This window comes from Clostridium sp. MSTE9, from assembly GCF_000277625.1.
GTDB lineage: Bacteria > Bacillota > Clostridia > Oscillospirales > Acutalibacteraceae > Faecalispora > Faecalispora jeddahensis.
This window is the reverse complement of sequence record NZ_AKFU01000032.1, coordinates 57,483-115,153: the sequence shown is the minus strand read 5'-3', so window position 1 is coordinate 115,153 and position 57,671 is coordinate 57,483. Positions and strand designations below refer to the sequence as shown.

General features: G+C 54.1%; 53 protein-coding genes (2 of these 53 cut by a window edge). 31 read left to right on the top strand and 22 right to left on the bottom strand.

The genetic code is table 11. The features are described 5' to 3' along the window. The 11 genes from HMPREF1141_RS07305 to HMPREF1141_RS07255 form a co-directional block, all read right to left on the bottom strand. Positions 1–25: the 5' portion of a DUF6176 family protein gene (locus tag HMPREF1141_RS07305; protein ID WP_009062457.1), read on the bottom strand. It extends 317 nt beyond the left edge of the window; only the first 25 of its 342 coding nucleotides appear in the window; it begins with the start codon at positions 23–25; the stop codon falls past the left edge of the window. Positions 26–270: 245 nt separating this feature from the next. Continuing rightward, a complete protein-coding gene (rpoN, locus tag HMPREF1141_RS07300; protein ID WP_009062760.1) occupies positions 271–1,617 on the bottom strand; it encodes an RNA polymerase factor sigma-54 in 1,347 nt (448 codons plus the stop codon). 360 nt (positions 1,618–1,977) lie between these two features. Beyond that, positions 1,978–3,255, bottom strand: a complete 1,278-nt coding sequence (locus HMPREF1141_RS07295; protein ID WP_009062639.1) for an L-serine ammonia-lyase, iron-sulfur-dependent, subunit alpha — start codon at positions 3,253–3,255, stop codon at positions 1,978–1,980. Positions 3,256–3,285: 30 nt separating this feature from the next. Further along, entirely contained in the window at positions 3,286–4,245 is a 960-nt protein-coding gene (locus tag HMPREF1141_RS07290; RefSeq protein ID WP_009062748.1) for an ABC transporter ATP-binding protein, read from the bottom strand. Between the two features lie 3 nt (positions 4,246–4,248). Beyond that, positions 4,249–5,226, bottom strand: coding sequence for an ABC transporter ATP-binding protein (locus HMPREF1141_RS07285; protein ID WP_009062627.1), 978 nt, complete (start codon positions 5,224–5,226; stop codon positions 4,249–4,251). A 12-nt stretch (positions 5,227–5,238) separates the two neighbouring features. Further along, positions 5,239–6,141, bottom strand: coding sequence for an ABC transporter permease (locus HMPREF1141_RS07280; protein ID WP_009062637.1), 903 nt, complete (start codon positions 6,139–6,141; stop codon positions 5,239–5,241). A 14-nt stretch (positions 6,142–6,155) separates the two neighbouring features. Continuing rightward, positions 6,156–7,082 carry a nickel ABC transporter permease gene (gene nikB / locus HMPREF1141_RS07275; protein ID WP_009062541.1) on the bottom strand — a complete coding sequence of 309 codons (927 nt, stop codon included), beginning with the start codon at positions 7,080–7,082 and terminating at the stop codon, positions 6,156–6,158. Positions 7,083–7,337: 255 nt separating this feature from the next. Continuing rightward, positions 7,338–8,885, bottom strand: a complete 1,548-nt coding sequence (locus HMPREF1141_RS07270; protein WP_009062656.1) for an ABC transporter substrate-binding protein — start codon at positions 8,883–8,885, stop codon at positions 7,338–7,340. Between the two features lie 83 nt (positions 8,886–8,968). Then, a complete protein-coding gene (locus tag HMPREF1141_RS07265; protein ID WP_009062588.1) occupies positions 8,969–10,120 on the bottom strand; it encodes a M20 family metallopeptidase in 1,152 nt (383 codons plus the stop codon). A gap of 40 nt (positions 10,121–10,160) precedes the next feature. Further along, positions 10,161–11,348 carry an amidohydrolase family protein gene (locus HMPREF1141_RS07260; protein ID WP_009062688.1) on the bottom strand — a complete coding sequence of 396 codons (1,188 nt, stop codon included), beginning with the start codon at positions 11,346–11,348 and terminating at the stop codon, positions 10,161–10,163. 40 nt (positions 11,349–11,388) lie between these two features. Continuing rightward, entirely contained in the window at positions 11,389–12,426 is a 1,038-nt protein-coding gene (locus tag HMPREF1141_RS07255) for a uroporphyrinogen decarboxylase family protein (protein ID WP_035316717.1), read from the bottom strand. A 134-nt stretch (positions 12,427–12,560) separates the two neighbouring features. Between HMPREF1141_RS07255 and HMPREF1141_RS07250 the strand changes: the two genes are divergently transcribed. After that, on the top strand, positions 12,561–13,499 hold the full coding sequence (locus HMPREF1141_RS07250; RefSeq protein ID WP_009062789.1) for a LysR family transcriptional regulator: 939 nt from the start codon (positions 12,561–12,563) through the stop codon (positions 13,497–13,499). Positions 13,500–13,768: 269 nt separating this feature from the next. Next, positions 13,769–13,918, top strand: a complete 150-nt coding sequence (locus HMPREF1141_RS17345) for a hypothetical protein (protein WP_009062682.1) — start codon at positions 13,769–13,771, stop codon at positions 13,916–13,918. A 561-nt stretch (positions 13,919–14,479) separates the two neighbouring features. Here HMPREF1141_RS17345 and HMPREF1141_RS07245 read toward each other — a convergent pair. Beyond that, on the bottom strand, positions 14,480–15,403 hold the full coding sequence (locus HMPREF1141_RS07245) for a LysR family transcriptional regulator (protein ID WP_009062746.1): 924 nt from the start codon (positions 15,401–15,403) through the stop codon (positions 14,480–14,482). Between the two features lie 214 nt (positions 15,404–15,617). On the opposite strand from HMPREF1141_RS07245, the gene HMPREF1141_RS07240 reads away from it, so the two are divergent. From HMPREF1141_RS07240 to HMPREF1141_RS07175, 14 genes are all read left to right on the top strand, one after another. Further along, positions 15,618–15,800 carry a hypothetical protein gene (locus tag HMPREF1141_RS07240; RefSeq protein ID WP_009062462.1) on the top strand — a complete coding sequence of 61 codons (183 nt, stop codon included), beginning with the start codon at positions 15,618–15,620 and terminating at the stop codon, positions 15,798–15,800. A gap of 52 nt (positions 15,801–15,852) precedes the next feature. Next, positions 15,853–16,767 (top strand): AEC family transporter, encoded by a 915-nt coding sequence (locus HMPREF1141_RS07235; RefSeq protein WP_009062696.1) that lies wholly within the window; start codon positions 15,853–15,855, stop codon positions 16,765–16,767. A gap of 169 nt (positions 16,768–16,936) precedes the next feature. Beyond that, a complete protein-coding gene (locus tag HMPREF1141_RS07230; RefSeq protein ID WP_009062743.1) occupies positions 16,937–18,421 on the top strand; it encodes a sodium:solute symporter family protein in 1,485 nt (494 codons plus the stop codon). Further along, positions 18,399–20,015, top strand: a complete 1,617-nt coding sequence (locus HMPREF1141_RS07225; protein ID WP_009062568.1) for a sensor histidine kinase — start codon at positions 18,399–18,401, stop codon at positions 20,013–20,015. The genes HMPREF1141_RS07230 and HMPREF1141_RS07225 overlap by 23 nt, the downstream gene beginning before the upstream one ends. 30 nt (positions 20,016–20,045) lie before the next feature. Then, positions 20,046–21,407: a sigma-54 dependent transcriptional regulator gene (locus tag HMPREF1141_RS07220; protein ID WP_009062689.1), complete on the top strand. Its 1,362-nt coding sequence runs from the start codon at positions 20,046–20,048 to the stop codon at positions 21,405–21,407. Positions 21,408–21,818: 411 nt separating this feature from the next. Further along, positions 21,819–22,589 (top strand): 5-oxoprolinase subunit PxpA, encoded by a 771-nt coding sequence (locus HMPREF1141_RS07215; protein WP_009062528.1) that lies wholly within the window; start codon positions 21,819–21,821, stop codon positions 22,587–22,589. 25 nt (positions 22,590–22,614) lie between these two features. Beyond that, positions 22,615–23,814, top strand: coding sequence for an NRAMP family divalent metal transporter (locus tag HMPREF1141_RS07210; RefSeq protein WP_009062758.1), 1,200 nt, complete (start codon positions 22,615–22,617; stop codon positions 23,812–23,814). Positions 23,815–23,831: 17 nt separating this feature from the next. Next, positions 23,832–24,572 carry a 5-oxoprolinase subunit PxpB gene (pxpB, locus tag HMPREF1141_RS07205; RefSeq protein WP_009062543.1) on the top strand — a complete coding sequence of 247 codons (741 nt, stop codon included), beginning with the start codon at positions 23,832–23,834 and terminating at the stop codon, positions 24,570–24,572. Continuing rightward, entirely contained in the window at positions 24,569–25,522 is a 954-nt protein-coding gene (locus HMPREF1141_RS07200; protein ID WP_009062643.1) for a biotin-dependent carboxyltransferase family protein, read from the top strand. Before pxpB ends, HMPREF1141_RS07200 begins: the two co-directional genes overlap by 4 nt. 36 nt (positions 25,523–25,558) lie before the next feature. Continuing rightward, positions 25,559–26,926: a 5-oxoprolinase/urea amidolyase family protein gene (locus HMPREF1141_RS07195; protein ID WP_009062464.1), complete on the top strand. Its 1,368-nt coding sequence runs from the start codon at positions 25,559–25,561 to the stop codon at positions 26,924–26,926. A 33-nt stretch (positions 26,927–26,959) separates the two neighbouring features. Then, complete coding sequence (gene accC, locus HMPREF1141_RS07190) at positions 26,960–28,321, top strand: acetyl-CoA carboxylase biotin carboxylase subunit (RefSeq protein ID WP_009062719.1); 1,362 nt, start codon at positions 26,960–26,962, stop codon at positions 28,319–28,321. Positions 28,322–28,403: 82 nt separating this feature from the next. After that, positions 28,404–29,183, top strand: coding sequence for a putative hydro-lyase (locus HMPREF1141_RS07185; RefSeq protein WP_009062453.1), 780 nt, complete (start codon positions 28,404–28,406; stop codon positions 29,181–29,183). 46 nt (positions 29,184–29,229) lie between these two features. Beyond that, the gene (locus tag HMPREF1141_RS07180) at positions 29,230–29,454 is read left to right on the top strand and encodes an acetyl-CoA carboxylase biotin carboxyl carrier protein subunit (RefSeq protein WP_009062785.1); all 225 of its coding nucleotides are present in this window, start codon (positions 29,230–29,232) and stop codon (positions 29,452–29,454) included. 91 nt (positions 29,455–29,545) lie between these two features. After that, entirely contained in the window at positions 29,546–30,820 is a 1,275-nt protein-coding gene (locus tag HMPREF1141_RS07175) for a hypothetical protein (RefSeq protein ID WP_051044286.1), read from the top strand. 122 nt (positions 30,821–30,942) lie between these two features. On the opposite strand, the gene HMPREF1141_RS07170 is transcribed toward HMPREF1141_RS07175, so the two are convergent. Both HMPREF1141_RS07170 and HMPREF1141_RS07165 read right to left on the bottom strand, forming a co-directional pair. Next, the gene (locus HMPREF1141_RS07170) at positions 30,943–31,419 is read right to left on the bottom strand and encodes an SAM-dependent methyltransferase (RefSeq protein ID WP_009062515.1); all 477 of its coding nucleotides are present in this window, start codon (positions 31,417–31,419) and stop codon (positions 30,943–30,945) included. Between the two features lie 304 nt (positions 31,420–31,723). After that, complete coding sequence (locus HMPREF1141_RS07165) at positions 31,724–33,166, bottom strand: hypothetical protein (RefSeq protein ID WP_009062704.1); 1,443 nt, start codon at positions 33,164–33,166, stop codon at positions 31,724–31,726. A gap of 179 nt (positions 33,167–33,345) precedes the next feature. Between HMPREF1141_RS07165 and HMPREF1141_RS07160 the strand changes: the two genes are divergently transcribed. From HMPREF1141_RS07160 to HMPREF1141_RS07135, 6 genes are all read left to right on the top strand, one after another. Further along, positions 33,346–33,777, top strand: a complete 432-nt coding sequence (locus HMPREF1141_RS07160; RefSeq protein ID WP_009062713.1) for a VOC family protein — start codon at positions 33,346–33,348, stop codon at positions 33,775–33,777. Positions 33,778–33,810: 33 nt separating this feature from the next. Beyond that, entirely contained in the window at positions 33,811–34,602 is a 792-nt protein-coding gene (locus HMPREF1141_RS07155) for an acyl-CoA dehydratase activase (RefSeq protein WP_009062472.1), read from the top strand. Then, entirely contained in the window at positions 34,599–35,879 is a 1,281-nt protein-coding gene (locus HMPREF1141_RS07150; protein WP_009062724.1) for a 2-hydroxyacyl-CoA dehydratase family protein, read from the top strand. Before HMPREF1141_RS07155 ends, HMPREF1141_RS07150 begins: the two co-directional genes overlap by 4 nt. A 17-nt stretch (positions 35,880–35,896) precedes the next feature. Beyond that, positions 35,897–37,018, top strand: a complete 1,122-nt coding sequence (locus HMPREF1141_RS07145) for a 2-hydroxyacyl-CoA dehydratase family protein (RefSeq protein ID WP_009062431.1) — start codon at positions 35,897–35,899, stop codon at positions 37,016–37,018. A gap of 12 nt (positions 37,019–37,030) precedes the next feature. Next, positions 37,031–38,596 carry a CoA-transferase gene (locus tag HMPREF1141_RS07140; protein WP_009062725.1) on the top strand — a complete coding sequence of 522 codons (1,566 nt, stop codon included), beginning with the start codon at positions 37,031–37,033 and terminating at the stop codon, positions 38,594–38,596. A gap of 256 nt (positions 38,597–38,852) precedes the next feature. Beyond that, complete coding sequence (locus tag HMPREF1141_RS07135) at positions 38,853–39,248, top strand: (deoxy)nucleoside triphosphate pyrophosphohydrolase (protein ID WP_035316715.1); 396 nt, start codon at positions 38,853–38,855, stop codon at positions 39,246–39,248. 149 nt (positions 39,249–39,397) lie between these two features. Here HMPREF1141_RS07135 and HMPREF1141_RS07130 read toward each other — a convergent pair whose 3' ends face one another. The 6 genes from HMPREF1141_RS07130 to HMPREF1141_RS07105 form a co-directional block, all read right to left on the bottom strand. Continuing rightward, positions 39,398–39,736, bottom strand: a complete 339-nt coding sequence (locus HMPREF1141_RS07130) for a P-II family nitrogen regulator (RefSeq protein ID WP_009062560.1) — start codon at positions 39,734–39,736, stop codon at positions 39,398–39,400. Positions 39,737–39,757: 21 nt separating this feature from the next. Beyond that, complete coding sequence (locus HMPREF1141_RS07125) at positions 39,758–40,984, bottom strand: ammonium transporter (RefSeq protein ID WP_009062525.1); 1,227 nt, start codon at positions 40,982–40,984, stop codon at positions 39,758–39,760. Positions 40,985–41,198: 214 nt separating this feature from the next. Next, positions 41,199–41,930 carry a glutamate synthase gene (locus HMPREF1141_RS07120; RefSeq protein WP_035316714.1) on the bottom strand — a complete coding sequence of 244 codons (732 nt, stop codon included), beginning with the start codon at positions 41,928–41,930 and terminating at the stop codon, positions 41,199–41,201. Between the two features lie 93 nt (positions 41,931–42,023). Beyond that, a complete protein-coding gene (locus HMPREF1141_RS07115) occupies positions 42,024–43,532 on the bottom strand; it encodes a glutamate synthase-related protein (protein WP_009062641.1) in 1,509 nt (502 codons plus the stop codon). Then, positions 43,532–44,626: a glutamine amidotransferase family protein gene (locus HMPREF1141_RS07110; RefSeq protein WP_009062441.1), complete on the bottom strand. Its 1,095-nt coding sequence runs from the start codon at positions 44,624–44,626 to the stop codon at positions 43,532–43,534. Before HMPREF1141_RS07110 ends, HMPREF1141_RS07115 begins: the two co-directional genes overlap by 1 nt. A gap of 416 nt (positions 44,627–45,042) precedes the next feature. Then, a complete protein-coding gene (locus HMPREF1141_RS07105) occupies positions 45,043–45,393 on the bottom strand; it encodes a helix-turn-helix transcriptional regulator (RefSeq protein ID WP_009062816.1) in 351 nt (116 codons plus the stop codon). Positions 45,394–45,551: 158 nt separating this feature from the next. Between HMPREF1141_RS07105 and HMPREF1141_RS07100 the strand changes: the two genes are divergently transcribed. Beyond that, complete coding sequence (locus tag HMPREF1141_RS07100) at positions 45,552–46,208, top strand: HD domain-containing phosphohydrolase (protein ID WP_242824568.1); 657 nt, start codon at positions 45,552–45,554, stop codon at positions 46,206–46,208. 335 nt (positions 46,209–46,543) lie between these two features. Here HMPREF1141_RS07100 and HMPREF1141_RS07095 read toward each other — a convergent pair whose 3' ends face one another. Then, a complete protein-coding gene (locus tag HMPREF1141_RS07095) occupies positions 46,544–47,470 on the bottom strand; it encodes a pseudouridine-5'-phosphate glycosidase (protein ID WP_009062483.1) in 927 nt (308 codons plus the stop codon). A 122-nt stretch (positions 47,471–47,592) separates the two neighbouring features. Then, positions 47,593–48,717: a PfkB family carbohydrate kinase gene (locus HMPREF1141_RS07090; protein WP_009062776.1), complete on the bottom strand. Its 1,125-nt coding sequence runs from the start codon at positions 48,715–48,717 to the stop codon at positions 47,593–47,595. Between the two features lie 361 nt (positions 48,718–49,078). Between HMPREF1141_RS07090 and HMPREF1141_RS07085 the strand changes: the two genes are divergently transcribed. From HMPREF1141_RS07085 to HMPREF1141_RS07050, 8 genes are all read left to right on the top strand, one after another. Next, a complete protein-coding gene (locus tag HMPREF1141_RS07085; protein ID WP_009062493.1) occupies positions 49,079–49,786 on the top strand; it encodes a Crp/Fnr family transcriptional regulator in 708 nt (235 codons plus the stop codon). A gap of 70 nt (positions 49,787–49,856) precedes the next feature. Next, the gene (locus tag HMPREF1141_RS07080; RefSeq protein ID WP_009062686.1) at positions 49,857–51,362 is read left to right on the top strand and encodes a YjjI family glycine radical enzyme; all 1,506 of its coding nucleotides are present in this window, start codon (positions 49,857–49,859) and stop codon (positions 51,360–51,362) included. Further along, entirely contained in the window at positions 51,359–52,195 is an 837-nt protein-coding gene (locus HMPREF1141_RS07075) for a YjjW family glycine radical enzyme activase (RefSeq protein ID WP_009062565.1), read from the top strand. The genes HMPREF1141_RS07080 and HMPREF1141_RS07075 overlap by 4 nt, the downstream gene beginning before the upstream one ends. A gap of 392 nt (positions 52,196–52,587) precedes the next feature. Beyond that, on the top strand, positions 52,588–53,589 hold the full coding sequence (locus HMPREF1141_RS07070; protein WP_009062532.1) for a LacI family DNA-binding transcriptional regulator: 1,002 nt from the start codon (positions 52,588–52,590) through the stop codon (positions 53,587–53,589). Between the two features lie 3 nt (positions 53,590–53,592). Then, on the top strand, positions 53,593–54,762 hold the full coding sequence (locus HMPREF1141_RS07065) for a phosphopentomutase (RefSeq protein WP_009062562.1): 1,170 nt from the start codon (positions 53,593–53,595) through the stop codon (positions 54,760–54,762). A gap of 16 nt (positions 54,763–54,778) precedes the next feature. Next, entirely contained in the window at positions 54,779–55,489 is a 711-nt protein-coding gene (deoD, locus tag HMPREF1141_RS07060) for a purine-nucleoside phosphorylase (RefSeq protein ID WP_009062832.1), read from the top strand. A 145-nt stretch (positions 55,490–55,634) separates the two neighbouring features. Continuing rightward, entirely contained in the window at positions 55,635–56,705 is a 1,071-nt protein-coding gene (locus HMPREF1141_RS07055) for a BMP family ABC transporter substrate-binding protein (RefSeq protein ID WP_035316712.1), read from the top strand. Positions 56,706–56,793: 88 nt separating this feature from the next. Beyond that, positions 56,794–57,671, top strand: the 5' portion of a protein-coding gene (locus HMPREF1141_RS07050) for an ABC transporter ATP-binding protein (protein WP_009062722.1). It continues 664 nt past the right edge of the window; 878 of the gene's 1,542 nt are visible here — the first part of the coding sequence; its start codon is at positions 56,794–56,796; its stop codon lies off the right edge, out of view.

Here is a 57,671-nt window from a genome sequence, read left to right as displayed (position 1 = left end):
GGGCCTTCCATAACATAATATCCATAAGATGCCTCCTTTAGTTAGCTTTATCTAACAAAAGGATAATACCAATCAACAGGGAAGTCAAGCGTTAGGCAGGTTTCTGTATCTGCATGAAAGCAAAAACAGCGCTTGCCGTCTGAAAAGCCATACAACCGAACCGTAAATAGGTATAAAAGAATGCCTTCTTCCCACGTTACACAAGGGAAGAAGGCAATATCATTTTGAAAGCTATATGGCGAATACAGGGCGATGTGATTTTTTGAATGCTTACGAGAAATACCGGCGCTGATCAGAATTGGGGATCCCCATTTCGCCCCGATATTTTGCAATCGTCCTGCGGGAAATATGGATTCCTCGTTTTTCCAGCTCGGCGACCAGAGAAAGATCGCTGTAAGGTGCGGATTTGTCCTCTTCTGCGATCAAATCCCGAATCTGTTCCCGAACGGCGTCCAGAGAAGGCCCACCGGCCTTTTTCTGCTCGCTGCCGCCCGTGACGAACAAATCCTTCATTCGCACGGAGCCGTACTGGAATTGCAGGTATTTTCCGCGGATGGCACGGCTGACGGTCGACGGGTGAATCTGCAGCACTTCGGCCACCTGCTGCATCGTCATAGAGGTCAGCCCGCCCTGATTTAGAAAATAGGGCTGCTGCCGGGCGATGATCTCTTTGGTGATATTCAGAATCGTTGTGCGGCGCTGCTCCACACAGCGAAGCAGAAAGCGCGCCCGTTCCAGATGATTCCGAAAATAAGCGTTCAGCTCGCTGTCGGCAGAGCTTTTCATCATGCGGATATAATACTGATTCAGCTGATACCGGCCCATCCATTTGTCGTTGATGGCAATTTCCCACTCGTCATTCTTGCGCTTGACCAGAATATCGGGGACAATGTATTCCGTCTGTGTTTCCTGCGCGTTCATAATGGGGCGGGGATTCAGCTTGCCAATCTGCAGCAGGTACTTGCGTACGGCGGCGGTGCTCAAGTGCAAAGAACGCGACACATTGCTGATCTGTCCTTTTAAAATATCGGGAAGATGCTCGCGTACGATCGTCAGCAAAATCGGGTCCTCACAGCCCTGGTGTTCAAGCTGCCGCAGCAGACATTCCGAAAGATCCTTTGAGAAAATGCCGATCGGCTCCAGCTGCTTTAATGCTTCCAGACAGCGCTGTACCATCGATTCGGGACAGCGGGCCAGGAGCGCGATTTCACCCGTATCCCACGGGAAAAAGCCGGAGTCGTCGAGACAGTCGATCAGCAGGGGAAACAATCGCCATTCCTCGGCGGAATAGCGGTCGCGGCTCAACTGCATCAAAAGCTCTTTTTTCAACACATCGACAGGCTCGGAGGGAATATCGTTTCTGCGCGGTTCCTCCTCTTCCTCTCCGTAGGGTGTGCCCTGCGGGAAGGATGAGCTGGTCTCGTACAGCGTATCGATATTGGTGAAAAAATCGTCCCGCTGGGAGCCGGTATGCTCCAGCATTGGATTTTCCGCGTACTCATTTGCCAGCAGATCGTCAAGCTCCTGATTGTTGCAGGCCAGTATCTGTAATGACTGCAGCTGCTTTTGAGAAAGAATCTGCCGCTGTTCCAGCGTAAGCTCATTGCCAAAGTCCATACATCGATCCCCCTTTCTGTCTTAATACGACAAAAAATCACCAAATCTACAATTATTTTTGCAATTTTTATTATACAGTAGTTTGGCCGGAAGTCAAATGGGTTTATAAAGTAAAAAGTTACCATCTGGCTGTTTTTAGAGGGAAAAAGCGTTTGCAAAAAAAATTATCGCTGTATTTTGCAGGGCGAGTATGGAATAAATGCGTTTGACAAACAGAAGAAAGCGGCAGAGAGTCCAGTTGCAAAGGTCCCTGCCGTTGATTGCTTTTATAAATGTTTATGCGGAGCAGGCAACAATTTTGTTTGAATGCCGGTCTTTTTTTCGGATGCTGCTTTTACTGTTGTAGGCGCAAGGGCAAAATCAGTTGCCAAGCATCATGTTCAGAATCTCTACATCTGTGGAGCGCATTCCTTCCCGTCCCATCCGGCCAACATTGGCGATCGTGTCCTCCACGTTTTCTTCCACCAATCCTTCACCCGGCTGGAACACGCGCTGCTTGCTGGCCATTTGCCACCCCGTGAGCGCAGCCGTAACCGACGCTGCAATTTTTGCCGCGCAGCTGGATTTTGCCCCGTCACAGACGATGCCGCCTGCGGTACAGATCGTGTTGGTGATGGTCTGGCTGATTTCATCGTAGCCGGCGCCATTCATATAGGCGATTCCGCAGGCCGCCCCGGCTGCGGCGCTCACCGCACCGCAGTAGGCAGAGAGGCTGCCGATATACTTTTTCTGATGAATACTGACAAGATTCGCAACGCACAGGGCGGCGTACATTTTTTCTTTCGGGATTCGGTATCGCCTGGCATAAGCCACAACGGGCATCGTGATCGTGATCCCCTGATTTCCGCTGCCGCTGTTGATCACCACCGGCAGAGAACAGCCGCTCATGCGGGCGTCGCTTCCAGCAGCGGCCGCGGCTGCGGCAATCACCTTAATGTCTTCTTCGCGGCTGTTTTCCACAAGCGTACGGCCAACCTGAGCCCCCCACGGGTCTTTCAGTCCTTCTTCCGAAATGGCGGTGTTATAAGCGATCTGTCGACCGATCGTTTCTTCAATATCCTCCATCCGAACACAATCCGCGAATTCGAGGATATTCTTCAGGTTTAAAAGAGTCTTGTCGCCCTTTTTTACATTCTCAGTCTCGCTCTGCTCGTCCTTGGAGTATAGCACAGCGCCGTCCTTTACCACCTTTGTAATGTTATTATGGTAGTCTTTGATCTCGACCTCTGCGCTGTGGCTTTCCGCGCTCACCGAGATGAGGATATAAAGGTTCTCCACGCCTTCTGCCAGCTCGCAGGTGCAAAAGTCCTGTGCCAGCAGGCGGCGCACGGTCTCCACATCCTCATCCTTTACGCTTTCCAGAACGGCCAGCTCCTGTGAAGCATCGCCGCCCACAATGCCGAGGGCCGCGGCGGCCTCCATGCCGCGCATTCCCTGCGACTTTGGCACAACGACGCCCTTTACATTCTTAATGATGTTTCCGCTGCACCGAACGACACAGTGCTCCGGCATTTGGCCAAGCGTTTCCCGGGCCTTGGCCGCGGCAAAGGCAATGGCGATCGGTTCGGTACAGCCCAGTGCGACAATCAGCTCACTTTTCAGAATGGCAAGATGATTTTGGTATAATTTCTGATCCATATGCATCCCTCTTTTCCAGTGGTGCACGGGTCACTGCTGGCATAAACAGCAGGCCACGTAATGTTCGCCGCCCAAATGTCTGAGTTCTGGCACGCCTTCGGCGCAGCGGTCGCAGGCATAAGGGCAGCGGGGGGCAAAGCGGCATGTCTGCGGCGGGTTGATGGGGGAAGAGATTTCCCCTGTCAGCGGCTGCATTTCGGTACGCTTTTTCAGGCTTGGTACCGGGATGGCCGACAGCAGCGCTTTGGTGTAAGGATGCTGCGGATGCTCGAACAGCTCGACCGCAGGCGCTTTTTCCACTACCTGGCCCAGATACATCACCGCAATTTCATCTGCCAGGTGGTTGACGACCGAAAGGTTATGGGTGATGAAAATATACGTCAGGTGCAGCTGTTCCTGCAAATCCTGCATCAGGTTCAGAATCTGCGCCTGAATGGAAACATCCAGTGCCGAAACCGGCTCGTCGCAGACGATGAAGCTGGGCTGCAGCACAAGCGCGCGGGCAATGCCGACGCGCTGCCGGCGGCCGCCGTCGAGCTCATGCGGATAGCTGTTGATCAGGCGCTCCGCCAGGCCGACGGTTTCCATGATGCGCTCCACTCGCTTCTCGCAGTCTGCCGAGCCGGAACAGAGCTTGTGCAGCCGGAGCGGTTCCGCGATGATATCGCTGATCGTCATGCGCGGGTTCAGCGAGGAGTAGGGGTCCTGAAAGATGATCTGCATCTTCTGACGCATCTGGCGCATTTCGTCTTTGCTCAGCCCCAGTATGTCGCGGCCCTCGAAAAGCACCTCGCCAGAGGTGGGTTCGAGCAGCCGCAGAATGGTGCGCCCGGTGGTGGATTTTCCGCAGCCGCTTTCGCCCACAATGCCGAGCGTTTTTCCGCGCTGTATGCTGAAGGAGACATCGTCCACCGCATGTAGCATTCCCTTGGGAGTTTTAAAGTATTTCTTCAGGTTGCGCACCTCAAGAATCGGATGTTCTTCTGCCATGCTTTATTCCTCCTTTTGGCGCAGAATGCACGAAACAGAATGCGTGTCGCTCAGCTGTATTGTGGCGGGCAGCGCTTTGCTGCATTCCTCTACCGCGTAGCTGCAGCGGGGGGCAAAGGGACACCCAGGCGGCAGATCGGTCGGGTCGGGCATCAGGCCGGGGATCGGGATCAAACGGTGGGCGGGGGCATCGATATTCGGGATCGAATGAAACAGCCCTTCTGTATAGGGGTGCGCCGTATGCTCGTAAATATCCTCCAGCGTGCCGTGCTCCACCACCCGGCCGGCATACATGACGGAAACCTCGTCGCATACCTCGGCCACGATACCCAGATCGTGTGTGATCATCAGCATCGACATGTCATATTTTGATTTCAGTTCCTTCATCAGCTTCAGCACCTGGGCCTGAATGGTCACATCCAGCGCCGTGGTGGGCTCGTCTGCAATCAACAGCTTCGGGTTACAGGCCAGCGCCATCGCAATGACGACTCTCTGCTTCATCCCGCCTGAAAACTGGTGGGGATAATCGCGTCCGCGCGAAGCGGGAATGCCGACCAGCTCCAGCATTTCGCCCGCTTTTTTCGCGGCCTCCTGCTTGTTGATGCGCTCATGCAGAATGTAAACCTCCGCAATCTGTTCGCCCACAGGCAGCACGGGATTCAGGCTGGTCATGGGGTCCTGAAAGATCATGCTGACAAGGCTGCCGCGCATTTTCTCCAGCTGGTGCTTGCTCGCGGCAAGAATGTCCTCTCCGTCAAGCGTGATGCTTCCGCCGGTGATCACGCCGGGCGGGTCCGGAATCAGGCGCAGAATAGAAAGCGCGGTCGTTGTTTTTCCGGCACCGGTTTCACCGACCAGGCCAAGCGTTTTGCCGCGCTCAATCTGCAGACTCATGTCATTGACTGCCTTTACGACGCCGTCGTCGGTGCGGAACTCAACGCTCAGGTTCTGGATGTCCAGTAATGTGTTGTGATTGTTCATGGCAATACCTCTTTAACGTTTGAGCTTCGGATCCAGTGCGTCGCGCAGGCCGTCGCCCAGAAGGTTCAGCGACAGGATCGTGATCATGATCAGAAGGCCGGGGATGATGACGATGTGGGGCGCGTCGCGGATGTAGGCGCGTCCGCTGGCCAGCATGGCGCCCCATTCGGGGGCGGGGGCCTGAATACCGAGCGAAATAAAGCTCAGCGAAGCGGTGGAAAGAATCGCGGTCGCCACGCGCAGCGTTGCCTGAACAATGATGGGGGAAAGACAGTTCGGCATAATGTGGCGGAGAATGATGTGGTTGTTTTTGGCGCCGATCGCTCTTGCAGCCTCCACAAATTCCTGATCCTTCACGCTCAGGACAGAAGCGCGCACGATCCGGGCGAAGGTCGGCATGCTGGCAAGGCCGATGGCGATCATCAGGTTCAGCATGCTCGAGCCCAGTGCGGCCACGATCATAATAGCCAGCAGCAGAATCGGGATCGACAGGAAAATATCCATAATGCGCATGATGACGTTGTCAACCGTGCCGCCGAAATAACCGGCGATTGCCCCGAGGATTCCGCCCGTAACCAGTGCGATGCAAACGGCGACCACGCCGACCAGAAGGCTGATTCGGGCGCCGTGTACCAGGCGGGCGAAGATGTCGCGGCCGAATTCGTCGGTTCCGGCCCAATGCTCGGCGCTGGGCCCCTGCAGGCGCTCGACGACGTTCTGTTTGATGGCCACGGTGTTGTAATCGGCAATTTGGTTTGCGAAGATTGCAACAATAATCAGAATCGAAACAATGACAAGGCCGAACATCGCCAGCCTGTTGCGGCGCATTCTGCGCCAGATTTCCGTCATCTGGCTGCGCTTGCGCTTTTTGGACTGCTCTTTTCCAATAGTCGCCGCGGCAGTGGAATCTTTCATACTTAGCCCTCCTTTCAGCGGTACTGGGATTTGATCCGGGGATCGATGTACGCGTACAGAATATCAACGAACAAATTCACGAGACTGAACACGACGGCAAAGGTGATCAGACACCCCAGCACAACCGGCTCATCCTTTTTATTGATGGAATTGATCATCAGCATGCCTACGCCCGGCAGCGAAAATACGGTTTCGTTGACCACCGCACCGCCCAGCAGCGTGCCGATCTGCAGGCCAATCACCGTGATGACGGGAATCAGCGCGTTGCGCAGGGCGTGGCGCAGAATGACCCGCTTTTCATTCGCGCCCTTGGCGCGTACCGTGCGGATGTAATCCTGCCGGATGACCTCCAGCATACTCGAGCGCGTTGTACGCATAAAGTTTGCCGTTGCGCCCACGCCCAAAGTGACGGCGGGCAGAATGTAGCCCTGCCACGAGGTGACGCCGCCGCTGGGCAGCCAGCCAAGCTGCAGCGCGAACACCAGAATCAGCATCAGACCCAGCCAGAAGTTCGGCATGGCAACGCCGGTCAAAGCCAGCAGGGTGCTGATGTTGTCCAGTATGGAATACTGCTTTGTCGCCGAGATGATCCCCAGCGGAATCCCGATCAGCACGGCCACCAGAACACCGGCAAACGCCAGGATAAAGGTGGTGGGCATGCGGGAGAGAATTTCTGAAAATACAGGCTTGCCGGTGGTGTAGCTGTTGCCCATATCGCCGTGCAGCATGCCGGCCATGTAATCCACATACTGCTGCAATACCGGCTTATTCAGCCCCAGCTCCTCCCGGATCTGCGCGACGGTCGCTTCGTCCGCTTCCGACCCGGCCACAACACGCGCGGGGTCACCCGGCGTCATCTTTAAAACCATGAAAACCAAAAGCGATACGCCGATGACAACGGGAATCATCATCAGGATGCGCTTGAAGATATACTTATGCACGGCACTCCCTCACTTTTGTTTTGAATCCACAGGTGTGTACTGATTCGGGTTGGTTTTGTATACTGAACAAACTTCAAAACGAGACCGTTTTGAAGCGCATGGGGAACCGTGCGGCGCCAGCATAGCTGGCGGTTTATTGACTATATCACCGCACAGCGCCCGATTCCCAAGCAGGCGCTGCCGGCAAGAGGACTTGCAGCAGCGCCCCACTCGGACTCTTGCTATTTCGAACAGGACTTCTCAGGGGGAAAGCCCTTACTCATAGGAAAGCTGATCAAACACGTCGTTGCCCAGCGGATGCGGAGTGTAACCCGAAAGATCGCCGCGGATGCCGACAAGGTTCGGCACGCAGTACAGGGGAACCCAGACGGCCTGTTCAGTCAGTGTTTTCTGCAGCTCCGCGTAAATTTTCATTCTGGCGTCGGCGTTTGTTTCCACACGGGCAGCCTCCAGCTTCTGATCCACTTCGGGAATGTTGGTGAACGAACGGTTGCCTGAGGAAGCGGGAACCTTGGAATTAAAGAGCATGTACAGGCTGGTATCGGGGTCGCCGGTGGTGTTATTGTAGCTCATGATGAACATCTTGTAGCCGCCGTTGTTGATCTGCTCGAGCATCGCGGTGGATTCCGCCGTGTTGATGGTGACGTTGATTCCTACCTCGGCCAGATTCGCCTGAATCAGCTGAGCCTCCGTATTGCGGGTATCGCCGGAAACCAGGATGGTGGTTTCAAAGCCGTTTTCGTAGCCGGCCTGCTTGAGCAGCTCTTTCGCTTTTTCCGGGTTGTAGTCATAATGGGCGACATCGTCGGTGTAACCGCTGATCTGCTTGTTCATCACAGAGTCGGTTACCTCACCATAGCCGGCGGTTGCGACTGTGTTGAGCGATTTGCGGTCGATTGCGTAGTTGATGGCCTGACGGACGAGCGCGTTGTCAAAAGGCTTTTCTTTCTGATTCATCGAAACATATTCAATCTTGGGGCTCATGCTCGTAACAAGCTTTACGCTGTCTTCCTCGCTGATCCTCTTTGCATCAGAGGCCGCTACGGTCAGGTTCAGGTCAACCTCGCCGGTCTCCAGCGCGATGGTGCGGGCCGAGCCTTCGCTCATCAGCTTAAAGGTGAGGGAAGTGGGCTTTACCGTTCCGGCGAAATAATCCGCGTTTTTCTCCAGAACGATCTTGTCGCCGGAGTCCCATTTTACAAACTTGAACGGGCCGGTGCCGACCGGGGAAGCGGAAAACTTATCGCCCGCTGCTTCCGCTGCCTTCTGGCTTACAATAGAGTTGGCGGTGTGACACAGGTTGGACATGAGCGGGGCATAGGGAATATTCGTCTTGATAGTGACGGTGTAGTCGTCGTCCGCTGTCACAGAGGCAATGTTGGCGGTAAAGGTCTTTACCTTTGCACTCTTCTGGGCGCGCTCAATGCTGTAGACGACGTCGCTGGCCTTCATTTCATCGCCGTTGTGGAACTTCACGCCGTGCTTGAGCTTGAAGGTCACCGAAGTATCGGAGGTGAATTCCCAGCTTTCCGCCAGATCGCCCACGATTTCCATTTTGTCGTTCAGCTTGACAAGGCCGTTGTACAGCTGGCGCATAATGTACAGGGAGTTGCCGTCCCAGCCGTCCTGGGGATCGAGTGTGACCGCCTCGGCGGCCGTCGCAATGACCAGATCTGTTTTTCCCTTGCTGGATTCCGATGCGGCTGCCGCGCCGGACGCACCGCTTGCGGCGGAAGAGCTGCCGCAAGCGGTGGCACCAAGGAGCATCGCAAAGGTCAAGAGCATCGCTAAAATCCGTTTCATAACATTTCTCCTTTTTCTTTTCTTGCTCATATCACATGCTGCCGCACAGCGTCGGCAAACAGGATGGATGGGATATTTCGGGGCTACTGCATACTGTTCAGAACCTGCTGGTCGGTGATCAGGCCGATCGCGGTGAGCACCATGGCCTTGACTGCCTTGACCACATATGTATCCCCCGGCGCGCTGCCCGCGGCCTCCCGGAACGCGGTGGTGTGCGTGTTCTCCTTTGCCAGGAACAGATGCCCATGAATCGCCGGCAGACGCTGGGTAACGTTGCCCATATCCGTACTGCCGATTCCGTGGTCGCGGTAGCGCGGGATGACGGTTTCGCCCAGGTGCGTAAATGCGGCCGCCATGTGCTTTTCGAGCGTTTTATCGTTGCAAACCGGCTCGTAGGCAAAGGTTTTTTCGCTTTCTACCGTTACGCCAAACGCTTTTGCGGCGCACTCGGCACAGTTTTCCACAATGGCAACCAGCTCCTGATGATAAATGACGTCGTCGCTGCGTACATTATACTTCAGTTCGGCAAAGTCCGGTATCACATTGGTGGCTTCTCCGCCGTGCGTAATATTGGGGAAAACCCGGCTGTAATCGCGGAACTGGCTGCGCCAGGCGTTGACCATGTTCACCGTTTCTGTCGCGGCGGCCAGCGCGTTTGCGCCGAGCCACGGACTGGCGGCACAATGCGCGCTGCGCCCGTGGAAGCGGAAGGTGATCGTCTGCCCGGCCAGCGACCAGTCCTCCACCATGGTGGAGTCGCAGGGGTGGATCATCATGGCGTAGTCGATGCCGTCGAACATCCCGGCGTCGAGCATCTTGATTTTACCGCCCCCGCCTTCTTCCGCGGGGGTGCCGAGAAAAATACTGTTGGCGGGCAGATCGCATTGGCGCACCAGCTCGTCGAATACGATGGCCGCCCAAACGCCGGAGGCTGCGATCAGGTTGTGACCGCACGCATGGCCGTTCGGCAGGGCGTCGAATTCTGAGATGAACCCAATGTTCAAAGCGTCGCTCCGCGGCTTGTGCTCCGCGCGGATGGCCGTTTGCAGCTCTCCGGTTCCGCGGACTGCCGTAAAGCCATGTGCCTTTACGGTGTTTTCCAGAAGCTGCGCGGACTGGAATTCCTGAAACGCCAGTTCCGGATTTTCAAAAATAGTGTGGCTGACTGAGAGTATTTCCGGGGCCAGCTCGTCAACCCGCTGTTCGGCCCGTTTGATCAGATCTTCCCGCATCATTGCTGTTGCTTCATCCTCTCCGGCATTGTAAATGGTACTGTTATTTGCAGGTGGTTCCGTCCTTCCAGGTCTGCACCACGCGGGCGAGGCCGTCCAGACTCTTCGTCAGGTCGCCGTCGAATGCCGCGATGTTCGCGAGACGCCCGACCTCCAAAAGTCCCATGTCGTCGCGCTTCGCGATCCTTGCGTTTGTGCCGGTCGCACGGCCGATCGCCTCTACCGGGCCCTCGCCGAGCGTGTCTGCGATCATGGCGATCTCGTCACGGAGTGTTCCAGCGGTGTCGGTGCCTGCGCCGATGAGAATGCCGGCTGCCTTTGCCCAGCGCATGCCCTGTTCCTGCTTGCTGAACACGCGCTCCTGCAGCATATCCCAGTATTTTGCATTGGGGCCTGCCTTGGCTGCGCCGCGGATTCCCGTCATGGTCGGGTTCAGGTGAGTGCCGCGCTTGGCCATTTCTTCGATCAGGTCTTCGGTCATCATGCAGCCGTGCTCAATATGATCGATCCCGGCAAGCACCGCGCGGCGGATTCCCTCGTTGGAATAGGCGTGGATCGCACAGTCGCGGCCCAGATCGTGCGCGGCGTCAGTACCGGCGCGGAGCTCTTCGAGCGTGAACTGCGGGATGCTCGGGTCCTCCTGCGGAAAATGCTCCAGCCCGCCGCTGCCCATGAATTTGATGACGTCGGCGCCCTTATTGCATTGAATGCGCACGGCGCGGCGTACGGCGTCGGGGCCGTCGCACTCTATGCTCTGGCGGTAACAGTGCCCGCCGGTGATGCTGATGGACATGCCGCAGCTGCTGATATACGGCCCCATGACAAGCCCCTCTTCAATGGCCTGCCGCAGGTTGATACAGGTGTAGCCGGTCAGGCCCTGGTCGCGCACATAGGTGATGCCCTCGTCTTTCAGGTAACTCAGCATATTGACATAGCTGTGCAGAATCAGGTAGGGCAGATCATTGCTCATCAGCTTGGTCGCACATTCGCCGAAGGTTTTGCCGGGTGCCGGGAAGCGCAGCGATTTGCGGCTGATGTGGTCGTGTATATTCATCAGGCCGGGGGTCAGGGTGACGGATTCGCCAAACTCCCGGGTATTTTCCGGCGTGGCGTCCAGGGGCTTTTGGGAATCCACATAGGTGATGAATTTTCCGTCAAAGCCAACCCATGCGGGGCTCAGAATGGTTTTTCCGTCGCCGGTGATTGCTCTGCTGGCATGAAGATAGGTCATCTTAAATCACAATCCTCTCTTTTACTTTGCTGTGCGCCGCTTAGCGCAGAGTTTCTTCTACGCTGGCGCGGAATGCGCGCAGCTCGTCGTCCTGTGTATGCACAGAAACAGAACAGTCCGGAGCCAGCAGAAACGGTTCATCCTGCATCTTCTGCAGAGTGGTGCGGGCAAGCCGACCGATCTCTTCGGCCTTGTTCTGGCCAAAGGGACGCTCATCCACGCCGCCCATCGCAATTTTTCCGTTCAGCCACGCTTTGCTTCCCCAAATGGGCGGGCAGCCGACCGCACTGGAGGCCCAGTGGATCATGTTGATCGGCCACGAGGTAAAGCGCTCGGGGTTGCCGTAAATGCCGCAGGTGTGAATGATCACCTGAGAACCCTTCAGGGCCTCCAGAACCATCAGATCATATGGCTCGACAAACTCCTTCCACTCTTCCAATGTAAAGTAGCCGCTGCGCGCCATACCGAGACACGCGTAAAATACGCCGTCAATTCCGGTGGTGAGCAGCTTCGAGCAGTAGTCGGCCATCGTTTCGGCTATGTTCTTCAGTGCGCGCTTTACTTCATCGGGGTGGTCAAGGCACAGATCGATCAGCGGGCTTTCCTCTCTGGGGGAGGGGCGGTAGCGCCCGACGCTGCGCATACCGCACAGGTTCAGAAGAATGCCGATCGGCGTAAACGCCGACTGGATAATGGGAACCTCGCCGCCGCTGTCTTGTACGATCATTCTGCACATGTCCAGCTGTTCCGCAAAGACGCCCTGATCACCCGGCAGCACCGAAACCTTTTCCAGGTCACGGTAATCGTGAATCAGTGTTTTGGTGCGTGTGGGAACCACATCGTTGTAGTGGTCATAATCATACTCATTTCCCCATGCCTCGTAATAGTAAACGGCACGGGGGTTAATCTTCATCACGTCCCAGTCATATTCCCGCTGGAACTCGAGCAGCTTATCCGCCATTACGCGCGGCCCGCTGTGTTCAAATTCTGTGTGGTGGCGGTATGCTGTAACCGGCACACGGTCGGCCAGCTCCCCATTCATCACAGCCCGAAAACGATCGCGTTTCGTCCAAGCCATTGGTCAAACAACCTTTCTTTCTCCAAAATTTTATCTGCATTCAATAACTCATGCCGTCAGCCCGGGCGGCGGCTTTGGGTTGTCAAACGTGCCGGGGTTATGTTAAAATACAACAAAAAAGGGGAGGGAGCACTGTGATCAGCTTTTTGCAGCTTCGCTATTTCATGGTGGTTGCCGATTCCCGCAGTTTTTCTTCTGCGGCAAAGCAGCTTTACATTTCGCAGCAGACCCTGAGTGCCCACATTGCGCAGATGGAAGCGGATCTGGGGGTCATCCTGTTCGAGCGGACACGCCCGCTCACGCTGACGGCAGCCGGGGAACAGCTGTATCAGCGCACGGATGAACTTTTGTTTCTGCACCGCCAGCTGGAACAGGAAATGTGGAATTTCTCTGAAGGAGAATGCCAGAACCTGCGCATCGGAATCGCGTCCTCCTATGCCCGAACCCTGCTGCCGCAAATCTTTCCGGATTTGATGAAAAAGTGTCCCTATGTAAAGCTGGAGCTTTACGAGAGAAATTTCTCGGATTTAAGCGAGCTGCTGCAAAAGCACAAGGTCGATATGATCATGACCCGTCCGCCATACCCGAACAATACGGTGGCTGTGCCGGTGCTGGAGGAAACCATCAGCATTTATGCGCCAATGGTTTCTCTGGAAAACATGTTCCACGAGAACGCGCAGGAGGTTGCGCTTGCACTTTCCCGCTCTGCGGAGATCGAGCTGCTGAAAGAGTGTCCCTTTATCCTTCCGCGATCGGGCAGTGTGCGCGATTCCTGCAACGAGCTGTTCCGCCGCCATCAGATCACTCCCCGTATCGTAACGGAAACGGATTTTCTGGAAACGGCCATCGCCTTTTGCCGCGCCGGCATGGGAATTACCCTGTCGCCGACGGGAATGCTGCAGGACCTGACGCGGCAGTCCTCCGCAGAAGAGCCGTTAGGGATTTATCCCATCAATGAAAGGGACACCCGCCGCAGTCTGGCCATCTGCTATTTGGACCGTGCGGTTGTTTCACGCTCTATGCAGCAGTTTATTTCCATTGCGAAAGCGAAGCTTGGTCAACACGTTTTTTAACAGACAAATCACAGAGCGGCAGACAAAGAGATCGCTGGTTCAGCCAACGCCTTTGTCTGCCGCTTTTTTTGATCCAGACTGTACAACGTTGGCAAAATTGGATAAATTTCCAATTTATGAGTCCCATTCTAGCAAACACCACAGGGAATTCAAGCAGTTTTTACCTTGATATCCACAGTGATATGCTTGTGATTTCCGGCATTTTCTCTTAAAACAAAAATGGCGGAGGAAAATTAGGGTTCCGAGCTGAACAAGGGCTGTCATCCAGAATGAATGAGAATTTTGCGTGGAAAGCTGCTGTTCTGCTTTTCTTTAGAGGAGAAGCGGCAGCTGTCCCAAATGGAAAAAAGAAAGGTTTTTGGAGTTGGTTTGAACTAAAAGCTTTATTCATTCTAATCATATATGAATTTACTATTTAATACGGTACTACGTTTTTGAAATGATGTCAAGGAACCCTTTCTGCCGCTTTCAGGCGTAAAGCAAAAAATGATGATTACATTTTACCTATGGAAAATAAAAATTAGGTATGTGCTGGAAAAAAATTACTGCACTTCTTTTAATATCAAAGCGAGACAGCAGCCGGCAGCAATTGCGAAAAATACAAGGCCTGCCTGTGTTTTCAGGCGAAAATGAAAACGGCAAACAAAGCAGTGACTGATTCAGCCAACTTCTTTGCTTGCCGTTTGTATTTCCTATTGGAGGGACTACCCTGTATTTGTCTTCATTTTATCACACCAGGTCGAAGAGATGAAACTGGATTTTGCTTGTATAGCACAAGTAAAATTCTGTAGATCGGTTTGTATACCGAGGTGTTTCGTGTCAAAATTTGCGTTTTGGAAAGTGAACCGGCTTTTTCTGTGCGAATGTAATAAAAACAAATGCTTTCCCCCTGGCAACTTTGGGGGCGGTTGGCCCGCCTTCCTATGCTTTCTGAATACAGAAACGCCACTGAAAATAAAATAGTTCCGTTTGCAGTGCTTTTACCGGATCAGCTGGACAGCCAGCTCTATAAAGCTTGAGATCGTGCTCCAGCGGTACGCCTGCCCCAGCCACCCAAATCGAATCTGATACCGTGTGGACTCGCTGAAGTGAAAAACTTTCAGGCCGGAAATCTCTTCTTCGGAAAGGGCGGTTCGGACCAATTTTTCAGGGCAGAAGCAGGCGCCCACGCCTCTGGCGCACAGATCGAGAAGCGTTTCGATGTTCCCGGCCTGCGCCTTTACGGTGGGGATAAAATCTGCCTGCGCGATCAGGTGGTGGCCGATTTTTCCGGCGATGTCCTCCCGGCTGTTGAACAGGAAGGGACAGTCGCAAAGAACAGACAGATTTTGTTCGTCCTGAATTGTTTGGATCGCAGCGTCGGTTTTTGCTCCGAAAAGCCTGCGCAGAAGCGATTCCGCAATCAGCAGAACGACCTCTTCCTCATAAAAATCCATCAGCTCTACCCCCGGAATCTGATCGGGAAAGTTGGCGATCGCGAGATCGATTTCGGCCTTGAGCAGGTTTTGCTGTAATACGTCGTTTTTGGCTTCCATTACCTGCACGGTGATCTGGGGGTAAATTTTCTGGTATTCGGTGATCAGCTCCGGCAAAATAGTGCGGCCCCGAGTATAGGCGATTCCCACGCGCAGAACCCCTTTCTGGTTGTGAGAGATATCGCTGAACTCCTGCTCCATAGAACGGTACTTCCGCTGAAAATCCAAAGCGTACTGCAAAAAGACTTCTCCGGCATAGGTCAGCTCCAATGGGCTGTGGCGGATGAACAGCTGGCACCCCAGCTCGCGTTCCACCGCAGCGATGTGGGCGCTCAGCGTCTGCTGGGTGATATGCAGCTGTTCGGCGGCTTTGGTAAAGCTCTGTTCTCTGGCTGTCGTTGTAAAATAAGTCATGCTCAAAAAGTTCAACGGCCGTCCTCCTTTTCAAAATTACAGTATTTACACTGTATCATATATCAAAAATAACAGTTATACAATAAGGCGTTTTTCTTCTATACTTAAATAATACAGTAAAAGCGCTTGAAAGCCCTGATTCTTCCTCTGCCCTTGCAGACGGAAGAGTTGAAAATTTATCTTTCTAACAGGGACAGAGAATGGAGATAATCGGAAGGGAGATTACAGAATGAAGCGGTTCTTTTCGAAACAGAAAAAACAAGAGTTCAGCTTCCCCGCTGAAAATTCAGAGGTACAGGGGCTGCGCAGGCAGGTGGAAGAGTTGAATGTGTTCTGCCGCCAGCTGCAAAATGAAAATGACCGCCTGAAGAGGCTGCTCTCCTCTATACAGGAGCTTGTGCTCCCGAAATGAATCAATCAGCGTTTTTCTCATTCGCTTTTGGAAAGAGAGGCTGTGAATACATATGAAAGTAATCGATCTGTTCAATTTGCAGGGAACCTTGTTTGTGATGATTCTGGCCGGCGTCGTGCTCAAACGCCGCGGAATCATCGACGAGCCCGGCAAAAAATGCCTGACAGACCTGTGCGTAAGCATCATCATCCCCTGCAATATCATCAAATCGTGTCTGATCGCCTTTGACATCTCCGTGCTCAAAGCGTGCAGCGTGCTGCTGGCTGTCGGTATCCTGATCCAGCTGTTATGCGTTTTTTTAAATCGATTTTTGTTTAATGGCTATCACGAGCAGCAGAAAAAGGTGCTGCAATACTGCACGATCGTTTCAAACGGCGGCTTTCTGGGGAACCCGATCGCCGAGGGCGTTTACGGCAGTCTGGGGCTGCTGTACGCGTCGGTTTTCCTGATCCCGATGCGGGTCGTCATGTGGTCGGCCGGAACATCTTATTTCGTCGCGGGTTCCACAGACCCGAAAAAAGTCATCCGCAATATTCTGACGCACCCGTGTCTTGTGGCGATCTATATCGGAATGTTTCTGATGGTGACGCAGATTCAGCTTCCCGTTCTTCTTGTTTCCTCCATTCAAACTATCGGGAACTGCAACTCCGCTATCACCATGTTCATCATCGGTACGATATTGGCGGATGTCAACATAAAGACCATCGTCAACAAAACCACGCTCTGGTTCAGCGTGCTTCGCCTGATTCTTCTGCCGCTGATTGCGTTTGGTCTTGGTTTGCTGTTTGGGCTGGACCCTACCGCAACAGGTGTCGGCGTGATTATGACGGGAATGCCCGCGGGCGCGACGGCGGCGATTTTTGCCGCGCGGTACAACAGCGACGCTCCTTTTGCGACCAAATGTGTTGTGCTGACCACGCTGCTTTCTATGGTGACGATTCCGATCTGGTGCTATATCATTGGCTGAGCGGAACTGTTTCACCTCAAAACTGCTTTTGTTTTCCAGAACAATATCGAAAGACCTGCGTTGCTTTTTTTGGACAATATGCTAATATAAAAAGCGTCTATTGATTTCTAAGTTGAGAATCCGGACCTTTCAGCAGAGCTTCCAATCAAAAGCAAAGGAGACGAAAGCGGTGAATTTTGATAAGGAGATTCTTTATCTGGGGTGTTTTGCCCTGTACTCCATCGTTCTGTTGATCGTGGGGAAAAGCAGAACGCAGCAGCAGAATACCCTGCGGCACTTTTACCTGGGGAACCGGCAGCTGAGCCTGTTCCGCAGCACACTGACTTTTATCGGAACATGGATTTCCGCCGCGACGATCCTTGGCTTTACGGGGAACGTGTTTGAAAGCGGGTTGGCCCCGCTGCTGTATTCGGTGGTGCCCTGGTTTTTCGGGGCCTTTCTGCTGCAGATGATCAGCGGCCGCCTGTATGGTTACGATGTGCTGACCATTCCCGAGCTGATCGGCAAAAAATATGGCTCCAAATGGCTTCAGATTTTATTTGCGCTGGTCATGATGGTGACCTATACACTGTATATCATCATCCACATTAAAGGCTTTGGCCTGGTGGCGTCTGGTCTGTTCAACATTCCCTACAACGTGGCGACGCTGATGATCTATCTGTTTATTCTGTACTCCACCTTCGGGGGGTACCGCGCGGTGACCCGGATCGATGTGGCGCATATTCTTTTGCTGACGGTAGGCACCGCTTCGGTGTATCTGCTGGTGGTGGGGCAGGCCGGGGGATTTTCCGAGCTGTTCCAGAAGGCAGGGGAGGTTTCCGGCTACGCGCACGGCGGCAGCGTTTCGGTCAACCAGCCGGGCGATCTGTTCCGCTTGTTCGACGGGGAGAAGTTTACCCCGCGCATGAGCACCACCATGTTTTTTGGGTGGGGGCTGGGTCTGGCCAGCAATCCCCAGTATATGATCCGCATGCTTTCCGCAAAGGACAAGCGTGCCGCCCGCAGTACCGTGCGCAGCGCGCTGTGCTACCTGGCTGTTTTCTATTTTGCCCTTCTGACGATCGGCCTGGGGATGCGCGTGCTGTTCCCGTCGCTGGCCGCTGTTACGAACGCGGACGACGTGGTGGTGTACGTTCTGAACGACCGTCTGTTTACGCCCCTCAATACACTGTTCCTGTTTGCGATTCTGGGGGCGTGCGTTTCCGTCGCAAATTCACAGCTTCTGTTGTTTTCCACTTCGTTTGCCTACGATGTGATCCGTCCCCTGTGCCCGAGGCCGCCGCGGGAGTATACGACGATTCTGCTGACGCGCCTTGGGGTGCTGATCGGCGGCACCTTGTCGCTGCTGTTTTCCACGCACCCCCCGGCCAGTCTGCTGTCTTACGGCGGCGACATCTGGGGAATTTTCGGCGTGATCTTTTTTCCAGCCCTTTATGGCGCGTTTTTATACCCGAAGGCGACACGTCAGGGCGCCCGGGCGGCGCTTTTGGTCGGGCTCCTGGCGATCGCGGTGTTTTACCCACTGTACTACAGTCAGATTCTGCCGGTTCATCCGGCGTTCCCGGGAACGATTTTGTCCTCGCTGGGATTTTTCCTCACGTCCCGTCTGACCTGGAAGGAGGGAGCCGCCGATGCGCCGCAGGCCGATCTTTGATATTGAGCGAAAAATATTGATCCCGTTCCTTCTGCTGGGGATCATCTCTACCGTAATGTTCGGCGTGATTTTGTACGACACGAGCCGAAGCACAAAGCTGGCGAAAGAACGGAATCTGGCGGAGAACAACATTTCCCTGATTGAATTCGATATCGATTATTCCGTGCGGATGGGTGAGGTGCAGCAGCTGCGGGAAAAATACAGGGAGATCCCGCAGTTTCACATCCTGATTGAGGACCGGGACGGCACCTATATCGGCGGAACTCCGGCCGGAACGGGAGAGGTTTTGTATTCCAGCAGTGATAACCAGCTCGGCTGGAAAATATCGTACACGGTCGACCAGCAGGTGTTCACGACAGAGCTGCTGCATGAGCAGAAGTATACCGTTCTGGCGATCATTGCTCAGCTGATTCTGGTGCTGCAAGCCAGTATTTTGATTGCCGACAACATTTCAACGCCCATCCGGCGGCTGAGCTACGCCTGCCGCACTGTCAGCGAGCAGCCGCAGGAGCCGTGGGACGTAGATGTGGAATTTACCAACCGCGGCGACGAGCTGGGCCAGCTGGCGCGTGTATTCCAGGGAATGCTGCGGAATCTTCAGCGCTATACGGCCGATCTGCGCCGGGAAAAGAACCTGAACCAGACGATTGTGGAAAGCCTGCCGCTGGCCGTCATCGCTTATGATCAGGATCAGAATATCCTGCTGAGCAACAGCCGCGCACAGAATCTGCTGGCCAAAACCGAGTACCGGCATGAGGGAAAACCGCTGTCGGCCCTGTTGGAGGAATGCCTTGAAAACCAAAAAGTATTTTATGATCCGATCCAGCTGACGGACGAAGAAAATCATCGGCTGGATGTGGAGCTCGGCGTGTGGCGGCTGATGGATGAAAACCAGAAATCGTGGGGCGTGCTCTGCACGGTAGACGATATCACCTACCGCAAAATGATGGAGGAGCAGGCGGTGCAGGATGAAAAGCTGATCTATACCGGAAAGCTGGCCGCGGAGCTTGCGCACGAAATCCGCAACCCGTTGGCGGGGATCCGCGTGGGGGTGCAGGTGGTGGAGCGCCATTTGACGCAGGATAACGACCGGGTTCTGTGCGAAACCATCGTCGGCGAGGTGGACCGCATCAACCTTCTGGTAGAGAATCTGTGCAGCCTGAGCCGGAAACGGGAGCTAAAAAAGGATCTGATCCCCGTGGACGAGCTGTTTGAAGAAATCCTACTGCTGTATTCCAAAATCGCGGAAAACAGCCATATCAGTCTGCGGTGCGAGGCGCCGAAGGACGTCCTTTTGTATGCGGATAAAAGCGCCATGAAGCAGGTGCTGATCAACCTGATCAACAACAGTATCAAGGCGATGAAAAGCGGAGGAGAGATTCTGATGAAGGCCGATGTGCAGGAGGACTGCGTCTGCCTGTGGATCATCGACGACGGGCCGGGGATAGCGGCGGAGCGCCTGGGCGAGGGAAACCGCGACGGAGGGATGGGCCTTTCGATCGTGTCGCAGCTTCTGCGGCAAAATGACGCCGCCTTTCAGATCAAGAGCGCGCCCGGGCAGGGGACAAAAGCAAGGATCACCTTCCGCCGTTAGAGCGGAGTGCGGAAGAAAGGAAACGAACCGATGCAAAGTAAAATACTGATTATTGATGACGAGTACCTCATCCGCATTTCGCTGCGGGAGGGTCTGACAGACCTGGGGTACCTGACGCAGGAGGCCGAGACCATCGAGGAGGGCCTTCGGCTGGCGGAGGAGTTCAAGCCCGATGTAGTGATGCTGGACAACCGGCTCGGGAACGTGCTGGGTATGGAATATATCGAAACCATCAAAAAGCTGGATGAGGATATTCAGATCATCATCATTACGGCGTACAGCTCCATTTCGCAGGCGGTGCAGGCCATTCGGCGCGGGGCCTACGATTATGTGCAGAAGCCGTTTGATATCGACGCTATAGATATCGTCATCCGCCGCGCGCTCGATCAGCTGAAAAGCCGCCGCAAGCTGGAGCTGCTTTCTTCCGGCGGGCCGCCCGATCTGATCGGGGTCAGTCCGCAGATGCAGCAGATCAAAAGGCAGGTGGAGCTGCTCAGCGCCAAAGACAACGTAGACCTTCTCGTGCGCGGCGAAACCGGCAGCGGTAAAGGTGTGGTGGTGGCGCAGATTCACCAGAAAAGTGCGCGCCGGAATTTTCCGCTGGTGAAAATCAATTGTAGCGCCGTGCCGGAAAGCCTGTTTGAAAGCGAGCTGTTCGGGCACGAGAAGGGCGCGTTTACCGGGGCGCTGGCCCGAAAAAAAGGCCTGTTTGAGCTGGCGAACGAGGGAACGGTGTTCCTGGATGAAATCGGAGATATGCCGCTCCCGATGCAGGCCAAGCTGCTCACTTTTCTGGAGGATCGCAAATTCCGCCGGGTGGGCGGGCTGAGCGACGTAGAGGTAAATGTGCGGGTGATCGCCGCCACAAACCGCCCGCTGGAACAGGCCATTGAAGAAAAAACGTTTCGGGCCGATCTGTTTTTCCGGCTGAACGTCGTGCAGCTTTATCTGGCGCCCCTGCGCGAGCGGCCGCAGGATATCGAGCCGCTGTGCCAATACTATCTGGATTTTTTCAACCAGAAGCTCGGCAAAAACATCCGGCAGATTTCGCCCGCCTTTATGCAGAAGCTCAAGGAGTATTCCTGGAAAGGGAATGTGCGTGAGCTTCGCAACGTGCTCGAGCGCGCTGTGCTGTTCTGCGACGGCGATGTGCTGGAGCATACCGGCCAGCTGCTGGAGGAAAGCGGCGCTCCACAGGTATCTGTGCCGCAGAGCGGGGAGCTCTGGCCCATGCAGGATTTGAGCAGCCCGATCGATTTGCAGAAAGAGCTGGAGCGGCTCGAAATGGCCTATATCGATAAAGCGCTCCGGCTGACTGGGGACAATTATTCTCAGGCGGCAAAGCTTTTGGGGTACAGCCGGTTTTCTCTGCGCCGCCGGCTGGAGCAATAGAGCCAATTTACGAAAAAGAGCGGCATCAAAGAAAATCGGTTTCTTCCTTTGCCGCAGGTGAGGGAAGAAACCGAAAGTCCGTGATCAGATGAAGTGAGTATGCAGTCATTTCACTTAAAAAAACGATTGATTGCTGCTTCCGCCGCAGGCGGAAGCAGCAATCTTTGCGTTTCTATTCGATTTTTCTAAGTGAATGAATTACAATAGTTCAAAATCGCACATTGTGCGAAACTGAACAGGTCGACCGTGCGAATTCGCACGGTCTTTTTTATTTTCTATGCGAAAAAAGAAATGGATTTGCAGCAAAATACAGAAAAATACGCGAAACAACAGGTTGGCACGCTTATTGCTATAACATTTCAGCGGCAGATGTCTTAATTACATAAAATTTTGAAAAAAGGAGCAAGAAAAATGAGCAGAATTGATTTGAACTGCGATTTGGGAGAAAGCTTCGGCGCCTATACCATCGGCCGTGACGAAGAGGTCATCGCGTATATTTCCTCCGCAAACGTCGGGTGCGGTTTCCATGCGGGTGACCCCTGCGTGATGGATCATACGGTGCGCCTGGCGAAAGAAAAAGGCGTCAGCATCGGGGCACACCCCGGCTTCCCCGACCTGATGGGCTTCGGCCGCCGCAACATGAACATCACCCCCGCAGAGGCCAAGGCTTACATGAAATACCAGATCGGCGCGCTGAACGCGTTCTGCGTTTCGAGCGGAGTGCCGCTTGCCCACGTAAAGCCGCACGGCGCGCTGTACAATATGGCCGCCAAAGACATGAAGCTGGCAATGGCGCTGGCGGAAGCGGTTTACGAGGTAGACCCCAAGCTGATCTTTTTGGGCCTTTCCGGCAGTAAAATGCTCGAGGCCGCGCAGCAGGTGGGCCTGACCTGTGCCAGCGAGGTATTTGCGGACCGCGCCTACAATGCGGACGGCAGTCTGGTCGCCAGAGGAACCCCCGGCGCGGTGATCCACGATGTGGATGAGTGTGTGCGGCGCATCATCGGCATGGCCAAGGACAATGTGGTGACGGCGATCACCGGCGAGCAGATTTCGCTCAAACCGCAGTCGATCTGCGTACACGGCGACAATGCTGAAGCAGTTGAGTTTGTAAAACATATTCGCGAGAGCCTGACCAAAGAGGGAATTGAGATTGCCGATCTGCGGGCCTGCACAGAATGATAACAGGGTTTAGGAGGATTTGTTAATGGACGGTGAAACCAAAACCAAAACCAAACGCAGTCAGGCCATCGGCGGCGTATTTTTGATGGCGGCCTCGGCGATGGGGCCGGGCTTTCTGACACAGACTGCAAAATTTACCAATGATTTTCACGGCAGCTTCGGCTTCGTCATCATCGCTTCGCTGCTTCTGTCCCTTATCGTGCAGATCAACGTGTGGCGAGTTCTGTGCGTGGCGAATATGCGCGCGCAGGATGTGGCGAACAAGCTGCTGCCGGGCCTGGGATATTTTCTGGCCATCTTCGTATTCGTGGGCGGCCTGATTTTCAACATCGGCAATGTCGGCGGCGCGGCCCTCGGCCTGAACGCCATGATGGGACTCGATCTGCGGGCCGGGTATGTTACGGCAGGCGTCATCGCGGTGATCGTATTTTCCGTGAAAAACGCGCAGGGCGCGGTGGATAATATCGCAAAGATCCTCAGCATCCTGAAGATCCTCATCATTTTAGGAGTCATGATTGTCGTTCAGCCCCCTGTGGGCATGGCGCTGAAAGAGACCTTTGCGCCCAGCACAGGAGTCCCGGCGCTGTTCCCCTCCATTCTCACTCTGGTGGGCGGTACGGTGGGCGGCTATATCACCTTTGCCGGCGCGCACCGTTTGATCGACGGCGGCGTTGTGGGCAAGGAAAACGAGAAGAGAATCGTAAAGAGCGCTTGCGGCGGCCTGGGGATCGCGGCTTTCAGTCGCTTCTTCCTGTTTATGCTGGTTTTCGGTGTGGTAGTCAAAGGCGTTTCGCTCGACCCCACGAACCCTGCGGCCGATGCCTTTTTGCAGGGCGGCGGAGAAATCTGCTACCGCGTTTTCGGCCTACTGCTGTTCTTCGCCGGGATCACCTCGATTATCGGCGCGTCGTATACCTCGCTTTCCTTTGTCAAATCGCTGAGCAAGACGGTATCCAATCACAATAAGGCCGTGACGATTGCTTTTATCACCTGCGCCACTCTGGTCATGCTGCTGCTTGGCAAGCCGGCTACACTGCTGATCGTCGCGGGCGCGCTCAACGCGCTTGTGCTGCCGCTGGCTCTGGTGATCAGTCTGGTCGCCGCATACCGGAAAGACATCGTGGGTGAGGAGTATCACCACCCCATCTGGCTCACCGTGACCGGCATTGTTTCGGCGATTTTGTTCGCGTACTTTGCAATCGTCGGAATGGGCAGCTTATTTTAATCGTCAGGAGGAATTTTATGTATTCGCAGACGAAATATCTCATCGCGGGGGACTCGGCGCTGGTCGTTGAGTTCGGCAACGAAATCTCCCCGCAGATTAACGAACGGGTTCGCGGGATGTATCTGGCGATTGAAAAGGCCGCGCTTCCGGGGATCGTGTCTTTGACCCCTACTTACCGCTCTCTGCTGGTTCAGTACGATCCGCTGACCGTGCCGTACCGCGAAATGCTGCAAACCCTGCAGAAGCTGGAAGGCAGCCTTGAAAAAATGGAGCTGCCAAAGCCCAACGTGATGGAGATCCCCACGCTTTACGGCGGGGACTGCGGCCCCGATCTGGATTTTGTATGCCAGCACAGCGGGCTGAGCCGCGACGAGGTGATCCAGATTCACTCCTCGCGCGAGTATTTGATTTACATGCTGGGCTTTGCCCCGGGCTTTCCTTATCTGGGCGGAATGGATGAGCGCATCGCAACGCCGCGCCTGAAAACGCCGCGAACCAAAATCAACAGCGGCTCGGTCGGAATTGCCGGGCAGCAGACGGGCATTTACCCACTGGCCAGCCCCGGCGGCTGGCAGCTCATCGGCCGCACGCCGATTCTGCTGTACGATCCGCAGCGCAATCCTCCCATTTTGTACCGCACCGGGGATTACCTGAAATTTGTTCCCGTCAGCGAAAAGGAATACGGCGAGATCGAACAGCAGGTGGCGCAGGGCAGGTACCAGTATCGCCTGTACCCCAAAAAGGAGGCGAAAGAATGAACGCAGTAAAAGTGATTTCACCGGGCGCCCTGACCACTGTTCAGGATGCGGGCCGGTTCGGATTTTTGCAGTCGGGCATTTCGGTGTCCGGCGTAATGGACAGCTACAGTCACCGCGCCGCCAACCTTCTGGTGGATAACCCGCAGGAGGAAGCGGTGCTGGAAGTAACCCTGATGGGGCCGGTGCTGGAATTTCAGTGCAGCACGCGGATCGCAGTGACCGGCGCCATGATGCAGCCGAAGCTCAACGACCAGCCGGTTCCCATGTGGCAGACCATCCCGGTGGGGGAGGGCGACCGCCTGTCGTTTTCCGGAATTCAGGGCGGGTGCCGCGCCTATATCGCGTTTGCCGGTGGGCTGGATGTTCCGGTCATCATGGGCAGTAAATCCACCAACCTGAAGGCGCAGATGGGTGGATTTGAGGGACGCATGCTGAAACGGGATGATGTGGTGCCGCTGAAAGCGCCGTCTGGGGAAGCAAAGCTGTGGGCCGCCAGTGAGGAATGGATTCCGAAATTCCCCACACAGATCACTCTGCGGGCCGTTCTTGGGCCGCAGGAGGACTTGTTTACCGAAGAGGGCATCGCCAGCTTTCTGAATACCGAGTACCTTGTCACCCCGGCGAACGACCGGATGGGATACCGCCTGGAGGGGGAGGAGATCACCCATAAGGCGGGAGCGGATATTGTGTCTGACGGCATCGTGATGGGTGCGGTTCAGGTACCCAGCAGCGGCCAGCCCATCATACTGATGGCAGACCGGCAGACCACCGGCGGATATACCAAAATCGCCACCGTGGTAACGGCAGACCTGCCCCTGCTGGCGCAGGCGCAGGCCGGTACCAAAATCCGCTTCGAACGGGTCAGCGTAGAAGAAGCACAGCAGCTTCTGCATGGATTCCATGAGCGCCTCCAGGCATTTGCCAGAACCCGCCGACCGGTAAACGGCTGACGGATTCCCCCGCGGTGCGGGAAGGAGGGACAAAGCATGAACAGCGCAGTCGTACTTTCCCCGGGACTTTTCACCACGGTGCAGGATGCTGGCCGGTTCGGTTTTCTGGAATCGGGTATCTCCCCTGCCGGGGTGATGGATGATTATAGCTTTCGGGCGGCGAACCTGCTGGTGGGCAATGCGCCTGATGAAGCGGTGCTGGAGGCGACGCTGATCGGCTCCAGCCTGCGGTTTCAGGATCGCTGCCTGATCGCGGTGACCGGCGGCGAGGCGGAAATGAAGATCAACGGGCACGCCTTTCCCATGTGGCAGTCGGTTCTGGTGAATGCGGGGGATGTTCTCTCCTTTGCGCCGATGCGCCGGGGCTGCCGGCTGTACATCGCCTTTGCGGGCGGAATTGCCGTTCCCGGTGATCTGGGGAGCAAATCCACCTGCTGCAAGGCGCAGGTCGGCGGTCTGTATGGGCGGCCTTTGCGCACGGGGGATGAGCTGCCGCTCGCGGAGAGCGCAAATACTGCCGCGCTTGCGGCACGCACAGAGCTGGTGCCTGATTTTCCGGTGCAGGTTTTCCTCCGTGTGGTTCTGGGGCCGCAGGAGGATGCGTTTACCCCACAAGGAATCCGGACATTCCTCAGCGGCGACTATACGGTAACTCCCGTCAGCGACCGCATGGGGTACCGGCTGGAGGGGCCGCAGATCGAGCAGAGCGCGGGGGCGGATATTATCTCCGACGGTATTGTGATGGGCGCGGTTCAGGTGCCCGCCGGCGGCCAGCCGATCATTATGATGGCCGACCGGCAGACAACCGGAGGGTATACGAAAATCGCGGCGGTCATAACGGCGGATCTGCCCCTTTTAGCGCAGGCCCGGCCCGGGGACACCATCCGTTTTCGTGCAGTCAGTGTGGAGGAGGCGCAGGAAGAGTTGTTGGCATATCGGGAAAAAATAGAGAATTTCAAAGAAAGCATGCTGCCAGTGCAGGATGCACAAATGCAGCTGTCTGTAAACGACGTCATGCGGCTGATGCAGGAGTTCCAAAGCAGCCGGATCGGCGTACTGCGCCTGTCCAATCAGCAGGGCGAGCTGTATCTGGAAAAAAGCAGCCCCGAGAAAAGCGGCGGGACGGAGACCGCCGCAACCCCTCAGGAGGACTGCCGAAATCCTGCACAGGACAGCGTGGTGATTTCGCCGCTGGTCGGAATGTTTTATGCGTCCGCCGCGCCGGATCAGCCGCCGTTTATTCAGGTTGGAACAGCCGTGAAAAAAGGCGACCCGCTGTTTGTGATCGAATCTATGAAGATCATGAATGAGATCGTCAGCGAGCGCGACGGCGTCATTACAGAAATCATGGCGCAAAACGAGCAGGCGGTGGAATTCGGTCAGCCGGTTCTGCGGATGAAATAAGAGCTGTTTTGGGCAGCGTGGCGAGGGATAACAATGTTCGAAAAGGTGTTGATCGCGAACCGGGGTGAAATCGCGGTACGAATTCTTCGTGCATGCACAGAGCTGGGGCTTGGTACGGTGGCGATATGCTCCCAGGCCGACAAAAACGCCCTGCATGTTCAGCTTGCAGACAGGTCGGTTTGTGTGGGGCCGGCCCCGTCGGCGAAAAGCTATTTGAATATGGATGCGATTCTGTCCGCGTGCAAGATAACCGGGGCCGATGCGGTGCATCCCGGCGTAGGCTTTCTGAGTGAAAATGCGGAATTCGCCGAACGGTGCGAAGAGCAGGGGATCTGCTTTATCGGCCCAAAGGCCGAAGTGATCCGCAGAATGGGCGACAAAGCCAACGCCAAGCGCGCGGCTGCGGCTGCGGGCGTGCCGACGATTCCCGGCTCCCCAGGCGTGGTGCGGGGGCAAAAGGAAGCCGAGGTATGTGCGCAGCGCATGGGGTTCCCGGTTTTGATCAAGGCATGCGCCGGTGGCGGCGGGCGGGGGATTCGGCAGGTGGATTGTGTGGGCCAGCTGCCGGAGGCTCTGGCCGTCACCCGGGAAGAGGCGCTGCGATTTTTCGGGTGCGGAGATGTTTATCTGGAAAAAAAGCTGCTGAATCCCCGCCATGTTGAGGTTCAGATTCTGGCGGATTCATTCGGCAATGTGGTGTATCTGGGGGAGCGCGACTGCTCTTTGCAGCGGCGGCACCAAAAGGTGCTGGAGGAATGCCCTTCCCCCAGCACGGCCCTTACGGACGAGGTTCGCAGAAAAATGGGGGAAGCCGCTGTTCGTGTTGCCCGGCAGGTGGGCTACACAGGTGTGGGGACAGTGGAATTCCTTCTCGATCACGACGGCAGCTTCTATTTTATGGAGATGAACACCCGTATTCAGGTGGAGCATCCTATCACGGAACTGGTGTGGGGTGTGGATTTGGTGGAATGGCAGATTCGTGTGGCCCGGGGGGAAAGGTTGACCTTCGGGCAGAGTGATCTGCTCGCCAGAGGACACGCGATCGAGTGCCGCATCAATGCGGAAACTCCCGAAAAGAACTTTGCCCCTTCCGTGGGCACGCTGACGAATCTGCGCCTGCCGGGCGGCAGCGGAATCCGGCTCGATACCGCGGTGTATGAGGGCTACTCCATTCCGCCCTATTATGATAACCTGCTCGTCAAGCTGATTGCCCATGCGCCTACCCGGGAGCAGGCCGCGGCGAAAATGAGGCAGGCCATCCGGGAGTTTTCGGTCTCCGGTGTGGATACCAACGCGGCATTTCAAATGCGGCTGCTGCAAAGCGAAGCGTTCCAAAGCGCGCAGTACGATATCTGCACGCTGGAATCGGAAGAAAGCATCGCCGCGCTTGTGTAGAGCCTCCTGGGGTGGAGGATCATCGTCGTTTTGCAGAGATTGTTTTTTTCGCTCATTCCCAGACAGATGAAGGAGGATCGTTATGAATTTGTTCCATCAGGAACCCAAAGTAGTCCGTCAAATGATCCGGGAGGGGAAAATCACCTCTCCCACCAGCGGAATGTGTGCCGGGTATGCACAGGGGAATCTGGTTGTGCTGCCCAGGGAGTTTGCATACGATTTTCTGCTGTTTACGCAGCGCAATCCAAAACCCTGCCCTGTTCTGGAGGTCAGCGACGTCGGTTCGCGTGAGTTTTCCATTACGGCAAAGGGGAGCGATATTGCCAGAGATATCCCCAAATACCGGGTCTACCGCGATGGAGTGATGCAGGGAGAGTACGAGGATGTTTCCTCCTTCTGGCGCGATGATTTAGTTAGCTTTCTGCTGGGGTGCAGCTTCAGCTTTGAAGCGCCAATGATCGAAGAAGGGATAGAGGTACGGCACATTACGGAAAACTGCAATGTGCCTATGTATATTACAAATATCCCATGCCGCCCGGCAGGTATTTTCAGCGGGCCTGTTGTGGTCAGTATGCGGCCGATCCCCCACGAAAAGGTGGTAAAAGCCGTTACGGTGACCGAACGGATGCCGCAGGTGCATGGCACACCGATCCATATTGGGGACCCCGAATACATTGGAATCCGCGACATCCATCATCCTGATTTTGGCGACCCGGTCACCATCAAAGAGGGCGAGGTTCCGGTTTTTTGGGCCTGCGGTGTTACCCCGCAGGCGGTGGTTATGAATGTAAAGCCTCCGTTTGTGATCACACATGCGCCGGGACATATGTTCATTACCGATATGAAAAATTCTCAATTATAACAATATCAACAAAATAAAATTTTAAATTAAAAAAGGAGTTTTGACAATGAGTGCAGAAGCAACAATGATGAAAGCAGAGTATCCCGGAAAAATTTTGGATATCATGGTCCACGAGGGTGACAGCATAACAGCCGGTCAGCCGGTTGTTTTGCTGGAGGTTATGAAGATGGAAAACGAGCTGCTTGCCCCCGCGGGCGGCGTTGTGGAAAAGATCCACGTTGAGAAAAATAATTCCGTCGGTGCCGGTGACGTTCTCCTCACCATTCGGTAACCGTTTCGATTCTGCTAACTGTAAAGGCCCTGCGGCGCTCCCGCAGGGCCTTTGCATAAACAAATAACATAAAATGGAGGCAATGATTTTTATGAAAAATAATACCGCATATGGTGTGGACTTTGATTTTACCACAGGTACGGTGCAACGTCTGGGGGCTTCCGCGGGAAAAACACCGGGGGCTGATTTTGATGTCGTGCGCATGTATGGCGGAAGAAAGCGGTGCAACCTGACCGACGACGGCGCGGTCGTCGCTTACTACGGCGACGAGGGGTATTCAGAATCCGGCACACTGCATACTCCAATTGTTAAAGACGGAAAAACCTATCCGGCAGGGACTCCCGTTCAGGTAATGGTGGAACAGCCCAAGTTTTACTACAAAGTGGAGCCCGTTGCTTTAGAGCCGATTGAGGGCGGTCAGGGGCATCACATTCGCAGGGCCCGCTGGTGGGTCAGCGAGGATGCGCAGCCGGGCTTTCGGGTGTACCCAAGCTTTTTGCGGCGCGGCGTTGAATACGACTTCATATACTCCAGCGCTTATGAAGCCAGTATCTACGACAAGGAAAAGGCAACTTATTATTACGAGGATGAGAGTGTTTTCACTGCCAACCCAGGCTCAATGCTAACGTTGTCCTCCATTGCGGGCACAAAGCCGGTCAGCGGGGCGAACGGCCAGATGCTCAACCGCGCGAACGCACGCGTTTTGACCGCCAATCGGGGGGATGGCTGGCAGCTTATCGATTTTCTGTCGCTCAACGCCACCGAATTGCTGATGCTGGTGGAATACGCAAGCTTCGACTCGAAAAAGGAAATCGGAAAAGGCGTGGTGAACAAAGAGGTCGGCGAAGGCGGCAACGGAGCGGAAAAGACCGGGCGGACATCGCACCTTGGGAATACCTCCGGCTCCGGCGGCCCCGACGACGGTTTTTCTTCAGTTACATACCGCGGGGAGGAAAACCTGTGGGGCAATATCTGGAAGCTGGTCGACGGTCTCAACTTTGAATGCAGCGGAATCAATGCCGTTTGGTGGAGCGACGGGGAGTACCAGGACGACTATAAGGGTGCGCCCTACCGCAACACCGGCTTCACCCTTTGCAAAGAGAATGGCTTTACTTCCGCGTTTGCGTACAGCGAGGAATGTGATTTTATGTTCCTGACCTCAGAGGTGAAAGGTACGGAGGAAGGCCCAGTGGGCGACTACTTCAAGCAGAACAATACGTTCGATGGATGGCAGAGCTCGATGTTCGGCGGGCGGTGGTGCCAGAAAACATGGCCCGGTCTCTTTTTCTGGTATGCCGATCTGGCGACAGGAAGAGCCTCAAGTAATATCAGTGCTCGTATCATGTATCTTCCGGTGCAAAAATAAGCCCGAAAAGGCCCGCGGAATTTCCGCGGGCCTTTTGCTGTTAGTAAGACGGTTTTCAACCGAACTTAACTAGATTGTGGAATCATTTCTATTCCATTGTTCTTGGGGTCAAGGCCGTCTTCTTAGAAATTGAATTCAGCGGACCAGTCAAACTCCCCGCTGGTTTCCACATTTTTGGGCCAGTGAGCGCACCAGGCCGGAACGCCCGGGTGCTCCACGCGGTCCAGGCTGGGTGTATAGGGCTTGATGTCCAGAATCGGGCTTTGATCCAGCGCGTCGAAATAGGCAAGGCCGATGATCCCTTTTTCCATCTGCAGATACGTTACCTGCGCGCAGGTAAGCGCAATGGGGTTCGGGCGCTCTGGTGAGCGCGTGGCAAAGGTTCCCAGTAGCGCCGGCCCCTTAGAATAAGGCTGCTCCTCCGTCAATACCGATCTGCTTTCAGAGTTGTCGCAGCGGTCGAACCACCAGAAAATATTCAGATACTCAAAGCCCTTCAGCCCGGTCATGGCCTCTCTGTACTCCGGATTCAGTTCAATCCAAAAGCGATGTTCGTCTGTGCGGGCGATCCCGATTTGTTTTACTGTCAATAATTCCATAAAGAATCTCCTCATCTGATTTGATTTTTACGGTACCGTATTTTCAGTATAACAAAGTGTATGAACACTACAAGCGTTTTTTATAAAAACACATCATTTGTTGTGGAATGGATGACTTTGCCGTTCAAGAAAGCCTCCTTTCATAAAAAACACCTGACCCCACAAATAAATGGGGTCAGGTGTTTTTTTAATGCAAAACCTCCCGGATCGCCGGGAGGTTTCTCTTAAAAATCATAGTTGCCGGGAATCTTTGCAGAAAACAGCAGTGCGGATTCCTTGCGGCCCGGTTCGCTTCGATTTCGATTCAGAGCGTCAGCATACGGTAGAGCATGCCGCCATAGCGGTTCTCCAGTTCTTCCAGACTTTTGGAATCATACACCTTACAGGACGAATGACTCAAAGTGGAATCCAGGTATTGGCTGGCGGCCTGAAGCAGCGTTTCGTTCTGCACCGTATAAAACAGCGGCCCTTTCTTTGTTTGGTAAGCGGCGGGATTTTTGAGAAATAGTTTTTGGGGATTGATGTATACGGAAAAGGTAGGGGCAAAGCTGGGGGAGAACGTGTCGTCATCCAGAACGATAAAACGGATTTCAGGGTTGTGCATGACCTGCTTCTTTACATTTTCCAGATGTTCCAGCCGTTCCGAAGGGGACATTTGATACATGATATCAGCAAATAAAAGATCACCGGATTCCAGATACCGAAGAACAGAGGATTTCAGCAGGTAAAAATCGATATGGCTCTTTTCAAAAACTTCTTCCCAAGTGATAAAAAGTCTCCGGATGAACTTGGAAAGAGCGGGGTTCGGCGCGTCGGCCTCCCCTGCCTGAATGAGTTTACTGCAGATGGACTCCGGAAGAAGAAATTCAAATCCATAGGGAGAAAAAAACTTGTATTGATCCCGACTGTAAAAATCGGTTCGGTAACCGTTGTTGTTCATGCTTTCCGGCGTGGCGGGCGAAAGCAGCAGGGGACACTCCTTTAAGCGGGCCATTACCGTCCTATAAAGCTGGTTGGCGTTTTCACCGGGCTCCAGCACCAAAAGAGCGTCCAGCTCCCCTTTTGGGCTCAGCGCCGCCATAAGCGCACCGCCGTTTTTTGCCGCGATCATCCCTTCCCCCTCCAGTCCGGAGCCATCATAAAGCGTGAGGTAAAACGTGGGATAACGGGTCAAAAAGCCGTAAAGGAGGCCCAGGTTTTTCATCGGGTCTTTCTGAAAGCGCTCCATATTCAGTGCGGCGTGAAAATGAAGTTCCATGTCACCTGCCAGTTGATCCAGCACGGTAAAGTCCCGGCTTTTCAGCAGCGTGAGCAAATCGATGCTGCAGAATACCTCGCCTCCCGCCGTAAGGCGATGACGGGCAAATTCCTGTAAAGAGCTCAGCATCTGATTGCGATGAGTCAGCAGCTCGATTTTGGAAGAGGCGGAGGTTGTCTTTGTGTGGGCAGACGCTTCATAAGCCTTTGTCAACAGGGTACAGATGTGCTGCTCTACCGTATGCCCGGATTCGCAGCCCGGGAACGCAGTGAAAAATTCATTCTCACGCCCGTCCTGCTGAATGCTGGTGGCAAAAAAACAAACCAAAATCTTATTCACCGTGGCTGCTGTTTTGGGCGCAGGAAGAAGGTCCTTGTTGCACCACTTACTGACGTACGAGACATCGTATCCTATTTCGTCGGCGACAGCATAGAGCTTACTTCCAGTAAAATCGATGAAACGCCGCAGCATGATTCCATAGTCCGTCATCGTCATTCCTCCCAAATTAATTCCTGTTTAGAATACCATAAATAGCAAATAGTTTCAAATGGAATGCAATTTCATTCAAAATAAATCCATTGCATTTCATTTTTAAAAGGCAACGGCGATGATACAATATACACAAAATTAATCAACAAACGATAGGAAGGATGAGCGATTTGAAACCAATGCGCATGCATCATGTGGGGGTCGTTTTGCCTACGGTAGAGCAGGCGGAACACCTGATCGATCTGCTGGGGCTGGAGGTGGACTACCGCGGGTATGTCAAAAGCTATCACGCCGATCTGATCTTCACCAAATATGGGCCGATGATGGAAAGCCCGATTGAATTCATCATTCCCCACGAAGGAGTGCTGACCAAATTCAATAACGGAAAGGGAGGCATTGCCCACATTGCCTTTGAGGTAGAGGATGTGGAAGCCGCCAGTCAGGAGCTGCGCGGCAAGGGCCTGGAGATGCTGGAGCCGGAGGCGGTGGAAGGCACCTCAGACATCATTGTCAATTTCCTGCGGCCGCGGTATTCGGAGGGCATTCTGATTGAACTGGTTCAAACGGTAGCCCCCATTGATCGCGGTGCAGAAGCAAACAAAAGCCGGTAAGCCGATGGAATAGGGAAAGGGGAAAGCTGCCGCATGTATACGATGGGCATCGATATCGGTTCTTCTTCCTCCAAGGCGGTAGTTCTGCAGGACGGCGTCAAGGTGGCTGCCGCCGCCGTCGTTTCAGCCGGCACCGGTACCAGCGGCCCCAAACGGCTGCTGGCTCAGATTCAGGAGCAAAGCGGTCTCTCGCCGGCAGATATGACTTTCATCCTTTCCACCGGATACGGCCGATCGCTGCTGGCGGTTGCCGATCTGCAAATGAGTGAAATTTCGTGCCATGCCAAAGGGGTGTTTTTTCAGAATCCCGCGGCGCGAACCATCATTGACATTGGGGGCCAGGATGTCAAGGCGATTTCATTAGACAGCCAGGGCAACATCCATCAATTTTACATGAATGACAAGTGTGCCGCAGGAACGGGGCGGTTTCTGGAAGTGATGTCCCGTGTGCTGGAGGTGAAGCTGGGGGAAATGGCAGAGTATCATTTCCGTTCCAAGCATCCGGCTTCGGTAAGCAGCACCTGCACCGTATTTGCAGAGTCGGAGGTGATCTCTCTTCTGTCCCAGGGCAGATCGAAAGAAGATATTATCGCCGGCGTCCACCACAGTGTGGCGGCAAAGGCCTGCGCGCTGGCGCAGCGGGTTGACATTGAAAACGAGGTAGTATTGTGCGGCGGAGTAGCGCTGAACAGAGGCGTTGCCGACGCGATTCAAACGGAGCTTGGCGAAAGGCTTGCGATTGCGCGCAGCCCCCAACTCACCGGTGCGCTGGGAGCCGCCCGCCTGGCTTATGAAGAAGCAAAACGAAAGGGGAAATCAGCATGAGTGAAAAAGCAATCAGCCAAATGACTGCAAAAGAACTGCTGGCCTACTATCAGGCTAAGCTGGATGAGGAGGCCCGACAGGCCAAAGCCAATGGAAAACTGGTCTGTTGGTCGGCCTCTGTGGCTCCGCCAGAGATGTGCGTGGCCATGGATATTGCAATGGTGTACCCGGAAACACATGCCGCCGGCATCGGCGCGCGAAAAGGCTCGCTGGATATGCTGGAGGTAGCCGACCGCGACGGCTATTCCGTGGACTGCTGTTCCTACGGCCGGGTAAATATGGGCTATATGAAGCTGCTCAAGGAAGAAGCCGTCACCGGCAAAACCCCGGAGGCGCTGGCCAACTCCCCGGCTGCCCGTGTTCCACTTCCAGACCTGGTGATCACATGCAACAACATCTGTAATACATTGCTCAAATGGTACGAGAATCTGGCCGCGGAGCTGAACATTCCCTGTATCGTGATCGATGTTCCCTACAATCATACCATGCCCGTTCCCGAGTATTCCAAGGAGTATATCGCCGACCAGTTCCGCAACGCCATTTCTCAGCTGGAGGTGATCTGCGGGCGTCCTTTTGACTATGAGAAATTCCACGCAGTCCGCCAGCAGACGCAGCGCTCCATTGCTCAGTGGAACCGGATCGCCTCGATGAGCCGGTTTAAGCCCTCTCCGCTCAACGGCTTCGACCTTTTCAATTACATGGCGCTGGTCGTTTGCGCGCGCAGCCGGGATTATGCCGAAATCACTTTCCGCAAGTTTGCGGATGAGCTGGAGGAGAAATACAAAAAAGGCGAATACGCCTTTAAGGGAGCGGAACAGAACCGCATTACATGGGAAGGCATTGCGGTATGGCCTTATTTGGGGCACACCTTTAAATCCCTGAAAAACATGGGAACCATTATGACGGGCTCCGCCTACCCCAATATGTGGGATTTAACTTACGACGCCGAGGATGAATCGCTGCATTCCATGGCCGAAGCCTATACGCGCACATACATCAATACGTGCCTGGAAAACAAGGTCAATGTTCTTTTGGGAATTATGGAAAAGAGCCAGAGCGACGGGGTGCTCTATCACCTGAACCGAAGCTGTAAGCTGATGAGCTTCCTCAATGTGGAAACCGCGGAACTGATCTATGAGAAAAATGGTCTTCCTTACGCCAGCTTCGACGGCGATCAGACCGATCCGCAGAATTTTGCCCCCGCCCAGTACGATACCCGTGTGCAGACGCTGGGTGAGATGATGAAGAAGCGGTCTTCTGCGGCAGATGCGGAATAAGGAGAGGAGAAAACAGCATGCAAAAGATAAATACAGTATTAAAGCAGTTTCGGGACATTGCCGCCAATCCCCGCAAAATGATGGAGGACTATCAGGCTGAAACCGGGAAGGGCGCCATCGGCATCATGCCCCTTTATTCCCCGGAGGAACTGGTTCACGCCACGGGCTATTTGCCGATGGGGCTTTGGGGAGCGAACCGCCCCGTCACCAAGGCACGTGCATACCTGCCGGCGTTTGCCTGTTCCATTATGCAGCAGGTGATGGAGCTGGAGTGTGAGGGCGCTTATGACGACCTGGCTGCCGTCGTTTTCTCTGTCCCGTGCGATACCCTCAAGTGTATGAGCCAGAAGTGGAAGGGGAAATCCCCGGTACTGGTCTTTACCCACCCGCAAAACAGAGGGCTGGAGTCCGCCAATCGTTTTCTGGAACAGGAATATCTCATCCTGAAAGAAAAACTGGAGAAGATCACCGGCGTGCAGATCACCAATGCCGCCTTAGAAAATTCCATCCATATCTATAATGAAAACCGGGCTGTCATGCGCGAGTTTTCTCAGTTGGCGGCCCAGTATCCCCAATTGATCTCCGCCGTTGACCGTCACGCGGTGTTCAAATCGCGGATGTTTGTAGAAAAATCCCGTCATACGGCCATGGTGCGTTCCCTGATCGATGCTTTGAAGGCGATAGAACCGCAGCCATGGGACGGCAGGAAAATCATCCTGACCGGTATTCTGGCGGAGCCCGACGGTCTGCTGGAAATTTTTGATCAATTGAAGCTGGCCGTTGCGGCGGATGATCTTGCGCAGGAATCGCGTCAGATCCGCGTGGATGTACCGGAAGGGAACGAAGCTCCGCTGTACCGTCTGGCCCGCGTTTGGCAGAATATGTACGGGTGTTCACTGGCTGTCGACACGAAGAAAAGGCGCGGCCCCATGCTGGTGGATATGGTACACAAAAACGGTGCGGATGCCGTGGTGGTGGCAATGATGAAGTTCTGTGACCCGGAAGAATGGGATTACCCCATCTATCGGCGGCAGTTTGAAGAGGCCGATATTCTTCACCTGATGATTGAGGTGGATCAGGAAGCCACTGCTTTCGAGCAGGCGCGAACCCGCCTGCAAAGCTTCGCAGAAATTCTGTAAGGAGGCGGTGATATGGAGAAGGTCAAAATCATTACTGCCGAAGAAGCGGCGAACCTTCTGCAGGACGGCGACACCTTGACCACCAGCGGTTTTGTCTCCAGCTGTATTCCGGAGGCGCTCAACAAAGCGGTGGAAAAGCGCTTCTTGAATACCGGGCATCCGAAGAGCCTGACCTATATTTACGCCAGCTCTCAAGGGAACAAAAAGGGCTGCGGCGGCGAGCACTACGCGCACAAAGGACTGCTCAAGCGGTTTGTCGCCGCTCATTGGGCCACCGTTCCCAGCCTGGGGGAAATGGCCCTTCGCAATGAGTTCGAGGCCTATAACCTTCCCCAGGGCGCGCTGTGTCACCTGTTCCGCGACATTGCGGGAAAGAAGCCCGGCACCATTACGCAAGTGGGGCTTGGCACTTTTGTGGACCCGCGCAACGGCGGCGGGAAGCTGAATGAGATCACCACGGAGGATATGGTGGAGCTGATCCGCATTAAGGGCAGGGAATATCTTTTCTATCCGTCCTTTCCCATCCAAGTTGCTTTTCTGCGGGGTACCTACGCCGATGAAACCGGCAATGTGTCACTGGAAAAGGAGGTCGCCACTTTAGAGGCGACTTCCGTGGCGCAGGCAGTGAAAAACAGCGGCGGAATTGTGGTGGTGCAGGTTGAGGCGATCGTGGCAGCCGGTACGTTAGACCCCCGAATGATCAAAATACCGCGCATTTATGTGGACTATGTGGTAGTTGCCGCAGCCGATGATCACGAACAGTGTCTGGGCTGCAGCTACGATCCGTCCATCTGCGGCGAACGCCGTGTTCTGGCCAATATCGCCGCCTCCGCTTCCTTCCCCATGAGCGCCAAGAAAATCATCGGCCGCCGGGGAATGCTGGAGCTAAAGCCCGGGGACGTGGTGAATCTGGGCGTTGGCGCGCCGGAATATGTGGCGGCTGCCGCCGCGGAGGAGGGCATCGGCGATCGAATGACTCTTACGGTGGAGAGCGGCTTGATCGGCGGAATTCCGCAGGGCGGGCCTCGGTTTGGCTCGTCGCAAAATGCGGAAGCGGTGCTGGATCAGGGCTATCAGTTCGACTTCTACGACGGCGGCGGTCTGGATTTGGCTTTTCTGGGGCTGGCGGAATGTGATGAGAAGGGCAATATCAACGTGAGCCGGTTCGGTCCCAAAATTGCCGGCTGCGGCGGATTTATAGACATTTCTCAAAACACGGGCAGAGTATGCTTTTGCGGTACCTTTACCGCCGGCGGCTTAAAGGTTCGCATCGCCGATGGAAAGGTACATATTGAGCAGGAGGGAAAGCAGAAGAAATTCCTCAAGAAAGTAGAAGAAGTGACCTTCAGCGGCGATATGGCAATCAAAAACGGGCAGCATGTCCGGTATATCACCGAGCGCTGTGTCTTGGAGCTGCGGGAGGACGGCCTGCATCTGATTGAAATCGCGCCGGGCATTGACCTTGAGACCCAAATTTTACAGCAGATGGAATTCTCACCGATTCTGGACAAAATCAACGGAGAAATTCCGCTGATGGATTCCCGTATCTTCGACGAGGGAATCATGGGTATAGCTTGAAAGCCCTATTCTGATTCCCGTTCACATACAACTTTCTCATTGGTGTTGTGTTCATGCGTTTGTTACCTGAAAAGAGCATCGGCATTCCGGCGTTTTGGCGGCTGCAACCCCGCCCTCGCATCGGAATGCCGATGTTTTTTCAGCGGTTTGATTTGCGGTGCACGCAGGATATGTGCAGCGCTTCACATTGACAAATGGAGAATGATAAGCGAAAATGGAGCAAGAGAAGGATAAAATCAGGAGGGAGAGAAAAGCAATGACAGAGGTGGTCGCCGCCCTGATCTGGGACGAGAACCGGTTCCTAATCTGCCAGCGCCCGGCCAGCAAGGCCCGGCCGCTGCTGTGGGAGTTTGTTGGGGGAAAGGTTGAGCCGGCGGAAGCAAAAGAGCAGGCTCTGGTTCGGGAATGCCGCGAGGAGTTGGGGATTACGGTGCAGGTCGGCAGCGTGTTCTGTGAGGTGACGCACGAATATCCAGATCTTACGGTACATTTAACTTTGTTCCACGCCGTGATTTCGTCGGGAACACCGCAGAAGCTGGAGCACAACGATATCCGCTGGATCACGCCCGGGGAAATCCCGCAGTACAAGTTCTGCCCGGCCGATGTGGAAATACTGGAGAAGATCATCCAATCCAGTAAAAGCATCTCTTGAGCGGAGCTGTTTTAAAAGCGAAAGGAAGTGTGCTTGATTTTTTCTCTACTGGAATAGAAAAAACGTATAAATGATAACAGCAAAGAAGGGTGCCATTGGGAGCACCCTTCTTTGCTGTTATTGGAAATTGTTGTAGGAGGCAAAATTGATTAGATTGCGGCAGAGCCGCGCTCTTTGGTGCGGATGCGGATCGCATCCTGCACGTCATATACAAAGATTTTACCGTCTCCGAATTCGCCCGTATAGGCAGATTCCACAATGCTGTCGGCAATAGCAGAGATCCGGTCATCCTCAGCGACGATTTCAAGCTTGATTTTATGGAGGAAGTTGTAGTCTACCTCTGTGCCGCGCACAATTTCCTTCCATCCCTTTTGGGTACCGAATCCCATGGTTTGTGTTACGGACATTCCGGTTACCTTTTGCTTATTCAGAGCCTCTTTGACATCTTCCAGCTTTTCGGGACGAATATAGGCTTCGATTTTTTTCATAAATGGCCCATCCTTTCTTAATCAGTCCATACCGTCGAATGCGGGGTAAGCGACCTCACCGTGTTCGCAGTGATCCAGACCCATATCTTCTTCTTTCTTAGAAACCCGGATTCCCTTGGTCAGTGCAGAGGCGATTCCCACCGCAATGAGCGTGCCTACAACAGCCACGCAGATCGTGACGCCGATTGCGCCCAGCTGGCGCAGGAAGAGGTTCGCGTCGCCAAAGAGAAGTCCATTCCAGGCGGCCGCGGGGTTAATGGACTTAAGAGTGAACAGGCCTGTTGCAATGCCGCCCCAAATGCCGCCGACACCATGGCAGCCGAATACATCCAGCGCATCGTCGTAGCCAAACTTTGCCTTGACGACCGTGATAAAGAAGTAACTGATGGGACTGGCCAGAAGGCCGATAATAACCGATGCCCAGATCGGCACGAAACCGGCCCCGGGGGTAATGGCAACAAGGCCGATCACCGCGCCGGTAGAAGCGCCTACCAGAGTGGGCTTTCCGTTTTTGAGCTTGTCGATCAACAGCCAGGAAAGCATGGAGCAGGCCGCAGCCAGATTCGTCGTCATCATGGCGTGAATCGCCAGCTCATTCATAGCCAGTGCGCTGCCGCCGTTAAAGCCGAACCAGCCGAACCACAGCAGTGCAGCGCCCAAGAGAACAAATGGAACATTGTGGGGGTGGTAGGTCGCTTTGCCGTAGTGATTCCGTTTCCCCAGTACCATAGCCAGCACCAGAGCGCTGACGCCGGAGCTGATGTGAACCACGTTGCCGCCCGCAAAATCAACAGAGCCAATATCAAACAGAAATCCGCCGCCCCAAACCATGTGGGCCATGGGGTAGTAGACAAGAAGCGACCAAAGTGTGACAAAAATCACGAGGGAAGAGAACTTCATTCGTTCCACGATCGCGCCGGTAATCAGTGCAGGGGTCAGAATGGCAAACATCATCTGGAAGAACGCGAAAGCCATCGTATTTGGCGCAAGAGTGGAATCGGACAAAGGAAAGTTCAGGAAGAACCAGTTGGCATCGCCAATAATACTTCCGCTTCCGCTAAAGGAAAGAGAAAATCCGACCGCAAACCACAGCAGAGCCGCGATTCCCATCAAAACAACCGAGGACATGATGGTGTTGACCATGTTTTTTCGTTTGGCAAGGCCGCCGTAAAAAAAAGCCAGCCCCGGGGTCATGATAAAAACGAGCACCGAAGATACCAGAACCCATAATACATCCGCACTATTCATAAAAGTAGAACTCTCCTTTTCTGATAGAAATGGGGCCAGCAATTAACTGCACCGCCGCACAGTATCGCTGACCCCATTGTCATTTATTTATTTTTGGAAAAGAGAATCAGCCCTGCCTGCTGAGCCGGTGGCACAGAAGGGTGGGGCTGACATCATCGCCAGAAACGCCTGATATAGAATTGTATTGGAATCGTGAATAGAAAAGGGCGTTTGCTTACGACAGATAAGTGGTGTAAATGGAGCGGTAGGGGTTGTTTGTGTTCGGCTCCAGAACATAGAAGGGCTTCTCCAAGATTTGCTCCTTCTCTACGCTGAAATGCTCGCAAAAGCTTTTCAGGTATCCGTCAATGTGATCCAGATCATATTTCGTCGCTTTTCTGGAGACAACCTGAGCGGGGAGATCCTCCGGCAGGGAATCACAGCGCAGGAAAATGCAGCCGCCGTGCATTCCGGTGCAGCATTGCGCGCCCACCGGGGCTTGCTCCTCTTCGTTCAGGCCCAGCACAATGATGGTGCCGCCCGCCTGGTACTCGCCCAAAAAGCTTCCGGCTTTGCCGCCGACCACCATGACAGGGCTGTTTTCCTGATAAGCTTTCATATGAATACCGGCCCGAAAACCGACGTTTCCTTTGATATAGATTTCACCGCCGCGCATGCCGTAGCCGGTCGCGTCGCCGCAGTTTCCGTGGATCACGATGCTGCCGTTGTTCATCGTGTCGCCGGTGGCGTCTTGGGCGTTGCCGTTTACCTCAATGTCGGCGCCGTTCAGGTAAGCGCCAAGGGCATTTCCGGGTGTGCCGTTGATGGTCAGCTTCCGTTGCCCCATGCCGCTGCCGATGAATCGTTGCCCCAGGCAGTTGTCGATAATCACGTTTTTGTCTTCCGTGTTTCTGATTTGCTCGTTGAGCACCCGGAAATTCAAATTGTTCGTTGCGTTGATTCTCATAACCAGCACCTCCTGTAAAATTGTGTTTTCGTCATACTGTTTCAAAAGCGGATGATCGCTTCTATCAGGGTCTGTTTTCAGAAGAATGGACTGCTATTCCCCGGCGTGTTTAATGCCAAGAATGTCGAGCTCTTTTTGGTTCAGTCCGATTCCGCGGAGCATCAGGCGGTTGCCCTTGAGCGCTTCAATGGAGTTGATACCCATGCCGCCCATCATTTCCATGATCTCGTGCTGCCAGGCGGATACCAGATTCACCAGCCGGCGGGTTCCCTCGTCGGGATCCAGGCGCTCCACCAGGTCCGGGCGCTGGGTGGTGATGCCCCAGTTGCATTTGCCGGTCTGGCAGCTGCGGCACATGTGGCAGCCCAGCGCAATCAGCGCGGGGGTCGCGATGTAAACCGCGTCCGCGCCCAGCGCAATGGCCTTGAGCACATCGGCCGAATTGCGGATACCGCCGGAAACCACCAGCGAAATATTGTTGCGGATCTGCTCCTCCCGCAGGCGGTCGTCCACCGCGGCCACCGCCAGCTCGATGGGAATACCCACGTTGTCGCGAATGCGGGTGGGAGCGGCGCCGGTGCCTGCGCGGAACCCGTCGATGGCGATGATGTCCGCACCGCTGCGGGCGATGCCGCTCGCGATGGCCGCCACGTTGTGAACGGCGGCGATCTTGACGATGATCGGCTTGGTATAGGCGGTCGCTTCTTTCAGCGAATAGACCAATTGGCGCAAATCCTCAATGGAATAGATGTCGTGGTGGGGGGCAGGGGAAATCGCGTCGCTGCCTTCGGGGATCATGCGGGTTTTTGAAACCTCGCTGCCCACTTTGTAGCCCGGCAGATGTCCGCCGATGCCCGGTTTTGCACCCTGGCCGATCTTGATCTCTATCGCGGCCCCGGCGTCGAGATAAGCCTTGTGAACGCCGAAGCGCCCGGACGCCACCTGCACGATGGTGTTCTTGCCATATTTGTAAAGGTTTTCGTGCAGACCGCCCTCTCCGGTATTGTAGTAAGTACCGAGCTGCTCGGCGGCCCGTGCCAGGCTTTCATGCACATTGTAGCTGACCGCGCCGTAGCTCATGCCCGCAAACAGAATCGGAACCTTCAGCGCCAGGTGCGGCGGAGCCTTCTCGAATTTCAGGCGGCCCTGATCGTCACGCTCCATCTTGCTCGGCTTTTTGCCGAGAAAGGTGCGGGTTTCCATCGGCTCTCTCAGCGGGTCGATCGAGGGGTTCGTCACCTGAGAGGCGTTGATCAGTATCTTATCCCAGTAAATGGGGTAGCTGCGGGGATTGCCCATGGAGGAGAGCAGCATGCCGCCTGAACTCGCCTGCTGGATCACCTCGTTGATGGCGGAGGAAGTCCAGTTGTCGTTGAGCTTGTAGGTGTTGTCGGACTTGACGACCTTCAGGGCCAGCGTGGGACAGAATGCCACGCACCGCTGACAGTTGATGCACTTGGTGCTGTCGGCCCTCATGGTTTTGGTTTTCGCGTCGTAGGTATGTACGCCCAGCCCGCATTGCTTTACGCAGATTTGACAGTTGGTGCACAAGTCCTTATCGCGTACGACGGTATAATCAGGATATAAAAAATCCATAGACATCACAGCTGCGCCTCCTTGTTCAGTGTGTAGATCACCGGCTCGCCGTATTTGGGAGCAAAAATATGGTCTAAATTCGGCTCGATGGCGCGAATGGCGCATTCCTCGCTGGCGATGTAAACCATATCGTCTTTTTCCGCCGCCACAAGCGAGCGGAGCTTCAGGCGGTCGTTCAGGGCCATGATCCCGCCCTCAAAGCCCAGCAGAATCGAAAAAGGGCCGGTAATCAGCAGGTCCGAGAAGATATTGCGCAGATAGGTGTAGTAGCGCCTGCGGTCCTCCGGCATGCGGTCGATCTCTTCCCAGAAGGGGGCGGCGATCACGTCGGCTACCTCCGGCAGGGTGAGCTGCTTGCGCCGGTGCAGGTAGTCGATCATATAAGTAATGACCTCCGTGTCGGTCAGCAGAGCGCATTTGTAGCCGTACATTTCGATAAAGCGCCGGTTGGCGTCGTAACTCGAGATTTCACCGTTATGTACGATCGTGTAATCCAGCAGCGCGAACGGATGAGCCCCGCCCCACCAGCCGGGTGTGTTTGTGGGGTAACGCCCGTGAGCTGTCCAGGAATAGCCCTCGTATTCCTCCAGTCGATAGTAGCGGCCCACATCCTCGGGGTACCCGACCGCTTTGAACACACCCATATTCTTCCCGCAGGAAAACACATACGCTCCTGCAATATCGGCATTGATTTTAAAGACGCATTCCACCACGAGTTCCTTCTCCTCCAGCTCCTTGTCTTGAAGGAAGTGGGGGGCAGGAACTGCAAAATAGCGCCAGATGATCGGCGCGTCGGTGATCTGCGGTATCGGCCGTGTCGGGATCTTTTCCGATACGGAAATTTCAAAATATTTTAACAGAAGCTTTTCGGCTTCTTCTTTCGCTGTTTCATTATCATAAAATACATGGAGCGCGTAGCATTCCTTGTGTTCGGGGTAAATCCCATAGGCCGCAAAGCCGCCGCCTAGGCCGTTGCTGCGCACACGCATCGTTTCAATGGAATCAATGATTTTTTCTCCGCCGAGCCTTCTTCCGTTCCGTGAAAAAATTCCGGAAATCGCACATCCGGATGGAATCCGGATTTGGCCCTCTTTCAACATGTTACCAACCTCCCTGACTTGTAAAGCGATCTTTCTGATTTTGCATGATTCGAATTAAAATCCTGCAAAATGAAGCACCCCCATCATATTCCATAAAATTTTACTTGTCAAGGTGGAAATGAAATATTTTTGATTTTATAATTCATATTCGTGATTGGATTTGAATTTTTTTGAATTTTTAAATAATTATTGTGTATTTTATGAAGGATTGAAACAGTTTAAATGCATTGAGGGGACGAGCCTTCTCCTTGTAGTTGCAGTATGGTGAAATAGATTCCGTATGATGGAATACTAAAAGAACCGGCTGATTTTCTTTTTTATATGTTCACAATACTGCCGGCGCAGGGAAAGAATCCTTAAAATGCAAAAAAAGAAGGCCTCTTGGTATAGGGGCCTTCTTTTCTGTGCCGCTCCGTTTACTTTTTGGGTTCGCCAAACACTTTTCGCATAGAGGTTTTCATGCTTGTGATCGTTTCCGCAATCACACGAATTTCTTTTGGGGAGCAGTCGGCGGTGATTTTGGAAATTTCATTTTGGAACACGTAAGCCGAATGGTCAATGTTTCCGCAGAGCAGTTCATCCGGTGAAACTTCCAGCGCATTTACAATCGCAATAAAGGTTTTGAGGCTGGGGATGGTATTGCCCGTTTCAATATGGCTGACGTGAGTTGTACCGGTGGAAATGAGTTCGGCTAATTTCTCTTGCGTAATGCCTTTTGCGGTTCGAGTTTTACGAATCCGCTTCCCAATATCAAGGTAGTCCACCATAATCTCTTTCCCTCCAAAATAATATTTGTTACTTGTATTGTATGTGCAGTTTGACCGTGCTATAATGGTCTAAAAAGGCAGTTAGACCAAATAGTTTAATAACTAAAAACTATTATTCTCTGGCGGTAACGGTAAACTTGATTGTGGAGATGACAAAAATGAATGATTTGCCGGGATCACACCTGACCCTTGACCATATACTTCAAATAATGCCTCATAGTCTGTTTACACACATGAGCCGTGTAGAGCTGTATACCAGGGTGTTTTGCTTTGGGATCGCGTCCAACCGGTACCCGGAAGTGGGTCTAGAAGACTGCCTGATGTTTGGACGAGCCGCCTTTTTCCACGATATTGGCAAGCTCTGGATAGAAAATTCCATTTTGGAAAAACCGGACAAACTGCTGCCGGAAGAGATATTGATTGTACAGCAGCATCCGATTTATGGGAAGGACATTCTGGAGTGCCTGCAGATGAATCCCAACGGCTTTCAGGATGAACGGTTCTTCCGCTTGGCGATAGAAGCGGCGCTGGGCCACCATGAACGGTGGGACGGCCGGGGGTATCCATTCGGGATCAAGGGGAGGGATATTCCCTTTGTCGCCCGGGTGACTTCCATCTGCGACGCTTTTGATGCCATTATCAGCGGGCGGCCGTATCGTCATAAGCGGCCTGCGGACGAAGCGTTCTGCGAGATTGCAAGGTGCGCAAACACTCAGTTTGATCCCGTCCTTTCGGATTTGTTCCTGCAAAATAAAGATTTGATCCTGAAAGCGGTTTGGGCGCAGATGCAGCTTGTTCAAAGCGATACTGAATAAAGAGAGGAATATTTTGCCTTTGAGTTTGCTGTAACTAACATGCTTTACAAGCGCTCGCACGTGGCCTTTCTTTATTTTTAAATCATAAACGAAGCCCCATGAAGTTTCTGGTCGGATTAGGCCTGTCTTCCAGAACATAAAAAACTGCTCAGAGCAATTCTGAGCAGTTTTTTATGTTTTTAGTATGAGACACATGGAATTGCTAAGAGAAATAGTTTCGGTTCAGGACTGATTCTCCGTATTTATGCCAATCCAGAGCAAAAGATGGAGAGCGCTAAACAGAAAGGCCGAGAGATGTTTGAGCATCTCTCGGCCTTTCTATATATGATATGGTTTTACTTCAGCTTGCAAAGCTCACAGGCAACCTTCGCGCCGAGTGCGGCGTTGTTGTATACCAGATGAATGTTGGCATCCAGGCTCTTGCCTCCCGTGATCTTCTGGATTTTATCCAGAAGGTAGGGGGTGGTGTCCTTACCTTTGATACCAAGCTTATGCGCTTCCTCGCAGGCTTCGTCGATGGACTTTGCAATATAATCGTGATCCATGGCAAATTCCTCGGGGATGGGGTTGGTGACGAGCAGGCCGCCCTTCAGGTTCAAATCTTCCTTGGCCTGGAAAATGCTGGCCAGCTCCGCCGGGGTATCTATGCGGTAATCAACTTTGAAGCCGCTTTTGCGGGTATAGAACGCGGGCAGCTCCTCCGTCTGGTAGCCGAGGACGGATACGCCTTTTGTCTCCAGGTATTCCATCGTCAGGCCGAGGTCGAGGATGGATTTTGCACCGGCGCAAACCACCATCACCGGGGTGACGGCCAGCTCTTCCAGGTCGGCGGAAATATCCATGGTGGTTTCGGCTCCGCGGTGAACGCCGCCGATGCCGCCGGTGGCAAATACAGAGATTCCCGCCAGAGCGGCGACGATCATTGTAGCCGCAACGGTGGTCGCTCCATCCTCGCCGCGGGCAGCCAGTACCGGCAGGTCCCTGCGGCTCGCCTTGGTTACATCCAGTCCCTTTTTGCCGAGGTAGTCGATCTCTTCTTTGGAAAGACCGGCGCGCAGCTTGCCGCCGATCACCGCGATGGTTGCCGGAACAGCGCCGTTCTCGCGGATGATCTGCTCCACCTTCAGAGCGGTTTCTACATTCTGGGGATACGGCATACCGTGGGAGATGATTGTAGATTCCAGCGCGACGACCGGCTTATTGGCTGCAAGAGCCTCTTTGACCTCGGGAGAAATTTCGAGATATTGTTTCAGTTGATTCATGATAATACTCCTTTCAGTGGTGCTTCCGGCTTATGGATACTCATTTCACTTGAAAAAAGGGCCGTCGGTTGATCCTCCGCCTGCGGCGGGGAAGGAACCGCTGTGTTCGTAAAAGGCCTTTTTTAAAGCGAATTGGCGGTATCACTTTGCGGGAGCGTTGTTTCTCTATGTTTCATTTTGTGAAGTACGTTTTCACTGCTCATCTGCGGGCTGATGGTGGCCGTGCTTTCAATGCAGATGGATGCGGCGGCCATTCCGGCGCGGGCGCAGTCTTCCATCGAGAAATTCTGCAGCCAGCCCCACACAACCGCGGCCATCATGCTGTCTCCGGCGCCCGTGGTGTTAACGATCTCACTCTGGTACGGGGGAACGGCGACATGCTGCTCGTGGTTTGCGCAGTACACGCCGTTTTGCCCCATCGAGATAAACACCTGCGAAAGGCCGGTTTGCAAAAGTGCGTTCGCTGCCTGCTCCAGCGAATGTTCATCGTGAATTTTCACGCCGCTGAGCAGCTCGGCCTCGAGAAGATTCGGCTTGAGCGTGTGGATTTTTCCCAGCAGGCCGGAGAGTTTCCCCGCCTTTGCGGTGGAAACCGGGTCGCAGAATAGCGGCACATGAAAGGTTTCGGCAATATAGCGGATCGTCTCGGCGGTCAGGTTGGTATCGATCACACACAGGGCTGCGTTGCTGATCAAATCGGCACGGCGTTCCAGGTACTGCGGGGTCAGATTGTCGTAAATCTGCATGTCAGAGATAGCCAGCTCCATATCGCCGTGTTCGTTTGTGATGAACACGTATGTGGAGGTCGACCCGCCCGGCACGGTCAGCGATTCTGTAATGTCGATGCCCGCGCTTCGGCAGCTTCCCGCCAGCTCCGCCGCATAGGCGTCCTCGCCCAGCGCGGTGATGAGCTTTACCTCCACGTCGAACATGGCGAGGTTCTGTGCGATGTTCCGTCCCACACCGCCGGGAGAAAGCGATACCCGCCCGGGGTTCGAGTCCTTCTGCACCAGAGGGGCAAAGGGCTTTCCGGCAATATCGATATTCGCACCGCCGATCACAACGACATACGGCGTTTTTTGCAGAATGTAGCTCTTGCCGAGGATTCTCCCTTTTTTCATCAGGTTCGAAATATGCACCGCCACGGAGGAACGCGAGATTCCCGCTTTATCCGCCAGCTCCTGCTGTGAAATGGTGGGGTCCTTTTCAATCCATTGAAGAATCTGCCGTTCTCTTTCTGTTATCATCTTATCACTTCCCTTTTCATGAGAATCAGAATGCTCTATCCGCAAGCGGCGGGTATCCCGTTCCGAGTTTCAAGGTTCTCTCAGCCGTCGGCAGTTTGCTGTCGCAAATATTATAAAGTTTTGTAATCAAATGTTTATTAACGTAATCTTATGCTTACACGATTTCAAGATTTAGTTTAGCAATCAAGCTCTAAACTGTCAAGAACAAAATGTGGAATTCCAGAAAAAAGCATGATTACCGTCATTGTGCACAAAATAGGTTTATGCGAATAGAAATTATGCTATATTTCACAAAAGAGGACACATGTCCTTTTACTTCTCTCTTCTGTTGATATACAATACAATTCAGAAGGGAGGGTGTATGGTGAAGGTCAGTGAATATTTAGAAGCGGAAAGCGAACCGTTCCGCAAGGAGCTTCGCAAGATGCTGGCGAAATATCCGGCAGACGGCCAGGTGTACCCGATCACCCTTTCGGCGGGCGAAAGTCTGATCCATGAGGACGACCCAAGCAATATGGTCTACTACCTCATGAAAGGCCGTGTGTCCGTTGTTACCAACCAGACCGGCGTTTCACGCTACACCCTGACCGAGGCCGCGGCGCCGGAGTTTTTTGGGGAGTATGAGGTGCTCGGCGGAATTCCCCGTTATATTGCCGAGGTTCGCGCGGTGACCCCGTGCAAGCTGGCTGCTTTCCCGGTGGATGCCTATCTGCTGTGGATGCGCTGCGATCAGGAGCTGTTTTTCCTGCATGTTCGCTGGATTCTGAACAGCTATATCAACCAGACGGCCAATGAACGCAGCCTGCATTTTCTCGATTCGGACGGGAGGGTCGTCCAGTTTTTGATCCGCGCGTATGAAAAATGTGGGGATATGCCCGAATCCGTAAGGCTGACATACACGCGCATGGAGATTGCCGAAACAACCGGCAACAGCGTGCGCACGGTGAACCGGGCCGTTTCACGGCTGGTGGCGAAGCACCTGGTGAGCGTGAAAAACGGAAAGCTGCAAATCACCGCCGCCCAGTACGAAGCCCTGAAAAAAGAGATGGAATCTTTTCTTTTGAAATAATCCCTGCGCAGAGCGGACTACCGCCTGCGCGCACCGTTTCCGCACAGAAGATCGGAAAGGAGAAATTGTCATGATCGATTTGGATAACACCTATAAAACCCTCACGTCCCGTGAGCTGACCCATGAACAGAAGCTGATGGGCCTGGCCAAGTGTGCAGAGAATGCGCTGGATGTGCTGAACATCCCGCCGCGCACAAAACATTTTTTTGAAACCGGCGCGATCAACGACCTGTTTGAAGGGGGAGCACCGTACCGCCCGCGTTATATTCTGCCCGATTACGAGAAATTTGTTGAGCAGGGCAGCGAGTTTTTAAAGCTGAGTCCGCCCAAAACGCTGGATGAACTGATTTTCTCCCTGATGATCCTGTATCGCCATGTGCCGTCCATTACAAACTTCCCAGTATATCTGGGCAGTCTCGACAAGATGATGGAACCGTACCTCGACGGCCATACAGATGAGGAAATTCGCGAAAAGCTGCGTCTGTTTCTCACGTATCTTGACCGCACCATCACCGACTCGTTCTGTCATGCCAACCTTGGGCCGGAGGATACCCGTGCGGGCCGCCTGATTCTGCAGGTGGAAGCGGAGCTGAAAAATACGGTTCCCAACTTTACCATTAAATACGACCCGGCCATCACGCCGGATTCCTTTATGGAGCAGGCGATCCAGTGCTCGCTGGACTGCTCGAACCCGGCCATCTGCAACCATGCGGCCAACCGGGTACCGTTCGGCGACCAGTACGGCGTAGCGAGCTGCTACAACATCCTGCCGACGCAGGGCGGCGCATACACGCTCACCCGCGTCACGCTCACTGAGCTGGTGAAGGAAGCGAAAAACGAGGAGCATTTCCTGAATGAGCTGCTGCCGGAATGCCTCGGCCTGATTGCCGATTATATGAACGAGCGAATCCGCTTTATTGTGGAGGAATCCGGCTTCTTTGAGTCGAACTTCCTCGTGAAGGAAGGGCTGCTCTCCAAAGACCGTTTCCTCGGCATGTTCGGCGTTACCGGTCTCGCGGAGTGCGTCAACGCGTTGCTGCGTGAGCAGGGGAAGAAATACGGGCAGGATCCGGAGGCCGACGACCTCGGCGTGCGGATTATGAATAGAATCAACGAGCTTGTACCGCAGTATAAGGCGCTGTATTCTCCGGTCTGCGGCGATCAGTTCCTGCTGCACGCGCAGGTTGGGCTCGACAGCGACCAGGGCATTACGTCCGGTGTGCGCATCCCGATCGGCGACGAGCCGGTTTCCTTTGCCGACCATCTGCGCCACAGCTCGAAGTTCCATCATTATTTCCCTGCGGGCGTGGGCGATATCTTCCCGATCGCAAGCAACGTCCACCAGAATCCGGCCGCGCTGCTGGATGTGGTAAAGGGTGCTTTCTCCCTTGGCGTTCAGTATATGAGCTTCTATTCCGCCGATACCGACCTTATCCGCATTACCGGATTCCTAGTCAAGCGCAGCGAAATGGAAAAGTACAGAAAACATGAAGCGGTTCTGCAGAATACCACACAGCTTGGCGCGCCAAACTATGATAAAAATCACCTTGCCGAAAGAAAGGTTCGAATGGCATGACAAAAGTGCCTGTCAACCAGATCATTCCGTTCAGTACAGTCGACGGCCCCGGCAGCCGCACCTCTATCTTTTTGCAGAAATGCAACATCGCGTGCGGCTACTGCCACAATCCCGAAACGCAGAATCTCTGCAATAACTGCGGCGTCTGTGTGCCGCGATGTCCCGAGGGCGCGCTTTCTATGGTGGACGGAGTCGTGGTGTGGGACGAATCCAAATGCGTATCCTGCAACACGTGTATCGAGGTCTGTCCGCACCATGCATCCCCGAAAATCCGCTGGATGGACGCCCCTGCCGTGATGAAGGAAGTGGAAAAGAACATCCCCTTTATCCGCGGGATCACCGTTTCCGGCGGTGAGTGCGGGCTGTATCCCCAGTTTTTGCAGGAGCTGTTCACACTGGCCAGAGCAAAAGGCCTTACCTGTCTGCTGGACAGCAACGGCACCGTGCGCTTTTCGAAATACCCGGAGCTGATGAAGGTCTGCGACGGTGTGATGCTGGATGTAAAAGCGTGGTCGCCGGGTGTATTCCGGGCGCTCACGGGAGGCGATAACGCCGCCGTCAAGGAAAACCTCCTCTTCCTATCCTCCTGCGGAAAGCTCGAAGAAGTGCGCATTGTCAATGTGGAGGGGCATGTCGACGCGGAGGACGCGATTCGCGGCACCGCGGAGCTGCTCGGTCCGCTGACCGGCAATACGCGCCTGCTTTTGATCTCCTTCCGGAATAACGGCGTGAAGGGCCCGTTCGCGGCATTTTCTTCCCCGTCTGCAGAGAGGATGAAGCAGCTCGCGGAGCTGGCCGCTTCCGTCGGGTTCCGCAATATCATTGTAAAATAGCGGCAAGCGGCTGTTTTACGGTAGCTTTAAAATCAATGTGCTTCGGCACAGATGGCCCGTTTCGAAAAATGAATTTCCTCCGATTGCGCCCCGGCCCGTCCTCCCGAAAAGGCGGGCCGGCCGGCCCGATCCGTTGAAAATGATTTTTTCTTTGCATAATTTGATTTTACGTTGCATTTTTAGAAAATTTCCATAAAATTCCATAAAATTAATTTACGAAATGGCAGAAGTGGTTTATAATATAGACAAACAGACCATTCAGGCCGTTGAATGAAACCGGTTTCAAGCTTTGTGGTACCAGCGAGTATGTTTTTGCAGGCAGGGTGGGCGTTTTATAATTGCCTGCCGCTTCCCGTATGGGGAGCAAAACTTTGATACATAGAAGGTTTTGGGTGAGCATTTTGGTTCATATCAGCGATATTGCCCGCATGGCCGGCGTTTCCAACGCAACGGTGTCGCGCGTGATCAACGGTACGGCTAAAGTGAGCGAGGAAAAAACAAAGCGGGTGGAAGAAGCCATCCGCAAAACAGGGTTTAATCCCAACGAGATCGCGCGCTCTCTCTACAAAAAATCCTCCCGGCTGATCGGTTATATTGTTCCGAGTATTCTGAACATTTTCCTCAGCGAGGTCGGGCGGGCGATTGAAGACGAAGCGTTTCGCAGCGGCTATAAAATGATCCTCTGCAATTCGGATGAAAATCCGGAAAAAGAGGCATCGTATATTAAGATGCTGATGGGCATGAATGCAGACGGCATCATCATCACCGCGAACAACGAGCATTTAGAGGAAGAAATCCGCAGCTGCCCGATCCCGATTGTTCTGATGGACAAAAGCGCGGATGCCTTTTACGCGGCCTCCGTTCAGTCCGACAATTACACCGGCGCACGGATCGCCACAGAGCACCTGATCGATTGCGGGTGCAGAAAGCTGGTTCTCATGCGCGGGCCGATTCAGTATTCCAGCAGCCAGCAGCGCTACCAGGGGTATGTGGATGTCTGCAGAGAGCATCAGATCGAGCCGCTGTTTGTCAACAGCAGGTACAGCTATGACGAGGGTGTTCAAAGCGCGCGGGAGCTGTTCGAGCGGTATCCCGACACGGACGGGATTCTTGCCTCCACCGATCTGGTGGCGTTCGCCCTCTATAAAGTGCTTTATGAGCAGCACCGCAAGGTTCCGGACGATGTGATGATCGTGGGCTACGACGATGTGGGCCTGAGCCGCCTGATGATCCCGACCCTGACGACGGTGGCGCAGCCGATTGAAGAGATTGGCCGGCTGTGCGTACAGCTCATTGTGGAGCAGACGGAGCATGGCACGATCCAACAGCGGGAAAATATGCTGCCGGTTTCTTTGAAAATCCGGGAGACAACGAAACGAAAAGAAGGAGTTTGACCTATGAATAAACGGGTGTTTTTGATTGTTCTGGACAGCTGCGGCATCGGCGAGGAGCCGGACGCCGCGGAATATGGCGATGAAGGCAGCAATACGCTGGCCGCGTGCGCGACTAGTCCATATTTTCATATGCCCAATCTGCAGAAGCTCGGCCTTTTTAATATCGATGGGGTAGACTGCTGGCCGAAGGAGAGCTCTCCCACAGGCGCTTTCGGACGCTTGCAGGAGGCCTCTAAGGGCAAAGATACCACGATCGGCCATTGGGAGATTTCGGGCATTTATTCCCCGAAGCCCCTGCCCACGTACCCGGAGGGCTTCCCGGAGGAAGTCATCCGTGAGTTTGAAGAAAAAACAGGCCGCCGTGTGCTGTGCAACAAGCCCTATTCCGGTACGGATGTCATCCGTGATTACGGGAAAGAGCATGTGGAAACCGGTGCGCTGATCGTCTACACCTCCGCAGACAGCGTGTTCCAGATTGCGGCGCACGAATCCATTGTCCCGCCGGAGGAACTGTACCGTTACTGCAGAATCGCAAGAGAAATGCTCAAAGGAGAGCACAGTGTAGGCCGGGTGATCGCGCGCCCGTTCACCGGCGAGTACCCGAACTTCACGCGCACCTCGAACCGGCACGATTTCTCGATGGAGCCGCCGGCCGTGACGATGCTTGACCAGCTCAGCGAGAAGGGCTTTGATGTGATCGCCGTGGGCAAGATCAACGATATTTTTGTCGGGAAAGGCGTTACTGAGGCGATCGGCACCAAAAATAACGCGGATGGAATCGAGCGTACGCTCGGATACCTGCAAAAGGACTTTAACGGCCTGTGCTTTATCAATCTGGTCGATTTCGATATGCTGTACGGCCACCGCAACGACGTGGACGGCTACGCAAAGGCGCTTGCCTATTTTGATGAGAAGCTGCCGGAGCTTCTGGCGGGCCTGCGCGATGACGATCTGCTGATGATCACCGCCGACCATGGTTGTGATCCCTCCACACCGTCGACCGACCATTCCAGAGAATACATTCCGTGGGTGATTACCGGCAAACAGGTCAAAGCCGGCGCAAACCTTGGGACCAGTCCCACCTTTGCCAATATTGGCGCGACGATTCTGGAGTATTTCGGAGTAGAGCCGCGCATTACAGGCAAATCCAGCCTGAACGAAATTTTACGTTAATACGGAGGGAACAAAGATGTCAAATGTACCAACGCCCCATAACGCCGCGAAGGAAGGCGAGATTGCCAAAACGGTTCTGATGCCGGGCGATCCGCTGCGCGCGAAATTTATTGCAGAAACTTATCTGGAGAACGTCACCTGCTTTAATACCGTTCGCAATATGCTCGGTTTTACCGGCACCTACAAGGGGCGCCCCGTCTCTGTGATGGGCGGCGGCATGGGCATGCCCTCTGTTGGAATTTACACCTACGAACTTTTCAACTTCTATGGAGTAGAGAATATTATCCGCATCGGCTCGGCGGGCGGCTTGGCCGACACCGTTCAGCTGCGCGACGTGGTCGCCGGAATGGGTGCCTGCACCAATTCCAGCTTTGCAGAGCAGTACCGTCTGCCCGGCGCCTATGCGCCGATTGCGGATTACGGTCTTTTGAGCCGCGCGGTCAAGGCGGCGGAAGAACTGGGAATCCCGATGAAGGTCGGCAACGTCCTTTCCAGCGATACTTTCTATGACGATAACGAAGATGCCCTCCCGGCATGGAAGAAAATGGGGGTCCTTGCGGTGGAAATGGAAGCCGCGGCACTTTACATGAATGCGGCCCGCGCAGGGAAAAATGCTCTTTGTCTGCTCACTATTTCCGATCGTCCGCTGGCTGGGGAATCCCTCCCGGCCGAGGAGCGCCAGACCGGCTTTACCCAGATGATGGAGATTGCCCTCGCCCTTGCCTGACCGTTCTGTTTGGTTTTTAAAGCGGACCGCCCGGCCGGTTTTGGCGGCGTTCGGCTTCCGGAGATTCTCATCCCCCGTTCTCAAAGCCAGAAATACCGCTTTCCGGCGGTATATCATATTCAAAAAAATATCAGGAGGAAAATGTATGAAAAAGATTCTTGCACTTTTACTCGCAGCGTCGATGGCGATGTCCGCCACAGCCTGCTCCAGCGGAGCAGCAACCTCGAGCGCCGCACCGGCGTCCTCAGGCGAAACTTCCAGCGCGGCAAAAGCGGACTTCAAGGTTTCCATGGTCACAGATACCGGCGGTGTCAACGATCAGTCCTTTAACCAGCTTTCCTGGGAAGGCCTGCAGAAATTAAAGGCCGACAATGGCGCGGACATCAGCTATGCAGAGTCCAAGCAGGAAGCCGACTATGCGACAAACCTGGATAAGGCTGTCGATGACGAAAACAATCTGGTTTGGGGCGTTGGCTTTGCAATGGGCGACGCGATCCTGAATGCGGCAAAAGCAAACCCGGATGTTCAGTTTGCAATCGTAGACAACGCATACGAAGAGACCCCCTCCAACCTGACTGCGGTTGTGTTCCGCGCGCAGGAGCCCTCCTTCCTGGTAGGCTACATTGCGGCGAAAACCACCAAGACCAATAAAGTCGGTTTTGTGGGCGGCGTAAAGAGCGACGTTATCGATCAGTTTGAATACGGCTACAAGGCCGGCGTTGCTTACGGCGCAAAAGAGATGGGCAAAACTGTTGAGGTAGTTGCTCAGTATGCCGAAAGCTTCGTCGATTCCGCGAAGGGCAAGGCAATCGCTTCCAAGATGTTCTCCGGCGGATGCGACATCGTATTCCATGCTGCGGGCAATGTCGGCACCGGTGTCATCGAGGCCGCGAAGGAAGCGAACAAATACGCGATCGGCGTTGATAAGGATCAGGCTTTCCTTGCTCCCAACAACGTTCTGACCTCCGCTCTGAAGAAGGTTGACAAGGCTGTTGAAGAAGTCTCTAAAGAGATCATGGACGGCAAAGCAACCGGCGGCACCACCATCAGCCTGGGCGTTAAGGAAGAAGCAGCCGGCATCCCCGAGGAGCACAAGCTCATGGGCGAAGAGACCTACAAGGCCGCGGCTGCTCTGCAGGATCAGATCAAAGACGGCAAGCTGGTTCCCCCCGCAAGTGAAGAAGACTACAATACCTTTGTTAAAAACCTGAAATAATTGATTGCATCTGCACTTTTTTACGGAGGGGCGCCTTCGGGCGCCTTTCCCCGTAAAAGAGGGAACGGAAGGTTAGGGGAGATTTACTATGGAAATCAGTCCGGAATACGCAGTACAGATGCACGGTATTGTGAAAACATTCGGCTCCTTTTGCGCCTTGGATCAGGTGCATCTGGATGTCAAAAAAGGATCGATTCACGCCATTTTGGGCGAGAACGGCGCCGGTAAAAGTACCCTGATGAATGTGCTTTACGGCCTGTATCAGGCCGATGCCGGAGAAATCTTTTTAAACGGCGAGAAAGTCGCCATCAAAAATCCGAACGATGCCATTGCGCGCGGCATCGGAATGGTGCATCAGCATTTCATGCTGGTAGACAATTTTACGGTCACGGAGAATATCATTCTCGGCAAAGAAGTAACCGGCCAATTCGGTGTTCTCGACATGAAGAAAGCGCGCGAAGATGTTCTGAAGATCGTGAAGGAATACGGTCTTGAGGTAGACCCCGATGCGAAAATTGAAGATGTTTCCGTTGGAATGCAGCAGCGCGTTGAAATTTTAAAGGCGCTGTACCGCGGCGCGGATATCTTGATTCTGGACGAGCCGACTGCGGTTCTCACACCGCAGGAGATAGGCGAGCTGATCGAGATCATGCGTGGTTTGGCTGAAAATGGAAAAACCATCATCATCATTACCCATAAGCTCAAAGAAATCCAATCGTCATCCGATGTCTGCACGATCATTCGCCGCGGCCAGTATATCGACACGTTCCCGGTCCACGATGTGAGCGAAGAAGAGCTTGCGACAAAGATGGTGGGGCACCAGGTCAAGCTGGTGGTAGACAAAACGCCCGCCGAGCCTGGCGAAGTTGTTTTTGAAATTGAAAATCTGACAGTAAAGGACGAACGCGGACTCGAAGCAGTCAAGAGCCTTTCGCTTCGCGTGCGCAGAGGCGAGATTGTCGGAAT

Bases quoted from the DNA above. Each gene is read 5' to 3' on its own strand.
- HMPREF1141_RS07135 (WP_035316715.1), top strand. From the start codon at position 38,853: ATGACAGAGGTGGTCGCCGCCCTGATCTGGGACGAGAACCGGTTCCTA.
- HMPREF1141_RS07260 (WP_009062688.1), bottom strand. From the start codon at position 11,348: ATGACCTATCTTCATGCCAGCAGAGCAATCACCGGCGACGGAAAAACC.
- HMPREF1141_RS07225 (WP_009062568.1), top strand. From the start codon at position 18,399: ATGCGCCGCAGGCCGATCTTTGATATTGAGCGAAAAATATTGATCCCG.
- HMPREF1141_RS07075 (WP_009062565.1), top strand. From the start codon at position 51,359: ATGACAAAAGTGCCTGTCAACCAGATCATTCCGTTCAGTACAGTCGAC.
- HMPREF1141_RS07170 (WP_009062515.1), bottom strand. From the start codon at position 31,419: ATGGAATTATTGACAGTAAAACAAATCGGGATCGCCCGCACAGACGAA.
- HMPREF1141_RS07175 (WP_051044286.1), top strand. From the start codon at position 29,546: ATGAAAAATAATACCGCATATGGTGTGGACTTTGATTTTACCACAGGT.
- HMPREF1141_RS07235 (WP_009062696.1), top strand. From the start codon at position 15,853: ATGAAAGTAATCGATCTGTTCAATTTGCAGGGAACCTTGTTTGTGATG.
- HMPREF1141_RS07220 (WP_009062689.1), top strand. From the start codon at position 20,046: ATGCAAAGTAAAATACTGATTATTGATGACGAGTACCTCATCCGCATT.
- HMPREF1141_RS07210 (WP_009062758.1), top strand. From the start codon at position 22,615: ATGGACGGTGAAACCAAAACCAAAACCAAACGCAGTCAGGCCATCGGC.
- HMPREF1141_RS07270 (WP_009062656.1), bottom strand. From the start codon at position 8,885: ATGAAACGGATTTTAGCGATGCTCTTGACCTTTGCGATGCTCCTTGGT.
- HMPREF1141_RS07090 (WP_009062776.1), bottom strand. From the start codon at position 48,717: ATGATAACAGAAAGAGAACGGCAGATTCTTCAATGGATTGAAAAGGAC.
- HMPREF1141_RS07240 (WP_009062462.1), top strand. From the start codon at position 15,618: ATGAAGCGGTTCTTTTCGAAACAGAAAAAACAAGAGTTCAGCTTCCCC.
- HMPREF1141_RS07265 (WP_009062588.1), bottom strand. From the start codon at position 10,120: ATGATGCGGGAAGATCTGATCAAACGGGCCGAACAGCGGGTTGACGAG.
- HMPREF1141_RS07200 (WP_009062643.1), top strand. From the start codon at position 24,569: ATGAACGCAGTAAAAGTGATTTCACCGGGCGCCCTGACCACTGTTCAG.
- HMPREF1141_RS07095 (WP_009062483.1), bottom strand. From the start codon at position 47,470: ATGAATCAACTGAAACAATATCTCGAAATTTCTCCCGAGGTCAAAGAG.
- HMPREF1141_RS07285 (WP_009062627.1), bottom strand. From the start codon at position 5,226: ATGAACAATCACAACACATTACTGGACATCCAGAACCTGAGCGTTGAG.
- HMPREF1141_RS07085 (WP_009062493.1), top strand. From the start codon at position 49,079: ATGGTGAAGGTCAGTGAATATTTAGAAGCGGAAAGCGAACCGTTCCGC.
- HMPREF1141_RS07055 (WP_035316712.1), top strand. From the start codon at position 55,635: ATGAAAAAGATTCTTGCACTTTTACTCGCAGCGTCGATGGCGATGTCC.
- HMPREF1141_RS07105 (WP_009062816.1), bottom strand. From the start codon at position 45,393: ATGGTGGACTACCTTGATATTGGGAAGCGGATTCGTAAAACTCGAACC.
- HMPREF1141_RS07150 (WP_009062724.1), top strand. From the start codon at position 34,599: ATGAGTGAAAAAGCAATCAGCCAAATGACTGCAAAAGAACTGCTGGCC.
- rpoN (WP_009062760.1), bottom strand. From the start codon at position 1,617: ATGGACTTTGGCAATGAGCTTACGCTGGAACAGCGGCAGATTCTTTCT.
- HMPREF1141_RS07160 (WP_009062713.1), top strand. From the start codon at position 33,346: ATGCGCATGCATCATGTGGGGGTCGTTTTGCCTACGGTAGAGCAGGCG.
- HMPREF1141_RS07125 (WP_009062525.1), bottom strand. From the start codon at position 40,984: ATGAATAGTGCGGATGTATTATGGGTTCTGGTATCTTCGGTGCTCGTT.
- HMPREF1141_RS07155 (WP_009062472.1), top strand. From the start codon at position 33,811: ATGTATACGATGGGCATCGATATCGGTTCTTCTTCCTCCAAGGCGGTA.
- HMPREF1141_RS07290 (WP_009062748.1), bottom strand. From the start codon at position 4,245: ATGGCAGAAGAACATCCGATTCTTGAGGTGCGCAACCTGAAGAAATAC.
- HMPREF1141_RS07145 (WP_009062431.1), top strand. From the start codon at position 35,897: ATGCAAAAGATAAATACAGTATTAAAGCAGTTTCGGGACATTGCCGCC.
- HMPREF1141_RS07295 (WP_009062639.1), bottom strand. From the start codon at position 3,255: ATGGATCAGAAATTATACCAAAATCATCTTGCCATTCTGAAAAGTGAG.
- HMPREF1141_RS07115 (WP_009062641.1), bottom strand. From the start codon at position 43,532: ATGTCTATGGATTTTTTATATCCTGATTATACCGTCGTACGCGATAAG.
- HMPREF1141_RS07255 (WP_035316717.1), bottom strand. From the start codon at position 12,426: ATGGCTTGGACGAAACGCGATCGTTTTCGGGCTGTGATGAATGGGGAG.
- HMPREF1141_RS07065 (WP_009062562.1), top strand. From the start codon at position 53,593: ATGAATAAACGGGTGTTTTTGATTGTTCTGGACAGCTGCGGCATCGGC.
- pxpB (WP_009062543.1), top strand. From the start codon at position 23,832: ATGTATTCGCAGACGAAATATCTCATCGCGGGGGACTCGGCGCTGGTC.
- HMPREF1141_RS07185 (WP_009062453.1), top strand. From the start codon at position 28,404: ATGAATTTGTTCCATCAGGAACCCAAAGTAGTCCGTCAAATGATCCGG.
- accC (WP_009062719.1), top strand. From the start codon at position 26,960: ATGTTCGAAAAGGTGTTGATCGCGAACCGGGGTGAAATCGCGGTACGA.
- HMPREF1141_RS07195 (WP_009062464.1), top strand. From the start codon at position 25,559: ATGAACAGCGCAGTCGTACTTTCCCCGGGACTTTTCACCACGGTGCAG.
- HMPREF1141_RS07120 (WP_035316714.1), bottom strand. From the start codon at position 41,930: ATGAGAATCAACGCAACGAACAATTTGAATTTCCGGGTGCTCAACGAG.
- HMPREF1141_RS07165 (WP_009062704.1), bottom strand. From the start codon at position 33,166: ATGACGGACTATGGAATCATGCTGCGGCGTTTCATCGATTTTACTGGA.
- HMPREF1141_RS07130 (WP_009062560.1), bottom strand. From the start codon at position 39,736: ATGAAAAAAATCGAAGCCTATATTCGTCCCGAAAAGCTGGAAGATGTC.
- HMPREF1141_RS07110 (WP_009062441.1), bottom strand. From the start codon at position 44,626: ATGTTGAAAGAGGGCCAAATCCGGATTCCATCCGGATGTGCGATTTCC.
- HMPREF1141_RS07180 (WP_009062785.1), top strand. From the start codon at position 29,230: ATGAGTGCAGAAGCAACAATGATGAAAGCAGAGTATCCCGGAAAAATT.
- HMPREF1141_RS07280 (WP_009062637.1), bottom strand. From the start codon at position 6,141: ATGAAAGATTCCACTGCCGCGGCGACTATTGGAAAAGAGCAGTCCAAA.
- deoD (WP_009062832.1), top strand. From the start codon at position 54,779: ATGTCAAATGTACCAACGCCCCATAACGCCGCGAAGGAAGGCGAGATT.
- HMPREF1141_RS07215 (WP_009062528.1), top strand. From the start codon at position 21,819: ATGAGCAGAATTGATTTGAACTGCGATTTGGGAGAAAGCTTCGGCGCC.
- HMPREF1141_RS07100 (WP_242824568.1), top strand. From the start codon at position 45,552: ATGAATGATTTGCCGGGATCACACCTGACCCTTGACCATATACTTCAA.
- HMPREF1141_RS07140 (WP_009062725.1), top strand. From the start codon at position 37,031: ATGGAGAAGGTCAAAATCATTACTGCCGAAGAAGCGGCGAACCTTCTG.
- HMPREF1141_RS17345 (WP_009062682.1), top strand. From the start codon at position 13,769: ATGAATGAGAATTTTGCGTGGAAAGCTGCTGTTCTGCTTTTCTTTAGA.
- HMPREF1141_RS07080 (WP_009062686.1), top strand. From the start codon at position 49,857: ATGATCGATTTGGATAACACCTATAAAACCCTCACGTCCCGTGAGCTG.